This is a genomic window from Luteimicrobium sp. NPDC057192 (assembly GCF_042670205.1).
Lineage (GTDB): Bacteria > Actinomycetota > Actinomycetes > Actinomycetales > Cellulomonadaceae > Luteimicrobium.
In genome coordinates, this window is record NZ_JBHUWD010000037.1 from 1 (window position 1) to 49,144 (window position 49,144).

Annotated in this window: 48 protein-coding genes; 30 read left to right on the plus strand and 18 right to left on the minus strand. The window is 74.2% G+C overall.

All coding sequences use genetic code 11. The features are described from left to right. The coding region (locus ACFT5B_RS16050; RefSeq protein WP_386800026.1) for a hypothetical protein at positions 1-483 on the plus strand (483 nt) is incomplete at its 5' end. Continuing rightward, positions 480-968 (plus strand): hypothetical protein, encoded by a 489-nt coding sequence (locus tag ACFT5B_RS16055; protein ID WP_386800028.1) that lies wholly within the window; start codon positions 480-482, stop codon positions 966-968. The genes ACFT5B_RS16050 and ACFT5B_RS16055, both read left to right, overlap by 4 nt. Before the next feature lie 94 nt (positions 969-1,062). Here the strand turns inward: ACFT5B_RS16055 and ACFT5B_RS16060 are convergent, their stop codons facing one another. Both ACFT5B_RS16060 and ACFT5B_RS16065 read right to left on the minus strand, forming a co-directional pair. Next, positions 1,063-1,677, minus strand: coding sequence for a VanZ family protein (locus ACFT5B_RS16060; protein WP_386800030.1), 615 nt, complete (start codon positions 1,675-1,677; stop codon positions 1,063-1,065). Further along, the gene (locus tag ACFT5B_RS16065; RefSeq protein ID WP_386800032.1) at positions 1,674-2,381 is read right to left on the minus strand and encodes a M15 family metallopeptidase; all 708 of its coding nucleotides are present in this window, start codon (positions 2,379-2,381) and stop codon (positions 1,674-1,676) included. Before ACFT5B_RS16065 ends, ACFT5B_RS16060 begins: the two co-directional genes overlap by 4 nt. Positions 2,382-2,468: 87 nt before the next feature. Here ACFT5B_RS16065 and ACFT5B_RS16070 point away from each other — a divergent pair, with 87 nt between their 5' ends. The 3 genes from ACFT5B_RS16070 to ACFT5B_RS16080 are packed head-to-tail and all read left to right on the plus strand — an operon-like array spanning position 2,469 to position 5,403. Beyond that, complete coding sequence (locus tag ACFT5B_RS16070; protein WP_386800034.1) at positions 2,469-3,158, plus strand: response regulator transcription factor; 690 nt, start codon at positions 2,469-2,471, stop codon at positions 3,156-3,158. A 20-nt stretch (positions 3,159-3,178) separates the two neighbouring features. After that, positions 3,179-4,285, plus strand: coding sequence for a sensor histidine kinase (locus tag ACFT5B_RS16075; protein ID WP_386800116.1), 1,107 nt, complete (start codon positions 3,179-3,181; stop codon positions 4,283-4,285). Positions 4,286-4,329: 44 nt separating this feature from the next. After that, entirely contained in the window at positions 4,330-5,403 is a 1,074-nt protein-coding gene (locus tag ACFT5B_RS16080; RefSeq protein ID WP_386800036.1) for a GNAT family N-acetyltransferase, read from the plus strand. A gap of 18 nt (positions 5,404-5,421) precedes the next feature. On the opposite strand, the gene ACFT5B_RS16085 is transcribed toward ACFT5B_RS16080, so the two are convergent. After that, the gene (locus ACFT5B_RS16085; protein WP_386800038.1) at positions 5,422-5,808 is read right to left on the minus strand and encodes a VOC family protein; all 387 of its coding nucleotides are present in this window, start codon (positions 5,806-5,808) and stop codon (positions 5,422-5,424) included. 165 nt (positions 5,809-5,973) lie between these two features. On the opposite strand from ACFT5B_RS16085, the gene ACFT5B_RS16090 reads away from it, so the two are divergent. Genes ACFT5B_RS16090 through ACFT5B_RS16100 form a run of 3 tightly spaced genes read left to right on the plus strand, consistent with a single transcriptional unit; the run spans position 5,974 to position 7,836 of the window. Further along, entirely contained in the window at positions 5,974-6,777 is an 804-nt protein-coding gene (locus ACFT5B_RS16090) for a lysoplasmalogenase (protein WP_386800040.1), read from the plus strand. A 58-nt stretch (positions 6,778-6,835) separates the two neighbouring features. After that, positions 6,836-7,264, plus strand: a complete 429-nt coding sequence (locus ACFT5B_RS16095) for a PPOX class F420-dependent oxidoreductase (RefSeq protein ID WP_386800042.1) — start codon at positions 6,836-6,838, stop codon at positions 7,262-7,264. Between the two features lie 5 nt (positions 7,265-7,269). Beyond that, positions 7,270-7,836 carry a TOPRIM nucleotidyl transferase/hydrolase domain-containing protein gene (locus ACFT5B_RS16100; protein ID WP_386800044.1) on the plus strand — a complete coding sequence of 189 codons (567 nt, stop codon included), beginning with the start codon at positions 7,270-7,272 and terminating at the stop codon, positions 7,834-7,836. A 5-nt stretch (positions 7,837-7,841) separates the two neighbouring features. On the opposite strand, the gene ACFT5B_RS16105 is transcribed toward ACFT5B_RS16100, so the two are convergent. The 3 genes from ACFT5B_RS16105 to ACFT5B_RS16115 all read right to left on the minus strand — a co-directional run bounded on the left by ACFT5B_RS16105 (position 7,842) and on the right by ACFT5B_RS16115 (position 11,579). Next, complete coding sequence (locus tag ACFT5B_RS16105) at positions 7,842-8,408, minus strand: potassium channel family protein (RefSeq protein WP_386800046.1); 567 nt, start codon at positions 8,406-8,408, stop codon at positions 7,842-7,844. A gap of 115 nt (positions 8,409-8,523) precedes the next feature. Continuing rightward, the gene (locus tag ACFT5B_RS16110) at positions 8,524-11,058 is read right to left on the minus strand and encodes a DNA topoisomerase (ATP-hydrolyzing) subunit A (RefSeq protein ID WP_386800048.1); all 2,535 of its coding nucleotides are present in this window, start codon (positions 11,056-11,058) and stop codon (positions 8,524-8,526) included. Positions 11,059-11,114: 56 nt separating this feature from the next. Continuing rightward, positions 11,115-11,579, minus strand: a complete 465-nt coding sequence (locus ACFT5B_RS16115; protein WP_386800050.1) for a MarR family winged helix-turn-helix transcriptional regulator — start codon at positions 11,577-11,579, stop codon at positions 11,115-11,117. Positions 11,580-11,651: 72 nt separating this feature from the next. On the opposite strand from ACFT5B_RS16115, the gene ACFT5B_RS16120 reads away from it, so the two are divergent. After that, positions 11,652-12,020, plus strand: a complete 369-nt coding sequence (locus ACFT5B_RS16120; RefSeq protein ID WP_386800052.1) for a VOC family protein — start codon at positions 11,652-11,654, stop codon at positions 12,018-12,020. Positions 12,021-12,164: 144 nt separating this feature from the next. Here ACFT5B_RS16120 and map read toward each other — a convergent pair whose 3' ends face one another. Next, a complete protein-coding gene (gene map, locus ACFT5B_RS16125) occupies positions 12,165-12,935 on the minus strand; it encodes a type I methionyl aminopeptidase (RefSeq protein WP_386800054.1) in 771 nt (256 codons plus the stop codon). A gap of 79 nt (positions 12,936-13,014) precedes the next feature. On the opposite strand from map, the gene ACFT5B_RS16130 reads away from it, so the two are divergent. The 5 genes from ACFT5B_RS16130 to ACFT5B_RS16150 all read left to right on the plus strand — a co-directional run bounded on the left by ACFT5B_RS16130 (position 13,015) and on the right by ACFT5B_RS16150 (position 18,600). Further along, positions 13,015-13,290 carry a helix-turn-helix domain-containing protein gene (locus tag ACFT5B_RS16130; protein WP_386800056.1) on the plus strand — a complete coding sequence of 92 codons (276 nt, stop codon included), beginning with the start codon at positions 13,015-13,017 and terminating at the stop codon, positions 13,288-13,290. A 9-nt stretch (positions 13,291-13,299) separates the two neighbouring features. After that, positions 13,300-16,068, plus strand: coding sequence for a GNAT family N-acetyltransferase (locus ACFT5B_RS16135; RefSeq protein WP_386800058.1), 2,769 nt, complete (start codon positions 13,300-13,302; stop codon positions 16,066-16,068). Between the two features lie 78 nt (positions 16,069-16,146). Further along, entirely contained in the window at positions 16,147-16,725 is a 579-nt protein-coding gene (locus ACFT5B_RS16140; protein ID WP_386800060.1) for a DUF5998 family protein, read from the plus strand. Then, positions 16,725-17,924, plus strand: coding sequence for an alkaline phosphatase family protein (locus ACFT5B_RS16145; protein ID WP_386800062.1), 1,200 nt, complete (start codon positions 16,725-16,727; stop codon positions 17,922-17,924). Before ACFT5B_RS16140 ends, ACFT5B_RS16145 begins: the two co-directional genes overlap by 1 nt. Positions 17,925-17,955: 31 nt before the next feature. Further along, positions 17,956-18,600 (plus strand): thymidine kinase, encoded by a 645-nt coding sequence (locus ACFT5B_RS16150; RefSeq protein ID WP_386800064.1) that lies wholly within the window; start codon positions 17,956-17,958, stop codon positions 18,598-18,600. Between the two features lie 159 nt (positions 18,601-18,759). On the opposite strand, the gene sepH is transcribed toward ACFT5B_RS16150, so the two are convergent. Next, the gene (gene sepH / locus ACFT5B_RS16155; RefSeq protein ID WP_386800066.1) at positions 18,760-20,034 is read right to left on the minus strand and encodes a septation protein SepH; all 1,275 of its coding nucleotides are present in this window, start codon (positions 20,032-20,034) and stop codon (positions 18,760-18,762) included. A 173-nt stretch (positions 20,035-20,207) separates the two neighbouring features. Here sepH and ACFT5B_RS16160 point away from each other — a divergent pair, with 173 nt between their 5' ends. Then, positions 20,208-20,870, plus strand: a complete 663-nt coding sequence (locus ACFT5B_RS16160) for a trimeric intracellular cation channel family protein (RefSeq protein WP_386800068.1) — start codon at positions 20,208-20,210, stop codon at positions 20,868-20,870. Between the two features lie 240 nt (positions 20,871-21,110). After that, positions 21,111-21,413, plus strand: coding sequence for a DUF4193 domain-containing protein (locus tag ACFT5B_RS16165; protein ID WP_386800070.1), 303 nt, complete (start codon positions 21,111-21,113; stop codon positions 21,411-21,413). Between the two features lie 104 nt (positions 21,414-21,517). Here ACFT5B_RS16165 and ACFT5B_RS16170 read toward each other — a convergent pair whose 3' ends face one another. Next, the gene (locus tag ACFT5B_RS16170; protein WP_386800072.1) at positions 21,518-22,069 is read right to left on the minus strand and encodes a DUF3093 family protein; all 552 of its coding nucleotides are present in this window, start codon (positions 22,067-22,069) and stop codon (positions 21,518-21,520) included. A gap of 100 nt (positions 22,070-22,169) precedes the next feature. Between ACFT5B_RS16170 and dut the strand changes: the two genes are divergently transcribed. The 4 genes from dut to ACFT5B_RS16190 all read left to right on the plus strand — a co-directional run bounded on the left by dut (position 22,170) and on the right by ACFT5B_RS16190 (position 24,684). Further along, on the plus strand, positions 22,170-22,646 hold the full coding sequence (dut, locus tag ACFT5B_RS16175; RefSeq protein WP_386800074.1) for a dUTP diphosphatase: 477 nt from the start codon (positions 22,170-22,172) through the stop codon (positions 22,644-22,646). Positions 22,647-22,737: 91 nt separating this feature from the next. Then, positions 22,738-23,490 (plus strand): DUF3710 domain-containing protein, encoded by a 753-nt coding sequence (locus ACFT5B_RS16180; RefSeq protein ID WP_386800075.1) that lies wholly within the window; start codon positions 22,738-22,740, stop codon positions 23,488-23,490. Then, positions 23,490-23,858: an OB-fold nucleic acid binding domain-containing protein gene (locus ACFT5B_RS16185; protein WP_386800077.1), complete on the plus strand. Its 369-nt coding sequence runs from the start codon at positions 23,490-23,492 to the stop codon at positions 23,856-23,858. The genes ACFT5B_RS16180 and ACFT5B_RS16185 overlap by 1 nt, the downstream gene beginning before the upstream one ends. Then, positions 23,848-24,684: a DUF3159 domain-containing protein gene (locus ACFT5B_RS16190; RefSeq protein WP_386800079.1), complete on the plus strand. Its 837-nt coding sequence runs from the start codon at positions 23,848-23,850 to the stop codon at positions 24,682-24,684. The genes ACFT5B_RS16185 and ACFT5B_RS16190 overlap by 11 nt, the downstream gene beginning before the upstream one ends. Here the strand turns inward: ACFT5B_RS16190 and ACFT5B_RS16195 are convergent. Continuing rightward, on the minus strand, positions 24,620-25,381 hold the full coding sequence (locus tag ACFT5B_RS16195; protein WP_386800080.1) for a potassium channel family protein: 762 nt from the start codon (positions 25,379-25,381) through the stop codon (positions 24,620-24,622). The two genes, ACFT5B_RS16190 and ACFT5B_RS16195, sit on opposite strands and share 65 nt — an antisense overlap. After that, positions 25,381-26,040 (minus strand): potassium channel family protein, encoded by a 660-nt coding sequence (locus ACFT5B_RS16200; protein WP_386800118.1) that lies wholly within the window; start codon positions 26,038-26,040, stop codon positions 25,381-25,383. The genes ACFT5B_RS16195 and ACFT5B_RS16200 overlap by 1 nt, the downstream gene beginning before the upstream one ends. A gap of 138 nt (positions 26,041-26,178) precedes the next feature. Between ACFT5B_RS16200 and ACFT5B_RS16205 the strand changes: the two genes are divergently transcribed. After that, on the plus strand, positions 26,179-28,182 hold the full coding sequence (locus ACFT5B_RS16205; RefSeq protein WP_386800082.1) for an APC family permease: 2,004 nt from the start codon (positions 26,179-26,181) through the stop codon (positions 28,180-28,182). Between the two features lie 8 nt (positions 28,183-28,190). Then, positions 28,191-29,534 (plus strand): class I SAM-dependent RNA methyltransferase, encoded by a 1,344-nt coding sequence (locus ACFT5B_RS16210; RefSeq protein ID WP_386800084.1) that lies wholly within the window; start codon positions 28,191-28,193, stop codon positions 29,532-29,534. On the opposite strand, the gene ACFT5B_RS16215 is transcribed toward ACFT5B_RS16210, so the two are convergent. Together ACFT5B_RS16215 and ACFT5B_RS16220 are read right to left on the minus strand one after the other, a co-directional pair. Further along, on the minus strand, positions 29,518-30,816 hold the full coding sequence (locus tag ACFT5B_RS16215) for a HipA domain-containing protein (RefSeq protein WP_386800086.1): 1,299 nt from the start codon (positions 30,814-30,816) through the stop codon (positions 29,518-29,520). The two genes, ACFT5B_RS16210 and ACFT5B_RS16215, sit on opposite strands and share 17 nt — an antisense overlap. Then, positions 30,813-31,046, minus strand: coding sequence for a helix-turn-helix domain-containing protein (locus ACFT5B_RS16220; RefSeq protein ID WP_386800088.1), 234 nt, complete (start codon positions 31,044-31,046; stop codon positions 30,813-30,815). Before ACFT5B_RS16220 ends, ACFT5B_RS16215 begins: the two co-directional genes overlap by 4 nt. A 135-nt stretch (positions 31,047-31,181) precedes the next feature. On the opposite strand from ACFT5B_RS16220, the gene ACFT5B_RS16225 reads away from it, so the two are divergent. After that, positions 31,182-33,692 (plus strand): HAD-IC family P-type ATPase, encoded by a 2,511-nt coding sequence (locus ACFT5B_RS16225; protein ID WP_386800090.1) that lies wholly within the window; start codon positions 31,182-31,184, stop codon positions 33,690-33,692. 134 nt (positions 33,693-33,826) lie between these two features. Then, on the plus strand, positions 33,827-36,568 hold the full coding sequence (acnA, locus tag ACFT5B_RS16230) for an aconitate hydratase AcnA (RefSeq protein ID WP_386800092.1): 2,742 nt from the start codon (positions 33,827-33,829) through the stop codon (positions 36,566-36,568). 96 nt (positions 36,569-36,664) lie between these two features. Here acnA and ACFT5B_RS16235 read toward each other — a convergent pair whose 3' ends face one another. From ACFT5B_RS16235 to ACFT5B_RS16245, 3 genes are read right to left on the minus strand one after another with little or no spacing between them, the layout of a single operon-like run. Continuing rightward, on the minus strand, positions 36,665-37,576 hold the full coding sequence (locus ACFT5B_RS16235) for a phosphotransferase (protein WP_386800094.1): 912 nt from the start codon (positions 37,574-37,576) through the stop codon (positions 36,665-36,667). Between the two features lie 57 nt (positions 37,577-37,633). Next, positions 37,634-38,329 (minus strand): NUDIX hydrolase, encoded by a 696-nt coding sequence (locus ACFT5B_RS16240; protein ID WP_386800096.1) that lies wholly within the window; start codon positions 38,327-38,329, stop codon positions 37,634-37,636. Next, the gene (locus tag ACFT5B_RS16245; protein WP_386800098.1) at positions 38,326-39,798 is read right to left on the minus strand and encodes a GuaB1 family IMP dehydrogenase-related protein; all 1,473 of its coding nucleotides are present in this window, start codon (positions 39,796-39,798) and stop codon (positions 38,326-38,328) included. Before ACFT5B_RS16245 ends, ACFT5B_RS16240 begins: the two co-directional genes overlap by 4 nt. Positions 39,799-39,965: 167 nt before the next feature. On the opposite strand from ACFT5B_RS16245, the gene dxs reads away from it, so the two are divergent. The 6 genes from dxs (at position 39,966) to ACFT5B_RS16275 (ending at position 47,375) form a co-directional block, all read left to right on the plus strand. Continuing rightward, complete coding sequence (gene dxs, locus ACFT5B_RS16250) at positions 39,966-41,855, plus strand: 1-deoxy-D-xylulose-5-phosphate synthase (RefSeq protein ID WP_386800100.1); 1,890 nt, start codon at positions 39,966-39,968, stop codon at positions 41,853-41,855. A 61-nt stretch (positions 41,856-41,916) separates the two neighbouring features. Then, entirely contained in the window at positions 41,917-42,570 is a 654-nt protein-coding gene (locus ACFT5B_RS16255) for an HAD family hydrolase (RefSeq protein WP_386800102.1), read from the plus strand. Between the two features lie 20 nt (positions 42,571-42,590). After that, positions 42,591-43,139, plus strand: coding sequence for a DUF1697 domain-containing protein (locus tag ACFT5B_RS16260; protein WP_386800104.1), 549 nt, complete (start codon positions 42,591-42,593; stop codon positions 43,137-43,139). A 223-nt stretch (positions 43,140-43,362) separates the two neighbouring features. Further along, complete coding sequence (pflB, locus tag ACFT5B_RS16265) at positions 43,363-45,654, plus strand: formate C-acetyltransferase (protein ID WP_386800106.1); 2,292 nt, start codon at positions 43,363-43,365, stop codon at positions 45,652-45,654. Further along, the gene (pflA, locus tag ACFT5B_RS16270; protein WP_386800108.1) at positions 45,654-46,469 is read left to right on the plus strand and encodes a pyruvate formate-lyase-activating protein; all 816 of its coding nucleotides are present in this window, start codon (positions 45,654-45,656) and stop codon (positions 46,467-46,469) included. Before pflB ends, pflA begins: the two co-directional genes overlap by 1 nt. Positions 46,470-46,655: 186 nt before the next feature. Continuing rightward, positions 46,656-47,375 carry a GNAT family N-acetyltransferase gene (locus ACFT5B_RS16275; protein WP_386800110.1) on the plus strand — a complete coding sequence of 240 codons (720 nt, stop codon included), beginning with the start codon at positions 46,656-46,658 and terminating at the stop codon, positions 47,373-47,375. A gap of 113 nt (positions 47,376-47,488) precedes the next feature. On the opposite strand, the gene ACFT5B_RS16280 is transcribed toward ACFT5B_RS16275, so the two are convergent. Then, on the minus strand, positions 47,489-48,628 hold the full coding sequence (locus ACFT5B_RS16280; RefSeq protein ID WP_386800112.1) for a glutamate--cysteine ligase: 1,140 nt from the start codon (positions 48,626-48,628) through the stop codon (positions 47,489-47,491). A gap of 58 nt (positions 48,629-48,686) precedes the next feature. Further along, entirely contained in the window at positions 48,687-49,106 is a 420-nt protein-coding gene (locus ACFT5B_RS16285) for a TIGR03668 family PPOX class F420-dependent oxidoreductase (protein ID WP_386800114.1), read from the minus strand. Between the last annotated feature and the right edge of the window lie 38 nt (positions 49,107-49,144).

A 49,144-nucleotide genomic window follows, 5' to 3' on the forward strand; every position in this document is an offset into this window, starting at 1 on the left:
GTCCTGGACGGCGTCCGGACCGAGACCGTCGACGAGACCGACGCGGTCACGGTCTACAACATCCACGTCCACACCCACCACACGTACTACGTCCTCGCCGGCGACGTCCCCGTCCTCGTCCACAACGCCGCCGGCCACGCCGACCCTGCATCCGCGTTGCGGGGGTGGCGCAGTGAGCGTTTCCAGTTCGGTGCGGAGAGCTTCTCGCTCGACAGGCGCGCGATGAAGCATTTCCTCGTGCGGCATCATCCGACGTACTGGAACGGATCGACGAAGGCCAGTCAATCGTTCTTCGACGCGTCGATGTCCGTCGACGACATCCACCACGCCGTCGGCTCGGTGATGCGACAGAACCGCGACAGACTGATCGAGATCGGCGGAGGGATCGATCAGGTCGAGGGGGTGGTCGACGGCGTGAGTTACGTGGTCGGTGTCACCCGGGGGCGTATAGGTCAGTTCTATCCAGGAGCATTGAAGAGATGACGATCGACATCGTGAGCTTCATCAAGTCCGACGACGGATCGTTCGAGCGCGTCGAGGACGCACACGAGTACCACGGCGACAGCGACTACGTCGAGGGTGCCATCAGCTTCGTGGTCGACGGGGTCGAGCTCTTCGGCTTGGAGCTCTGGGACGACGTGAACTGGCTGTGGCCGCTGCTGGTGCATGCGCTCGACGACTACCGACGGACCGGGTTGGGACAACGGTCCTTTCCGGACCAGCCGATCTACTTCAAGGCGGAGGCCATGTCGTGGAAGGGGCACACCCTGCTCACCGTCACCGATCGTGGCGACCTCAACCGGAGCGCTGCCGTGCCGACCGATGACCTCCTGCGCGAGGTCGCGAAATCCGGGGCTGGGTTCTTTCGGGAGCTCGGTCGGCTCGTGCCGGTGGCTGTCGATGCCGAGGGCTTCGTCGCACCTGTCGAGGAGGCCATCCTGTCGGGCTGGCTCGGCGAGCTGGAGTAAGCGGGCCGGCGAAGACCTACCGAACCAGGAGGCGTCGTTGGCGACCCGGAGTCCGGAGAGACGCCGGTGCCGACAGGTGCTCCGCAGGACTGACTCACCCCGGGGCGTCCAGGGGCGGGCGGTCGAGCTGCCGGTGCTGCCCTGCGCCGTCGGGCGCGGACCCGTACCGCACGGGCGAGGTGACGAACGCGGCGGTCGCAAGCAGCGCGACCGCCGTCCCGACGGCGCACAGCCCGGTGAGCACGGCGGCCGTCCGGCCGCGGAGCACGAGGCGGACGAGCGCCACGACCACGAGACCAGCCACGCCGCCGGCGGTGTTGGCGAGGACGTCGCTGACGTCCGTGCTCCCGACCGCCAGGACGTACTGCGCGGCCTCGAGCGCGGCGCTCGTCAGCGCCACGACGCCCAGCGCACGAGCCCACGTCCACCACCACGCCCGTCGGGGGGCGAGCAGCCCGAGGTACACGCCGAACGGCACGAACACCAGGACGTTCCCCAGCACCTCGGACGGCTTGCTGGGCCCGTTCTGGTCGGTCGCGACGAACGGCACGAGCTTGACGGTCCGCCGCGCGCCCGAGCCGACCCACGGGACGTCGAGCTTCCACAGCACCAGCCACACGAGCAGCACGAGGTACACGCCGAACAGGGCGACGAGCCACGGCCGCGTCCGGGTGTCCGCGCGTCCGCCGACGACGGCGCCCGCGGTCACCGCTGCATCCTCGGGTCCTGCGTCGGGTCCGCGTACATGGTGGGGCAGCCGTCGCGGACGGCGGCGGGCCGCAGCTCGTAGTGCCACGACTCGTTGGCGTAGACCTGGCACAGCCCGTACGCGGCGCCGTGCTGCGCGAGCCAGTCGGTGGCCTTCATGGGCCCGAGGTCGACTGCCTCGCCCTTGACGTGCTCGGACGTGTCGGGTGTCGCGACCCACCGCTCGGCCGCGGCCTTCGAGCCGTACTTCTTCACGGCGTCATCGAGGAGCTCGGCCTGGTCCTCCGCGGACCGCCACCCGCTGTTGACGACGAACCGGATCCCGCGCGCGTCGGCTGCGGCGGTCGCGGCCTTCTGCAGCGCGGCGCGCAGGGCAGGGTCGAGGTGCGTGACGGTCGGGTCGTCGCTGAAGACGGTCACGACGCCGCCGCTCCCGCTGTCGCCCGTGTCCGCGCTCCCGCCGTTCTCGTCGGTCCGCGCGTCCCCCCGCTGTGCCGTGGACGGCTGGGGCGCCTTCTTCGCGGGCGGGGCGACGGCGTCCTTGAGGTGCGCGACGGTCGTCGTGGTGGCCAAGGCGGAGTCGGGGGGCGCGGCGACCGCGTGGTAGGCCGCGACCCCGCCCACCGCGGCCCCGCCGACGGCGCACACGGCGAGGACGGTCAGGCGGCGGTGTCGTCGGCGCGGCGAAGTGATGACGAAAGGCATGCCGCCAGTCAACGAACCGGGGCGTTGCGAGGGCGTAAGCGCTTTTCGATATGCGCGCGATAGGTCCGGACCGGGAGCATGGTGCCCATGCGTGTGCTGATCGTCGAGGACGAGCCCCTGCTGGCCGAGGCCGTCCGCGACGGGCTGCGCCTGGAGGCGATCGCGTCGGACGTCGCGGGCGACGGTGACACCGCGCTCGAGCTGCTGGCGGTCAACGCGTACGACATCGCGGTGCTGGACCGGGACATCCCCGGGCCGTCGGGCGACGAGGTCGCGCGCCGCATCGTGGCGTCGGGGAGCGGGATGCCGATCCTCATGCTCACGGCCGCGGACCGCCTCGACGACAAGGCGTCGGGCTTCGAGCTCGGTGCCGACGACTACCTCACCAAGCCGTTCGAGCTGCGCGAGCTGGTGCTGCGGCTGCGGGCGCTGGACCGGCGCCGGGCGCACCACCGCCCGCCCGTGCTGGAGCTCGCGGGCCTGCGGCTCGACCCGTTCCGCCGGGAGGTCTACCGCGACGGCCGGTACGTCGCGCTGACCCGCAAGCAGTTCGCCGTGCTCGAGGTGCTGGTGGGGGCGGGCGGCGGCGTCGTCAGCTCGGAGGAGCTGCTGGAGCGGGCGTGGGACGAGAACGCCGACCCGTTCACCAACGCCGTCCGCATCACGGTCTCGGCGCTGCGCAAGCGGCTCGGCGAGCCGTGGCTCATCGCGACCGTGCCGGGCGTCGGGTACCGGATCGAGGCTGGCGCGGGCGGCGTGGCGGGGGAGCGGGGGTGAGCGCCCGACGGCGTCCGGGGCTGAGCGTCCGCCTCAAGCTCACGCTCAGCTACGCGGGCTTCCTCATGATCGCGGGCATCGGGCTGATCGCCGTCGTCCTGGTGTTCCTGCTGCGCTACGTGCCGGACCAGGCGGTCGTCGTCCCCTCGAAGCTCGCGCCCGGCGGACGGGGACGCCCGGACCTGTTCATCCCGGGGCGCTCCGACCTGTGGTCGGCCTTCGCGCCCAAGGCCACGCTCATGTTGGCGCTGCTGCTCGTGTTCGGCCTGGTCGGCGGGTGGTTCCTCGCGGGCCGGGTGCTCGCGCCGCTGGCCCGGATCACCGACGCGACGCGCCGCGCGGCCGACGGGTCGCTGTCGTACCGGATCCGGCTCCCGGGCCGCGCCGACGAGTTCCGCGAGCTCGCCGACGGCTTCGACGCGATGCTCGCGCGCCTCGAGGCCCTCGTCGCCGAGCAGCAGCGGTTCGCCGCGAACGCGTCCCACGAGCTGCGCACGCCGCTCGCTATCACCCAGACGCTGCTCGACGTCGCCGCGAACGACCCCGACCGCGACACCGAGGCGCTCCTCGCGCGTCTGCGGGTGGTCAATACCCGGGCGATCGACCTCACCGAGGCGCTGCTGCTGCTCAGCCGGGCCGACCAGGGCGCGTTCGAGCGCGAGCCCGTCGACCTGTCCCTGCTCGCCGAGGACGCGACCGAGACCCTCCTGCCGTTCGCCGAGCGCCGCGGGGTGGAGCTCCTCACGTCCGGCGACGCCGCGCCCACCCTCGGCTCGCCCGCGCTGCTGCTGCAGCTCACGACGAACCTCGTGCACAACGCGATCGTCCACAACCTCCCGGGCGGCGGCACCGTGCGGGTGCGGACCGCGTGGGCGGACCCGGTGAGCGTGAGCCTCACCGTCGAGAACACGGGCGCCGAGCTCGACGCCGACCTCGTGGGCACGCTCACCGAACGGTTCCAGCGGGGGAGCGAGCGCATCCGCACCGACCACGAGGGCGTCGGCCTCGGGCTCGCGATCGTCAAGAGCATCACCCGCGCGCACGGCGGCTCGCTCGCCGTGGCGCCCCGGCCGGGCGGGGGCCTGCGCGTCGTCGTGCACCTGCCGGGCGAGCGCCGGCGCGCCTGACAATCCTGGTGCCTCCGCCGCGCGGCTCGCCTAGCGTGGGGGCCATGCCTCTCACCGACCGGGCCGCCGCGCCGGACCGCCTCGACCTCCCCGAGCTCACCGGAGTCACCTGGCGTCCGCTCGAGCGCGCCGACGCGCCCGCGCTGTACACGCTCGTCGCCGCGGCCGAGGACGCCGACGCCCAGCCCTTCCGGACCTCCCTGCCCGAGCTGGAGGAGGCGTACGACGCCCCCGGCCAGGACCCGGCGACCGACACGATCGCCGCCGTCGACGACGACGGCCGGATCGTCGCGTACGGGGGAGTCGCTGCGCGCCCCGGCGACGAGAGCGTCGTGCGCGTGTTCCTCCACGGCGGCGTCGCCCCGGACCGCCGCGGGCGCGGGCTCGGCCGTGCCGTCGTCGCGTGGATGACCGGCCGCGCCCGCCAGGTCCTCGCCGCGAGCGACCACGACCTGCCCGGCCGGATCCTCACCTACCTCGAGGACGGCGGCCCCGCGGCCGAGCGGCGCCTGTACGAGCGGGCGGGGTTCGCCACCCGCCGCTACTACGCGATGCTCCGCCGCGACCTCGCCGAGCCGATCCCCGTCGTCGACCTTCCCGCGGGCCTCCGCCTCCAGCCCTGGACCCCCGACCTCGACGAGGCCGTCCGCCTCGCGCACAACGACGCGTTCCGCGACCACTGGGGCTCCGAGCCGCAGTCGCCCGAGGTGTGGGCCCACGGACGCACGCTGTTCGCGCCGCAGTGGAGCTCCGTCGTCGTCGACCCCGCACCGGACCCGGCGCTCGCGGACGGCCTCGACGCCGAGACGCGCGCGCACGTCGAGGCGGGCGGGGCGCTCGTCGCCGGGTACCAGCTCGCGGACCGCGCCGAGCAGGACTGGGCCGTGCAGGGCTACACGTCCGGGTACACGGAGACGCTGGGCGTGCGGCGCGCGTACCGGGGGCGGCACATCGCGCCCGCGCTGCTCGCCGCGGGGATGCGTGCGTTCGCGGCCGACGGGATGCAGTACGCCGTGCTCGACGTCGACACCGAGAACCCGACCGGCGCGTACGGGCTGTACTCGAGCCTCGGGTACGCCAAGACCGTCGGATCGAGGATGCTGTCGATCGAGGTCTGACGCGCGCTCCGGCGGCGCTCAGTCCAGGCAGAACTCGTTGCCCTCGACGTCCTGCATGACGAGCGTCGATTCGTTCTCCTCGTCGGCGGGCAGGAGCCGGAACCGGGACGCGCCCAGGGCCTCGAGCCGGGCCCCCTCGGCCTCGAGGGCCGCGAGGCGCTCCGCGCCCACCAGGCCCGTGCCGACGCGCACGTCGAGGTGCACCCGGTTCTTCACGACCTTGCCCTCGGGCACGCGCTGGAAGAACAGCCGCGGACCGGCGCCCGTCGGGTCCTCGCACGCGGCGTCGGCATCGCGCCGCTCGGGGGGCAGCGTGAGCTCGTACTCCTCCCACGACGCGTAGCCGTCGGGCGGGGTCGGGAGCCGGTAGCCGAGAACCTCGCACCAAACGTCGCGACGGTCCACGGGCTCGCGCAGTCGAACGTGACCTGAACCTTCCTGAGCTGTGCCATCGGACCACGGTATCGGCGCGCGCAAGGCCGATCCGCGGACCGCCGGCGGCCAACGGGTAGCCTTCCCCGCACGGCACGACGGCGTGCCGGCGACGACGACCCGGACGAGGAAAGCCCCATGACCCCCGCCCCCGACCAGCACCCCGACGCGCTCCACCCCGACGCGCTCCGCACCGTGACGCCCCAGCCCGGCGTCCGCGCCGTCGGCGCCGCGTTCGCGCGCGTCGTCGTGCCCGGCGGGCTGTACGCGCTCGACCTCGCCGTCCACCTCGTGGCGCTCCTCACCCACGCCGACACCCTCGCTGCCGTCACGCAGGGTCTGCTGATGCCGCTGCTCGCCGTCGTCGTGCTGGCAGCCTCCACGCGCCCCCTCGCGCGCGTGACGCGGTGGGCGCTCGTCGCGCTCGGCCTGTCGTGGCTGGGCGACGTGCTGCCGAACGCGGCGAGCGGCGACGACGCGTTCCTCCTCATGGTCGGCTCCTTCCTGCTCGCCCAGGCCGCGTACGTGACGGCGTTCTGGCCCGACCGGCGCCGCGTCCGTGCGGTGACGGTCGCCTGCTACGCCGTGGCGTTCGGGGTGCTCGTCGCGATCTGCGCGCCCCACGCCGGCAGCATGCTCGCGCCCGTCGTCGTCTACGGGCTGATGCTCACGACCATGGCCGTGCTGTCGTCGGGGCTCGGCCCGGTCGCCGCCCTCGGCGGTGCGGTGTTCTTCGTCTCCGACGGCCTCATCGCGCTCGGTCACTTCGCCGGCCATCCCACCGGCACCGCGGGCGGCGTCGCCGTCATGTCCACGTACGCCGTCGGGCAGGCCCTGCTGGCCGCCGGGGTGCTGCACCGTGCGTCCGCCGACGACGTCCCCGCCGCCCGGGCCACCGGCCCGCGCCGCCTGCGCGCCCGGCCGGGCCCCGTGGTCTCGTAGCGCGGCGGACCGGCCCGTCGTCGGGCGGCACGGCACCGACCGCATCTAGGGTGGCGCCATGCCGACAACGCTGCCCGCGTCGCACGCGGACCTCCTCGACCGCCCCCTGTTCGCCCACCTCGCCACGATCCGCCCCGACGGCTCGCCCCAGTCGAGCGTCATGTGGTTCGCGTGGGACGGCGAGCTCCTCCGCTTCACGCACACCTCGACCCGCCAGAAGTTCAAGAACCTCGAGCACGAGCCCCGCGTCGCCCTCTCGATCGCCGACCCCGACGACGAGTACCGCTTCCTCGAGCTGCGCGGCACCGTCGAGTCCATCACCCCCGACGACGCCGAGGCGTCGTTCTACCACTCCCTCCAGGTCCGCTACGGCAACGAGTACCCCATCCCCGACGCCGACGTCCGCGTCGTCGTGGCCGTGCGGCCCGAGCGCTTCGTCGCCGTGAGCGGCGGGGGCGTCGTCGCGTCCGGGGCGCTCGCGGGCTGAGGCCCGTGCCGACGCCGGGCACCCGCACGGCGATCCTGGTCGAGGGCACGAGCGACCAGGCCGCCGTCGAGGCGCTCGCCGTGCGTCTCGGCCACGACCTCGGGGCCGAGGGCGTCGTCGTCCTGCCGATCGGCGGGGCGCACGCGCTCGCGCGGGAAGCCCGCCGGCTCGGGCCGGCGGGCGCGGGGCTGCGGCTCGTCGGGCTGTGCGACGAGGCGGAGGAGCCCGTGTTCCGGCGCGGGCTCGCGCAGGCCGGCGTCGCGACGCCGTCGGGCCGGGCGGAGCTCGAGGACGCAGGCTTCTTCGTGTGCGTCCGGGACCTCGAGGACGAGCTGCTCCGTGCCGTCGGCGTCGCCGGCGCCGAGCGGCTCCTCGAGGCGCAGGGCGACCTGCGGGCGTTCCGGACGCTCCAGGGGCAGCCGACGTGGCGGGGCCGTGACCCGCTGGCACAGCTGCGGCGCTTCCTGGGGGCCGGGGCGCGGCGCAAGCACCGCTACGGTCGCCTGCTCGCCGAGGCCGTCGACGTCGATCGTGTCCCGCGGCCGCTCGGGGCGCTGCTCGCCCGGCTGTGATTGCGTCAGCCCACGGGTCCGTCGACCGGGGGCACGACGTTGTCGCCGCGCCGACGGTGGCCCATGCGGGCGGCCGCGACGAGGACCCGGACGACCAGACCGAGCAGGACGAGGTCGAGCAGCATCTGGACGGTCACGACGACCTGGCCCAGGTGGTCGTGGGGGGCGATGTCGCCGAACCCGACGGTCGCGAACACGGTCGTCGTGAAGTAGAACGCGCTCACGTGGTCGAGGGGGACGTCGAACCGGGACGGGTCGGCGTGCGACATGGCGAGATAGGCGGACGCGAACGTCGCGAGGAACACCGCGGCGATGGTGCCGAGGGCCTGGACGGCGCGCAGCGCGGGGATCCCGGCGCCGAGGATCCGCCAGACCTCCCAGACGACCAGCACCGCGACGAGCAGCAGGGCCCAGCCCAGCCGGACGGCCGAGCGCGAACCCCCGTCGAGCGGCAGCACGGCGTACGCGGCGAGCGTGATCGCCCACGCCCCGAGGACGTGCAGCACGGTCGCCGTGACGTGGCGGCGCCGTTCCGGGCGCGTCAGGTCGCCCCAGTGCGCGTCACGCCTCATCGTGCCCCTCTCCTCGTCGCCGCGGCGTGTCCTGAGCGTACGAGCGGGGGTCGGGCCGCGCGCGCCCACCGGTCACGTGGGCGGGCCGCTCGGCGGCAGGGGCGGCGAGGGGCGGTTAGCCGACCGCGGCCACGGGGGCGGCGAGCGGCTGGCCGGAGCCGTCGCGGCGCACGTCGGGCGCGGGCAGGTCGAGGGGCTGGCCCCCGGACCCGAGCGCGCGCGCGGGTGCCGCGCCGACCCACGCGAGGATGAGGGCGTCCTCGCCGCGCAGGAAACGCTGCGCGCGGACGCCTCCGGTCGCGCGTCCCTTGCCGGGGTAGAGCTCGAACGGCGTGACCTTCGCGGAGCCGGCCTGCGTGCCCGGCAGGGCGTCGGAGGACCCGGCGACGGTCACGACGACGGCGCCCGCGAGCCCCTCGCTGCTGCCGTCACCGTCGCGCACGTGCGCGGCGACCGTCCCGAAGAACACGACGTCGGCGCCTGCGGCGAGCTTGATGCCGGCCATGCCGCCGCCGGCCCGGCCCTGGGGGCGGACCGACGACGCCCCGAAGTGCAGCAGGGACGCGTCGGACGAGACGAAGACGAGCTCGTCGTCGTCCGAGACGGCCGCGGCGCCCACGACCTCGTCGCCGTCCTTGAGCCCGATGACGTCGAAGACGTCCTTGTTCGGGACGTCGCCGGCCGTGACGCGCTTGACCACGCCGGCCTTGGTGCCGAGCGCGAGGGTCGGGGCGCCCGGGGCGAGCGAGACGAGCGCGAGGACCTTCTCGCCGGACTCGAGCGCCGCGACCTCGCTGACGGGCACCCCGCCCGACAGGCTCGGTGCGCCGTGGCTGGGCGGGAGCGAGGGCAGGTCGAGCACGGACACGCGGACCACGCGGCCGCGGTTCGTCACGGCGCCGACGTCCGCCCGCGCGGTGGCGCCGACCACGGACCGGATGACGTCGTGCGCGTGCCGGGCGCCCTCGCGGGAGGGGGCGGCGTCGTCGGACGTGCGGGCGAGCAGGCCGGTGGCGGACAGCAGGACGTGGCAGGGGGTGTCCGCGACCTCGAGGCTGAGCGCGGGCGCCTTGGCGCCGCGGCCCGTCGCGAGAGCGGGCGCGACGCCGGTGGCCCCGCTGACCCCCGCACCTGCGGAGTCGAGCAGGATGGTGCGACGCGGCGTCCCGTACAGGCGCGCGACCTCGCCCATCTCGTCGCTGACGACGCCGCGCAGGCGCTGCTCGTCGGCGAGGATCGCCTCGAGCTCGTCGATCTCGCGCTTGAGCTCGTCCTGCTCCTTCTCGAGCTCGATCCGGCTGAACTTGGTCAGGCGGCGCAGCTGCAGGTCGAGGATGTAGGTGGCCTGCGCCTCGGACAGGTCGAAGACCTCCATGAGGCGGGTGCGGGCGATCCCGGCGTCCTCGGACGAGCGGATCAGCTCGATGATCTCGTCGATGTCGACGATCGCGAGGAGCAGGCCCTCGACCAGGTGCAGGCGGTCGCGGCGCTTGCCGAGCCGGAACTGGGACCGGCGGCGCACGACGTCGATGCGGTGCCCGACCCACACGGTGAGCAGCTCGCGCAGGCCGAGCGTGCGGGGCTGGCCCTCGACGAGCGTGACGTTGTTGATGCCGAACGAGTCCTCCATGGGCGTGTGCCGGTAGAGCTGCTCGAGGACGGCGTCGGGGTTGAAGCCCGTCTTGACCTCGATCACGAGCCGCAGCCCGTGCTCGCGGTCCGTGAGGTCGGTGATCGCGGAGATGCCCTGCAGCTTCTTGGCCTGGACGCCCTCGCGGACCTTCTCGATCACGCGCTCGGGCCCGACCATGTACGGGAGCTCGGTGACGACGATGCCGCGCTTGCGGGGTGTGAGGGACTCGGTCTTGGCGGTCGCGCGGGTCTTGAACGACCCGCGCCCGGTGCGGTAGGCGTCGCGGATGCCCTCGAGGCCGACGATCTTGCCGCCCGTCGGCAGGTCCGGTCCGGGCACGAACCGCATGAGCGCCTCGAGGTCGGCGTCCGGGTGTGCCACGAGGTGCTGCGCGGCGGCCACGACCTCGACGAGGTTGTGCGGCGCCATGTTCGTGGCCATGCCCACGGCGATGCCCGACGCCCCGTTGACGAGCAGGTTCGGGATCGCCGCGGGCAGCACCTCGGGCTGCATGAGCTTGTTGTCGTAGTTCGGGACGAAGTCGACCTCGTCCTCGTCCAGGCCCGTCGTCATCGCGGTGGCCGGGGGAGCGGGCCGCGCCTCGGTGTACCGGGGGGCGGCGGGGCCGTCGTCGAGCGAGCCGAAGTTCCCGTGCCCGTCCACGAGCGGCAGGCGCAGCGCGAAGCCCTGCGCGAGGCGCACGAGCGCGTCGTAGATCGCGGCGTCGCCGTGCGGGTGGAGCTTGCCCATGACGTCGCCGACGACGCGCGCCGACTTCACGTACGGGCGGTCGGGGCGCAGGCCCATCTCGGACATCTGGAAGAGGATGCGGCGCTGGACCGGCTTGAGGCCGTCGCGCGCGTCGGGCAGGGCCCGGGAGTAGATGACCGAGTACGCGTACTCGAGGTAGGAGCCCTCCATCTCGGCGGAGACGTCGATGTCGACGATGTTCTCCACGTACGGCTCGGAGGGGTCGGGTGCGGCGGCGCGGGAGCCGGAGCGGGACGAACGGGCCATGCGCGCCATTGTCCCGCACGCCGCCCACGCGGCGTGCACGGCCCGCCGGGCGGTCGTCAGTCGCCGGAACCGGCGCCGTCGGGCTCGAGGAGCGCGTCTCGGCAGGCGACGAGGAGCGCGTGGAGGCGGTCGGCGTCGTCCGCGTCGAGCGGGGCGACCATGGCGTCCGCGACGCCGGCGACGGCGGCGCGGGCCCGCCCGACGACGTCCTGCCCGGCCGGGGTGAGGACGGTCGCCCGCTCGCGGCGCGGCCCGGGGTCGGTGGACCGCTCCACGAGGCCGCGCCGCTCGAGGCCCTGGAGGAGGACGTTCATCGACTGGCGCGAGACGAAGGCGCTGCGCGCGAGCTCGGCGGAGGTGGTGCCCCCGGTGTCGGCGAGCGCCTGGAGGCAGGCGTACTGCGGCACGCGCAGCCCGAGGGGGCGCAGCGCGTCGTCCATCCGCTGGTGCAGGACGGTCTGCGTCTGCTTGACGAGGACGCCGAGGCTCTCGGCGGTCGTGCGTCCGTGCGCGGGGGTCATGTCAACAGTTTGACACGCCGGGATCGGCAGTGTCAGTGTGTTGACACTTGATCGTCGAGGAGAGGAACCACCATGCCCACCACCGGACCCGACTTCGTCTCGCTGCAGGTGCGCGACCTCGAGGCGTCGGCCCGCTTCTACGAGGAGGTCGTCGGGCTCGCCCGCGTGCCCGCCCCGAACCCCGGCGCCGCGATCTTCCAGGCCGGGGACGGCGTCGCGTTCGCCGTGCGCGAGCCCTTCCCCGGCGTCGACCTGGACGCCGCCCCGCTGGGGGTCGGGGTGGGGATCTGGTTCCACGCCGACGACGTCCCCGGCCTGCACGTGCGGCTCGTCGACCACGGCGCGCCCGTGGTCCAGGAGCCCGTCGACGGGCCCTTCGGGCTGCAGCTCGCCTTCCAGGACCCCGACGGCTACGTGATCACGGCCCACTCCCGCGCCTGACCGCTCCGTTCGCCGGGTGCGGCGCCTGGTTCGCTGCGTCGTCGTGCGCCCTCGCGGCGGTTCGCTGCGTCGTCGTGCGCCCTCGCGGCGGTTCGCTTCGTCGTCGTGCGCCCTCGCGGCGGTTCGCCGGGTAGCGCGCGGGCGCTACGCGCGGAGCGTGAGGATCTCCGCGCCGTCCTCGGTGATGGCGATCGTGTGCTCGCTGTGGGCGGTCAGGGCGCCCGTGGCGCTGCGCAGCGTCCAGCCGTCGGCGTCCACCGCGAGCTCGTCCGTGTCCGCCATGACCCACGGCTCGAGCGCGAGCAGCAGCCCCGGCCGCAGCACGTAGCCGCGCCCGGGGCGGCCGATGTTCACCACGTGCGGGTCCTGGTGCATCGTCGACCCGACCCCGTGCCCACCGAACTCGGTGTTCACGGGGTAGCCGGCCGCCGTCAGGACGGTGCCGATCGCGTGCGACAGGTCGCCCACGCGCGCCCCGGGCCGGGCGGCCGCGATCCCGGCGGCGAGGGCCTCCTCGGTCGCGCGGATCAGCGCGAGGCTCGCCGGCGGCTGCGTGGGCCCCACGACGAAGCTGACCGCGGAGTCCGCGACGATCCCCCGCAGCGAGACCGCGAGGTCCAGGGTCAGCAGGTCGCCGTCGGCGAGCGCGTAGTCGTGGGGGAGCCCGTGCAGCACCGCGTCGTTCACCGACGTGCAGATGTAGTGCCCGAACGGCCCCCGCCCGAACGACGGCGCGTAGTCGACGTAGCTCGACACCGCCCCGGCGTCCTCGATCATCTCGCGGGTCCACCGGTCGATCTCGAGCAGGTTCGTGCCCACCCGGACGCGGTCGCGCAGCGTGCTCAGGATGCGGCCGACGAGGGCGCCGGTGTCCCTGGCGCGGTCCAGCTCGGTGGTGCTGAGGATCTCGATCATGGCTACCTTCGCTTCCGGGCCGCGACAGGGCGGGCCAATACCTATCCCGGTCATACTATCCCGGGATTAGAATCGGTCCATGGTCCGGCTCCCGCTCACCCCCGCCGAGGTCGACCGCGGCAAGCGCCTCGGCGCCCTCCTGCGCCGCGCCCGCTGCGACCGCCCCATGCTCGACGTGGCGCTCGCGGCCGGCGTCTCCCCGGAGACCCTCCGCAAGATCGAGTCCGGCCGCGTCGCCACCCCCGCCTTCTCCACCGTCGCCGCGATCGCCGCCGTCCTCGACCTCTCCCTCGACACCGTGTGGTCCGAGGTCAGCACGCCCGCCACCCCGGCACGCACGACGCAGGCGTTCTAGGCTGCCCGTGTGAGCGAGCCCGCCGCCCCGCCCTACCCCGAGGAGTGGGAGGCCGACGTCGTCTTGCGCGACGGCACGACCGCGCACGTGCGCCCCATCCGCCCCTCCGACGCCGACGCCCTCCAACGCTTCCACGTCGGCCAGTCCCAGCGGTCCGTGTACTTCCGGTTCTTCGCCGCCATGGAGCGCCTGTCCGACCGCGACCTGCGCCGCTTCACCCACGTCGACCACCACGACCGCGTCGCCCTCATCGCCGTCGCCTCCACGCCCGGCCCCGACACCACCGACGGCGCCACCGACGACGGCGACGCCCCCCTCGGCGAGGAGATCATCGGCGTCGCCCGCTTCGACCGCACCGCCCCCCACGAGGCCGAGGTCGCGTTCAACATCGCCGACGCCCACCAGGGCCGCGGCCTCGGCTCCGTCCTCCTCGAGCACATCGCCGCCGCCGCCCGCGAACGCGGCGTCGAACGCTTCACCGCCGACGTCCTGCCCCAGAACGGCCGCATGCTCGCCGTCTTCCGCGAGGCCGGGTACGACGTCTCCCAGCGCGTCGACGACGGCGTCGTGTCCGTGAGCGTCGACCTCGACCCCACCGAACGCTCCCGCGAGGTCATGGCCGACCGCGAACGCCGCGCCGAGGCCCGCTCCATGCAGACCCTCCTCGACGCCCACGCCGTCCTCGTCGTCACCTCCACCCGGCTCCCCGCCGACGCCGTCGAGCGCCGCTTCGCCGACGCCGTCGTCGACGGGGCGCTCGCGGGCCCGGGGGACGCGACGTTCGACGTCGTCGGGACGGGACGGGAGACGGGGGAGGCGCTGCCGGGGGTCGCGTTCCACGACCGCCTCGAGACCGCCACCGGCCCCTACGACCTCGCCGTCCTCGCGCTCGCTCCCGACGCGGTGCTGGGCGTCGTGCCCGCGTTGGCCCGGCGCGGCGTGCGGGGGCTCGTGGTGCTGTCGGGCGGGTTCGCGGAGCTCGGCCCCGAGGGCCTGTCTCGGCAGCTCGAGCTGGTCCGCCGAGCGCACACCGCGGGGATGCGGGTCATCGGGCCCGCGTCGTACGGGCTGCTGCGCCGCACGACCGGGCACCGGATCGACGTATCGCTCGCGACCGACCCGCCGCCCGACGGCGCCGTCGGCCTGTTCTGCCAGTCCGCGCCCACCGCGGTGACGCTGCTCGCGACCGTGCGTCGTCGCGGGCTCGGGGTCTCGACGTTCCTGTCGGCCGGGAACCGCGCCGACGTGTCGGGCAACGACATGATGCAGTTCTGGTCGGAGGACCCGGCCACCACGGTCGCGTGCCTGTCGCTCGAGTCCATCGGCAACCCGCGCAAGTTCTCGCGGATCGCGCGGCGGCTGGCGTCCGCGAAGCCGGTCGTCGTCGTGGCGGCTGGGCAGTCGGGGCACTTCGCGCCGCCCGGGCACGCGGTGCGCCGCGGGCACGTGCCCCGCCGGGCGCTCGAGGAGATCATGCGGCAGGCCGGCGTGATCCGCGCCGACAACACCCACCAGATGGTCGACCTCGCCCAGCTGCTCGCGCACCAGCCGCTGCCGGCCGGGCGCCGCGTGGGGATCGTCGGGAGCTCGCCGTCGCTCGTGTCCGCGGTCGCCGACGCCGCGGAGGCCGCCGGCCTCGTCGTGGCGGCCCGGGCGTCCGTCGAGCGAGAGGACGCGAGCCCCGACCGGATCCGGGCCGCGCTCGACGTGGTCTTCGCCGACGGCGCGTGCGACGTCGTCGTGGCGGTCAACGTCCCGACGGTCCGCGTCGACCTGCGGTGGCTAGCCGGCGAGCTCACCGCCCGCGCCGCGACGAGCGGCCGGCCCACGCTCGTGAGCGCTGTCGGCTACCACGGCCTCACCGACGCGTTCACGCACACCACGCCCGACGGCGTCGCGCACCGCGTGCCCGCCTACTCCACGCCCGAGGACGCGGTCTGGGCCGCGGCGGCCGTCGCCCGGTACGCCCGGTGGCGCGCCGAGGACCACGGCACGCACGTCGCCTACCCCGACGTCGACCGCGACCGGGCACGGGACCTCGTCGAGGCCGCCGCGCCCGGTCCGCTGCCCGCCGCCGACCTCGCCGAGGTGCTCGCCTGCTACGGCATCACGCTGTGGCCCGCGACCCCCGTGCACGACGCCGACGGCGCCGTGGCCGCGGCTCGCGAGCTCGGCTACCCCGTCGCGCTCAAGGCGACGAGCGAGGCCCTGCGCCACCGCGCCGACCTGGGCGGCGTGCGGCTCGACGTGACGGGCGACGACGAGGTGCGCGCGGGCCTCGAGTCGCTGCGCGCGACGATCCTCGCGGGGCTCGGACCTGGCGTGTTCGCCGACGGGCACCCGCCGTTCGAGGTGCAGCGCATGGCCGAGGCGGGCGTCGCGTGCGTGGTGCGCAGCGGCGAGGACCCGCTGTACGGGCCGGTGGTCTCGTTCGGGCTGTCCGGGGACGCGGTCGACCTGCTCGGCGACGTCGCCTACGGCGTGCCGCCGCTCACGGACGTCGACGTCGCCGCCATGATCCGCCGGGTCCGCGCGGCGCCGCGCCTCTTCGGGTACCGCGGGGCGCCCGGCGTCGACGTGGACGCGCTCGAGGAGCTCGTCGGCCGGGTCTCCGTTCTGGCGGACGACCTGCCCGAGGTCGCGAGCCTCGAGCTGGCTCCCGTCGTCGTCGCGCCGCACGGGCTGGCCGTCCTCGGGGCGCGCGCGACCGTCGCGCCGCCGCGCCGCGTCGACGCGCTGCGCCGCGCCCTGCCGATGCTCTCCGGACCCGCGACGTAGACCCGGCCTACCTCGCGAGGTGCCCCGCGCGGAGGCCTCCTTCGGTGGGGGATCGGCGGGCGGTGCGAGAATGACGGCGTGTCGCCAGCCTCCTCGCCCCGCTCCGACCTCACCGCCCAGCTCGTCCGGGCCGGCTACTACCCGCAGCTCGTCGACGACGTGGTCGACGTCGCCGTCGCCGACGAGGACCTCGTCGCCCACCTCGTGCACGCCGAGACCACGTTCGACGGCGAGGAGATCCGCCGCCACGTCACCGTCCTCGCGCTCACGCCGACCCGGTTCGTCACGGTCCACGTCGACGACCACCCCGCCGACTCGGAGCACCCCGCGGCGAGCGCCGTCGCGACGTCCGAGGCCGTGCCGCTGGACGCGGTGCGGTCGGTCGCGCTCACGCACGTCGTCACCCGTCCCGACGCCCACAAGTCCGGCCAGACGCCGTCCGAGCTCACCCTGTCGATCGGGTGGGGCGCCGTGCAGCGCGTGGACCTCGAGCCTGCGCAGTGCGCGGACCCGACGTGCGAGGCCGACCACGGGCTGACGGGCGCGCTCGTGCCCGACGACCTCGTCGTCCGGATCAGCGCGGAGGCCGACGGCGCCAAGGCCGTGCAGCGCGCGGCGAAGTTCGCGCGCGTCCTGTCCACGGCGACCGCCCGCTGATGGCGGACCTCCTCCCGGTCCTGACCGCGCTCGCGGCCGGCGACGACGCCGGCGAGCACGCCACGTTCGTCGCCCCCGCGTACGGCGCCACGGGCCTGGACGCCGTCCTGCCGGGCGTGCTCGGGGCGCTCGGCGCCCCGGGGGGTGACGCGTCCGCGACGGCGCGCCTCGGGCTGCCGGCCGCGACGCGCGCGTGCGTCGTCCTGGTCGACGGGCTCGGGTGGGAGAACCTGCGCGAGCGCGCCGGGCACGCCTCGTTCCTGCGCCCGCGGCTGAGCGACCCGGCCGCCGCGCGTCCCCTCACGACCACCTACCCCTCGACGACGGCGGCAGCGATCGGCACGTTCGGCACGGGCGCGGCGCCCGGCCGGACCGCCATGCTGGGGTACACGGTCCGCGACCCCGCCTCCCAGCGGCTCGTCGGCCTCGTCTCGTGGGACGGCGCCCCCGACCCCCGCACCTGGCAGCGCGAGACGCCGCGGCTGGAGGTGGCGGCGTCGGGCGGGCTGCCCGTGACGTCGGTGGGGCCGGCGCGGTTCGCGGGGTCCGGCATGACGGTCGCCGCGCTGCGTGGCGGCGCCTACGTGCCCGCCGAGCGGCTCGGCGACCGGGTGAGCGTCGCCGCCCGTGCGCTGCGCTCGCCCGGGCTCGTCTACCTGTACTGGGGCGACGTCGACAAGGTCGGGCACCACGAGGGCTGGCGGTCGGCGGCGTGGGGGCACGCGGTCGAGGAGCTCGACGCCGAGCTGTCGCTCCTCGCCCGGTCGCTGCCCGCCGGGACGCTGCTCGTCGTGACCGCCGACCACGGCATGGTCGACGTCGACCCCACCCGACGCTGGGACGTCGCGACCGACCCGGTCCTGCGGGCCGACGTCGCGCTCGTCGGCGGCGAGCCGCGCGCGAGCCACCTGTACCTCGAGCCCGGCGCCGACCCTCGCGCGGTCGCGGCACGGTGGTCGGAGCACCTCGGCGACGCGGCGCTCGTCGGCGTGCGCGAGGACGTGGTCGCCGCGGGCCTGTTCGGTGACGTCGCCCCGCACGCGCTGCCCGTGATCGGGGACGTCGTCGTGGCCGCCACGGGGCGCGCGAGCGTCGTCGACTCGCGCACCCAGACGGCAGCGAGCCTCACGCTGGTCGGGATGCACGGCTCGCTCACGCCGGCCGAGATGCGGATCCCCCTCGTCGTCGAGCACACCTGACCCCTGACCACCCGGTAGGAAGGCACCACCCGTGGCCGAGCTCGTCTTCTTCAGCGGCACCATGGACTCCGGCAAGTCCACGCTCGCGCTGCAGACCCACCACAACCACTCCTCACGCGGCCGGCACGGGCTGCTGTTCACGCGGAACGACCGGGCCGGGCAGGCGCGCCTGTCGTCGCGGCTGGGCCTCGAGGTCGACGCCGACGAGGTCGACGACGCCACCGACTTCTGGGCCGTCGTGTCCGACGCGCGGTCGCGCACCGGGCACGTCGACTACCTCGTGTGCGACGAGGCGCAGTTCTACGGGCCGGAGCAGGTCGAGCAGCTCGCCCGGCTCGTCGACGAGGCCGGGATCGACGTGTACGCGTTCGGGATCCTGTCGGACTTCCGCACCCGCCTGTTCCCGGGCTCGGCGCGGCTCGTGGAGCTCGCCGACCGCGTCGAGACGCTGCAGGTCCCCGCGCTGTGCTGGTGCGGCGCGCGGGCCACCCACAACGCCCGCACCGTCGACGGGCGGATGGTCGTCGAGGGGGAGCAGGTCGTCGTCGGGGACGTGGGCGCCCAGGTCGGCACCGTCGCGTACGAGGTGCTGTGCCGGCGCCACCACGCTCGGCGCATGACCCTCGCGACCGCGAGCGCGCGCTCCGGCCCAGGGGACACCCTCGACCTGACCTGAGGGAGCGGCCGCCCACCCCACCTGCTCCACGCCCACCGCGAAGTAGACGGGCCGCCGGTCTACTTCGTGAGGTACCCCGGCGGCCGGTCTACTTCGTGGGGTACCCCGGCTGCCCGTCTACTTCGTGAGTACCCCGGGGGGCCTGGTTCGCGGGAGAGGTCAGGCGTCGGTGCGCGAGCCGAACATGATCTCGTCCCACGACGGCATCTTGGCGCGCTGCTTGCGCGACGAGGACGGCCTCCGCTCGCCGCGCCCGGCACCTGCGGGCTCGAGGTCGGGCTCGTCGGGCGTCTCGTGTGTCTCGTGCGCGGCGGGGGCGTCGTCGTGCCCGCTGTCGCTCGCGCCGTCGACCCGATCGCCCTCGGCGAGCTCGTCCGCGTCGTCGTCGTGCGCATCGCGGGCGGGGAAGGGGAGCGCGACGACGTCCGCGACGCTCACCCGGTCGGTGACCGGGACCCGCTCGTGGCCGTGCCGCTGCCGCTTCCCGCGGCGGCCGCGACGCTCGTCGTGACCGCCGTCCTGGTGCTCGTCGGCGTGCTCGTCGCGCTCGGCTGCCTCGGCCTGCTCGACGAGGTCGCCCGGCCCGTCGTCGTGGGCGGAGCGCGCGCCACCGTCATGGCGACGGTCGCCGCGCGAACCGGCCGGGTGCGGCTCGTCCCGCAGCGGCCCGAAGCCCTCGAAGTCGTCCTCGACGACGTCGGGCGTGCGGGTCCCGCGCCGGCGCCCCAGGTCGTCGAGCAGCGCGTCGGTGGCCGCGGCGTCTCGGGGGCGGCGCGGGTCGTGCCCGCGGTCGAGGAGCCCGTCGACGGCCGACAGGACCGGGCGCACGGCCGACTGGACGTCGTCGTCGCTCACGCCGGTGCGGGGGACCCCGACCTCGTTCTCCGACAGCCACCTCGCCTCGTCGTCGAGCGCGCGGACCTCGCGCGAGGACGCGTCGTACGCCCAGGTCGCGGTCCGGTCGGCGCCGCCGGCAGCGAAGCGCGCCGTCGCGCGCCAGGTGCCCGACGGGTCGCGCGCGGCGTCCCAGGCCACGGCCTCGGGGTCGACGTCGCGCGACGCCAGCCGGTCGGCGACCAGGTCGGCGAGCGTCGGCGCGTCCGCGTCGCCCAGCCGCGTCGCGCGCACCCGGTCCACGACGTGCTCGCGCTCGGCGAGCACCGGGCCCTCGTACCGGCGCACGTGCTCGACCGGCACCCCCGCCTCGGCGGCGACCTCCTCGGCCGTCGCGCCGGCGCGGATGCGGGCCTGGATCTCACGCACGGGCAGGCTCGCCGTCTGCGACGCGCGCAGCTGCTCGAGCTGGGGCCGGTCGCGGCGCACGGCGGCGCGCAGCGCGTCGTCGATACGCACCGTGTACCGCTCGCCCATGGGGCCGGCCAGGACGAGGCTCTCCCCGTCCTCGTGCAGTCCCACCAGGTTCAGCTCGTTCATCACGCCTCCCGTCAGCCCCGACCGTACTAGGCCGGCACGACTCGACTCGGCTGCCGTCCCCCCGAGCGTGCCACCTGGACCCCGGAAGCCGCCGCAGGCGGCCCCGGTGCGCCGCGACTCCGGCACGGGTCCCGCGGTCGCCGCCGCGGACCCGGCGCTGGGATGATCGGCACGTGACCGGCGTCCTGCACGCCGAACCCGCCCTCGAGATCGCGGGCGTGTTCTTCGCAGCACTCTCGGGCGGGCTGTCGGCGGTGCGCAAGCACCTCGACGTGTTCGGCGTCCTCGTGCTGGCCGGGACGGCGGGGCTCGGCGGCGGGATGCTCCGTGACGTCCTCATCGGTGCGACGCCGCCCGTGGGCATCACCGACCCGGTCCTCGTCGGGACCGCGCTGCTGTCGGGGGTCGCCATCTGGTTCTTCCACCCGGGCATCGCGCGTATGCGCCGGGCCATCGTCGTCCTCGACGCCGGCGCGCTCGGCCTGTTCGTCATCGTCGGCACCACCAAGGGCTTGCAGTACGACGTCGGGATGCTCGCCTCCGTGATCGTCGGGACTCTCACCGGGATCGGGGGCGGGGTGCTGCGCGACGTCCTCACGGGCGAGGTCCCGCTCGTCCTGCAGGACCGTCAGCTGTACGCCGTGCCGGCGCTGGCCGGGGCGGGCGCGACCGTGCTCCTCTGGCACGCGGGGTGGCTCACGGCGTGGTCGGCGACGCTGGTCGCCCTGGGCATCATCGCGTTCCGCCTGCTGTCCCTGTGGCGGGGCTGGGTCCTGCCCGACGCCGCGCAGGCCGCGTGGCCCGGTCCGTGGAACGGCGGTCGTCGCCCGAGGTGACGGGCCGCGCGCACCGTTCTGACCTGCACCGATACGCTTCCGCGGGTGAAGTCCGCCACACTACGGACCTCCTGGCCCGTTCCAGGCTGCGCGCACCCATCGCATGGTGTTGAATCACCCTTCGCCGACCGGGAATGAAACCGGTCGCAAGTGCATTGAACGCGCAGTGTCCGGCCGGTCGGTGACCCCCGACCACCAGGCACGCAACGTCCGACGATCGACCGGAGTGTGACCCCACCGATGGCAACTGACTACGACGCCCCGCGCAAGACCGACGACGAGATGTCCGAGGACTCCCTCGAGGAGCTCAAGGCGCGCCGGTCCGACAAGAGCTCGGGGGTTGTGGACGAGGACGAGACCGAGGCCGCGGAGGGCTTCGAGCTCCCGGGCGCCGACCTTTCCGGCGAAGAGCTGTCCGTCCGCGTGCTCCCGCGCCAGGCAGACGAGTTCACGTGCTCGCGCTGCTTCCTCGTGCACCACCGCTCGCAGCTCGCGTACACCACGAAGGACGGCCAGCCGGTGTGCACGGAGTGCGCCGCCTGACCTGAGGGCCGGGGGGCGCGCCCCGTCGGCACGGCCGAGCCTCGCTCGGTCACGGCTGTCACCCCACGGGGTGGCAGCCGTTCTCTTTTTTCCGGTGTCCCGCGTCAGGCGGTGCCGGCGTCGTCGGTCCCGTCGGCGTCGACGGTGCCGTCGGCGGCGGCCGGGGCGGGCGCCGCGCCCGCGGCCCGGAGCGCCGATTCGAGGTCGGCGGCCCGCCGCGACCCCACGAGCCACCCGGGGGTCGGGTCCTGCGGGTCGACGACCTGCACGTGCACGGCGGTGCGGACCCAGGGCCGCAGGCACGCGAAGGTGCGGGCGTCGGAGCCGGGGCCGAGCTCGACGCGCAGCGCCGCGGCGTCGAGCGCGCGCGGGGCGGCGAGGAGCGCGACGGGGATGCGGGCCTTGCCCGCCCAGAGCCAGGGGGCGCCGTCGGGGCCGGTGCCGACCGCGACCACGGGCGAGGTCGCCCACAGGGCCGCGACGAGGACGACGGCGGCCACGATCCCGACCACGACGGCCCAGGTCTCGGAGACGAGCCACAGGGTCAGGCCGAGCACGAGGCCGAGGCACGCGGCGGCGACGAGAGAGCCGGCCCCGGGCCACAGACGCTCGCGGAACGTGGCGGAGGGCGCGGTCGGGGACGTGGGCTCCGGCATGGCACCAGGATGCCATCCGCGCGAGGGCCCTCGTGGCACGGGGTCGGGTCCCGGACGCGCGCGTGGACCGGCCGGTGCGGAGCAACTAGGCTCACGCCTCGTGTCCAGCTCCGAGGTGACCGACGTCCTGCTCCAGCGTCTCGACGACGGCGTCCCCCTGCCGTCCTACGCGCACCCGGGGGACGCGGGCGCCGACCTGGTGACGACGCAGGACGTCGAGCTGGGGCCGGGGGAGCGGGCGCTGGTGTCCACGGGCATCGCGATCGCGCTCCCGGACGGGTATGCGGCGTTCGTGCACCCCCGTTCTGGTCTGGCGACCAAGCACGGGCTGACGGTCGTGAACGCGCCCGGCACGGTCGACGCGGGCTACCGGGGCGAGATCAAGGTCACGCTGCTCAACACGGACCGCACCGAGCCCATCACCCTGCGCCGCGGCGACCGGGTCGCGCAGCTCGTGGTGCAGCGGGTCGAGCGGGTGCGGTTCGTGGAGGCGGAGCGCCTGCCGGGGTCGCATCGCGGCGACGGCGGGTTCGGGTCGTCGGGCGGCTTCGGCGGCACCGGCGCTCCCACCCCCTGACGTCCGCCGCCCTCAGGCTGCGGGACTACTGTGGAAACCGGGCGCGGGCGACCGCCGCGCGCGTCCGACGCGTACTGACGAGGAGATCAACGTGGGGCTTTTCCGACGGGCCACGGCCGACGAGCGCCGTGAGGACCAGAAGAGCGCCCTCGCGCGCGAGGAGGCGGACGCCGCCGCGCCGTCCGGGGGCGAGGGCGAGCCCCGGACGTCCGGGCCGTTCGACGTCGCCGAGATCGACGACGCGTCGGGTCGCCTGGACCTCGGTGGCCTGCTGGTGCCGGGGGTTCCCGGCATGCGGCTGCGCCTCGAGCAGGACCGCCGCACGAGCAAGTTCACGGGTGTCGCGTGCACGGTCGAGGGCTCGGTGCTGCAGGTGCAGGCGTTCGCCGCGCCCCGGACCCAGGGGATCTGGGACGAGATCCGCGAGGAGATCGCGTCGTCGGTGCAGCAGCAGGGCGGCGCCGCGGACGACGTGCCCGGCCCGTTCGGCCGCGAGCTGCTGGCGCGCCTGCCCGTGGCGGGCGCCGACGGCCGCACGGGATTCCGGCCTGCGCGCTTCCTCGGGGTCGACGGCCCGCGCTGGTTCCTGCGGGGCGTGATCACCGGTCGTGCCGCGGTCGAGCCGGAGGCGGCGACGACGCTCGAGTTCATCTTCGCGAACACCGTGGTGGTGCGCGGCGACCAGGCGCGCCCGCCGCGCGACGTCCTCGAGCTGACGCCGCCCGCCCAGCCCGAGGCCGACGGCGACGCGGAGAGCGACGAGGCGGCGGCCGGCCACACGCAGCCGCCGGCGGGGGGCTTCAACCCCCTCGAGCGCGGCCCCGAGATCACGGAGATCCGCTGATGGGCGTGCGCACCGCGTGGAAGGACGCGCTCGCGTCGCGCGACGAGATCGCGGCCGACGAGGAGCGTGACGAGGCCTCGCGCCAGTCGGGCTGCCGGGCGATCGGGACGCTCCCGGACCGTCGGCGCGCGCAGGTCTCGGGCGTGGTCCGGTCGGTGACGCTGCGCCCCCGTGAGGGTGTGCCCGCGTTCGCGGCCGAGCTGTTCGACGGCACGGGCTCCCTGGACCTGGTGTGGCTGGGCCGCCGGCGCATCGCGGGCATCGAGCCAGGCGCGCGGCTGCGCGCCGAGGGGCTCGTGAGCCTGTCCGGGGGGCGGCCGACGGTGTTCAACCCGCGCTACGAGCTGCGTCCGCGCCATGGCGAGTGAGACCCCGGGGGTCCCCGGCGACGTGAGCGCGCCGCAGGGCTCCGAGGGCCTCGCGGGCGCCACCGCGTCCGAACTCCTCGCGGACGACGACGCGCGGGGAGTCCGCGCCCTCGCCTCCGACGACTTCTCGATCCTCGACTCCGTGGGCGGCGTGCGCGGCCTGGTCGAGTCGATGCTCCCGGGCGTCGTGTTCGTGGTCGTGTACGTGATCACGAGCGAGCTGACGCCGACCCTGTGGGCGTCGGTCGCGGTGGCCGTGCTCCTCGTGGTGGCACGCCTGCTGGCCCGCACCCCGCCCATGCACGCGCTGGGCGGCCTCGTGGGGGTGGGGATCGGCGTCCTGTGGGCCGCGACGTCCCACCGGGCCGAGAACTACTACGCGGTGGGCCTGCTGACGAACGCCGCGTACCTCGTGGGCTGCGTCGTCACGATCCTGGTGCGCTGGCCCGCGGTCGGCGTCGTCGTGGAGCTGCTGCGCTCGGGCCTGGGCGGTGCGACGCTCGCGGGCGGCAAGGCGCCAACGGCCTCGGCCCCGGACCCGCGCGACGACGAGGCCGTGCGGGAGGCCGCCCCGCCGCGTCCCGCGTTCCCGACGGCGTGGAGGAGCGACCGCGAGCTGGTGCGCCGCTACGCGCTGGCCACGTGGGTGTGGGTGGCGATGTTCGGGCTGCGCCTCGCGGTCCAGGTGCCCCTGTACCTGGACCACTCGGTGGGTTGGCTGGGCACCGCGCGCCTGGTGATGGGGCTCCCGCTGTGGGGTCTCACGCTGTGGGTGACGTGGGTGCTGATCCCTCACCGGGCGCGTCGGGCAGCCGCACCGGCCTGAGATCGGCCAGCACGTCGCCGCCGTCGGCGAGCTCCCCCTCGGGCGCGAGGAGCCGCTGCAGGGCGTCCTCGTCGACCTCGGCGCCCGCGACGAACAGGAGCTCGTCGCCGGCCTCGAGGGTGTCGTCGGCGCTGGGCGCGAGCGGCCGGGGGCCGCGGACGATCGCCGCGAGGACGACGTCGTCGGGCCACGGCACCGAGCCGACGCGGCGCCCGGCGAGGGGAGACCCGTCGGGGAGCGTGAGCTCGAGGATGTCCGCCCCGGACTGGTGGAACGTGAAGATCCGGACGAGGTCGCCGACGGCGACGGCCTCCTCGACCATCGCCGTCATGATCCGGGGCGTCGAGACGGCGACGTCCACGCCCCACGACTCGTCGAACATCCACTCGTTGCGCGGGTTGTTGACGCGTGCGACGGTGCGCGGGACCCCGTACTCGGTCTTGGCGAGCAGGGACACCACGAGGTTGGCCTTGTCGTCCCCGGTGGCGGCGACGATGACGTCGCACTCGTCCACGCGCGCCTGGGTGAGGGTGGGCAGCTCGCACGCGTCGGCGAGGAGCCAGTCGGCGTCGGGGACCTGGGAGACCCGCATCGCGGACGGCTGCCGGTCGATCAGGGTGACCTCGTGCCCGTGGCCCAGGAGCTCGCGGGCGATCGAGCGCCCCACCGAACCTGCTCCGGCGATCACGACGCGCATCAGCCCTCACGCTCCTCGGTCTTGGGGGCGCGGGTGAGCACGCGCTCCACCCGGTCCACGTCGTCGCTGCGCACCAGGAGGTGCAGCACGTCGTTCTCCTGCAGCACGGAGTCCTGGGCGGGCAGCACACCGTCGCCGTACCGCGACAGGTACGCGACCCGGGTCCCCGTCGCGGCCTCGACGAGCTGCATCGTGGTGCCGATCCACTCGGGGTGGTAGTCGAGCTGGCACAGGCGCACCTGCCCGGACGGGTCGCGGTACTCGTCGGTCGCGCCGAGGGGCAGCATGCGGCGCAGCACCTGGTCGCTGGTCCAGCGGACGGTCGCCACGGTGGGGATGCCGAGCCGCTGGTAGATCTCGGCGCGGTGCGGGTCGTAGATGCGGGCGACGACGTTCTCGACGCCGTACGTCTCCCGGACCACGCGCGCGGCGAGGATGTTGGAGTTGTCGCCGTCGGACACGGCCGCGAAGCCGTACGCGTCCTCGATGCCCGCCTGGACGAGGGTGTCGCGGTCGAACCCGACGCCCGTGACCTTCTTGCCGTCGAACTCGGCGGGCAGGCGGCGGAACGACTCGGGGTTCTGGTCGACGACGGCGACCGAGTGGCCGCTCGCCTCGAGCGACTGGGCGAGCGTGGCGCCCACGCGCCCGCAGCCCATGATCACGAAGTGCACACGGGCGACGCTACCAGCGCCGGGGCGCCCGGCCGGTGTCGGCCCCGGTGCTCGCCGCAGCGCAGGTGAGGGCCCGGTGGTTCGCCGGTCACGCCTGCGGGCGCACGCGTAGCATGGTGCCTCGTGTCTGATCTCGCCGACGCCGCCAAACGGCTCCTGCTGGGGCGTCCCGTCCGCAGCGACCGCCTGGGCCACACGCTCCTGCCCAAGCGCCTCGCGCTGCCCGTGTTCGCGTCCGACGCGCTCTCGTCCGTGGCGTACGCGCCGGACGAGATCCTGCTGACGCTGGCCCTCGCCGGGTTCACCGCGACGACCATCTCGCCGTGGGTGGGCGTGGCGGTGGTCGTGGTGCTCGTGACGGTCGTGGCGTCCTACCGGCAGAACGTGCGCGCGTACCCGTCGGGCGGCGGCGACTACGAGGTCGCGACGACGAACCTGGGCCCCGGCGCGGGCCTGTCCGTGGCGTCGGCGCTCATGGTCGACTACGTCCTCACGGTCGCGGTGTCGATCTCGTCGGGCACCCAGTACGCGGCGTCCGCGATCCCCGCGCTGCGGGGCCACGAGGTGCCGTTCGCGATCGCGATCGTGGTGCTGCTGGCGGTCGCGAACCTGCGCGGCGTCAAGGAGTCGGGCCGGTTCTTCGCGATCCCCGTGTACTTCTTCATGGCGGCGATCGGCGTGACCGCGGTGGTCGGGTTCGCGCGCTTCCTGACCACCGGCCTGCCGGACGCCGAGTCCGCGGGCTTCGACATCGTCGCGTCGGACAACCTGTCCAACGGCCTCGTGGGGCTCGGCGGGGCGTTCCTCGTGGCGCGCGCGTTCGCGTCCGGGTGTGCGGCCCTCACGGGCGTGGAGGCCATCAGCAACGGCGTCCCGGCGTTCCGCAAGCCCAAGTCGAAGAACGCGGCCACGACCCTCGCGCTCCTCGGCGCGATCTCGGCCGCGATGATCCTCGCGATCCTCGTCCTGGCCCGGGACATCGGCGCGAAGTACGTGGAGGACCCGGCGACCCAGCTGCGCGACGACGGGCACGCGGTCGCCGCGGACTACGTGCAGCACCCGGTGATCGGGCAGCTCGCGCAGTCCGTGTTCTCCGGGCTGCCGGTGGCGTTCTACATCGTGTCCGCGGCGACCGGCGTCATCCTGGTCCTCGCGGCCAACACGGCGTTCAACGGGTTCCCCGTCCTCGGGTCGATCCTCGCCAAGGACGGCTACCTGCCCCGCCAGCTCGACACCCGCGGCGACCGGCTCGCGTTCTCCAACGGGATCATCGTCCTCGCGCTCGGCGCGATCGCGCTGATCATCGCGTTCGACGCGACCGTCACCCGCCTCATCCAGCTCTACATCGTGGGCGTGTTCGTGTCCTTCACGCTCTCCCAGCTCGGCATGGTCCGGCACTGGACCCGCAAGCTGCGCACCGAGACCGACGGAGCCGCACGCAAGCGGATGATCCGCTCCCGCATGGTCAACGGCTTCGGCTTCGGCCTCACGGGCGTCGTCCTCCTCATCGTCCTGGCCACGAAGTTCACGCACGGCGCCTGGATCGCGATCCTCGCCATGGCCGTGCTCTACACGCTCATGCGCGGCATCCGCCGCCACTACGAGTCCGTCTCGCACGAGCTCGCGCTCGACGACGCCGCGTCCGCCCGCGCGCTGCCGAGCCGCGTCCACGCGATCGTCCTCATCTCCAAGCTCCACAAGCCCGCGATGCGCGCCATCTCCTACGCGCGCGCGTCCCGGCCCTCGGTCCTCGAGGCCGTGACCGTCGGCGTGCACGCCGAGGAAGTCGCCGCCCTGACCGCCGAGTGGGACGAGCTCGACCTCCCCCTCCCGCTCCGCGTCCTCGACTCCCCGTTCCGCGAGATCACCCGGCCCGTCCTGCAGTACGTCCGGTCCGTGCGCCGCGAGTCGCCCCGCGACCTCGTCGTCGTCTACATCCCCGAGTACGTCGTCGGGCACTGGTGGGAACAGCTCCTGCACAACCAGTCCGCGCTGCGCCTCAAGGGGCGCCTCCTGTTCACCCCCGGCGTCGTCGTCGCGTCCGTGCCCTGGCAGCTCGAGTCCAGCGAAGGCCACACCGGCCTCGAGAACACCCGGGTCGGCGCGACCTGGCTCCACCGCAGGTGAAGGACGACATGCCGACCAACCCCACCACCTCCGTCGCCGAGCTCGTCGAGCTCACCGTCGGACCCGTCGCGCACGGCGGCCACTGCGTCGCCCGCACCGACGGCCGCGTCGTCTTCGTCCGCCACACCCTCCCCGGCGAACGAGTCCTCGCCCGCCTCACCGAGACCGGCGAGACCGCCCGGTTCTGGCGCGCCGACGCCGTCCAGGTCCTCGAACCCTCACCCGACCGCGTCCCCGACGCCTGGCCCGCCGCAGGACCCGGCGGCGTCGGCGGCGGAGAGCTCGCCCACGTCTCCCTCGACGGCCAGCACCGCTGGAAGGCCGCCGTCCTCGCCGAACAGCTCCAGCGCCTCGCCCACCTCAGCCCCGACGACCTGCCCCACGGACCCGTCCCCGTCGAGGCAGCCCCCGGCGACGACACCCGCCACGGCCTGCACTGGCGCACCCGCATCGAGCTCGTCGCCGGCCCCGACGGCCGCGCCGGCATGCACCGCTACCGCACCCACGACGTCCTCGCCCTCGACCCCGCCGCCCCCGGCGGCCCCATGCCCCTCGCCACCGAAACCGTCCTGGCGCTCGCGGACGACGAGCACGTCTTCACCCGCCGGTGGGAACCGGGCACGCGGCTCGAGCTCGTCGCCCCCGCAGCGCCGGGCGCCGTGCCCCTCCTCCTCGCGGACGGCCTCACCTGGCACGCCGGCCGCGCCGACCGCCGCCCCAACGCCCGCCGCACCGTCACCGAGACCGTGACCGTCGGCGGCGCGACCTGGACCCACCGGCTCGCCGGCGACGGGTTCTGGCAGGTCCACCGCGAGGCGCCCGCCGTCCTCGTCGACGCCGTCCTCGGCGCCCTCGACACCGCGGGCGGCGTGGCCGGGGGCACGGTCCTCGACCTGTACGCCGGGGCAGGCCTGTTCACCCTGCCGCTGTCCGACGCCGTGGACGCCGCAGGCTCCGCAGGACGCGTCGTGTCCGTGGAGGGCTCACCACGCGCCGTGAAGGACGCACGCCGCGCCCTGCACGAACGCCCCCACGTCGAGCTCCACGCCGGACCCGTCGACCACGTCCTCGCAGGCCTGCGCGCCGCCGCCGGCAGCAGCGGGGGCCTCGCGCACGCGGACGCCGTCGTGCTCGACCCGCCGCGCGTCGGCGCCGGGCGCGTCGTCGTGGAACAGGTCGCCCACCTCGGCCCGCGCACCGTCGTCTACGTGGCCTGCGACCCCGCGGCCCTCGCCCGCGACGTCGCGCTCTTCGCCGGGCACGGGTACGACCTCACGGCCCTGCGCGCATTCGACCTGTTCCCCATGACCCACCACCTCGAAGCAGTCGCGACGCTCACACGCCGAGACTGACCGCCTGGGCCGCGAGCTCCCGCGCCCGCCCGTCCACCACCGCCCACGCCGCCCCCGAGACGCCCGGATGGCGCTCGCGGTCGACGGCCTCGAGCGCGGCGACGGTGCGCTCCAGGGTCTCGGTGACCACGCGCGTCGCCCGGCGGGCGGGCAGGCCCCACGCGCGCCCTTCCGCGACCAGCCGGTCCGCTCCCACGGACCGCACCTCGTCGGTCCCGTCGACGTCGAGCGCGAGCCGGCCGGACGACGCGGGGGAGTGCAGGTGCATGGAGACGTCGTACGCGGGCGCGAGGCTCGCCCGCGCTCCGTCGGGGGAGCGCACGAACGCGTGGTTCTTCGCGTGCGCGTCGGTGTTCCCGACGACCACCGTGAACGTCACGAGCCGCAGCAGCGCGTCCGGGGTGGCGCCGCCGTCCGTGAGGACGCGCGCCGCGTCCGCGTAGGACGGGGTGGCCCGTCCGCGCTGGAACTTGCGGTCCGGATCGGTGGTCGCGATCCCCAGGGCCTGCGCGAGGTCCTCCTGGTGCAGGCGCCCGACGGCGCCCGCGGCCCTCTCGCCCGGGGTGCGGTCGAACCGCGAGACCACGAGCGCGCGCTGGTCCTCGAACAGCTCGACGTGCGCCTCCACGGTGGTCAGCCCGACCCGCCGCGCGAGGTCCAGGGCGGCGGCCTCGGTGTCCACGAGGTCGGACGTCGCCGTCCCCGGGGGGCGCGACAGCTTGAGGATGTGCGTCGACGCGGCGCCGTCGCGCACGCGTGCCCACCCGTCGGTCGTCCGCGCGAGCGCGATCTTCGGCTCCATCCCCGCGAGGGACGTCAGCGAGTCGAGCCGGTCCGCGTTCGCGCCGTGCGTCGCCGCCTGCCGCAGCATCGCCGCGATGCCCGCCTCGTCGATGGGCTCGGTGCGCGCGGTCGTCGCGGGGTCGGGGTCGCCCGCGGGGACCAGGACGACGGCCCCCGCGGTGTCCCGCCCGTACACCGCGAGGAACGCGAGCGTGTCGTCGGGGTCGATGCGGTGCTCGCGCGCCATCGACGCGCGCGCCCGCCCCTCGGGCAGCAGCCCCTCGAGCCAGACCCGCACCCGCGCCGGGTGCGAGCCCGTCGGCGTCCCGAGGGGGAGGAGCTGCGACAGCACCCGCGACCCGACCCCCCACCGGCCGAGCGCGTCGTCCGACCACGCGACCTCGATCCCGCCGCGGCCCCGGGGCGCCGGGCGCACGGTCGCGACCCGGACGCCGTACAGCCACACGTCCAGCTCGGTCGCGCGCCCGTCCGCCGTCACGACGCCTCCACGCGCAGCACCACGTCGAGCTCCCGCAGCAGCGCGAACAGCCGGTCGGTGTACAGGCTCGGCTTCCCCTGCTCGATCTCCACCAGGTACCGGCGTGTGATCCCCAGCTCCTCGGCGAGCTCGGCCTGCGTCAGCCCGCGCTGCACGCGGCGCCGCCGCAGAAAGTCGCCCAGGTCGCTCGCGCGCGTGACGAAGGCCCACTCGGGCGGACGGTCGGTCATGGCTCCTCCTGGGGGACGGGTACGCGCGGCCGTGTGCGGATATCGTGACAACAACTCGAAGTGAGAATATCAGCACATCCGTCGGGTGTCACGATAACCGCACAACCGGACCCTCGCTCCGCTAGGCTCCCCCTCATGACGCCCCTCGCCGACGCCACCCCCGCCGGCACCCTCACCACCCCCGCACCCCTCACCGACGCCCAGGTCGCCGAACGCGTCGCAGCCGGCCACGTCAACCACGTCAGACGCGCCAGCTCCCGCAGCCTCGGCGCCATCCTCCGCGCCAACGTCTTCACCCTCTTCAACCTCATCCTCGCCATCGCCGCCGCCCTCGTCCTGGCCACCGGCAGCTGGCCCGACGCCGTCTTCGCCGTCGTCATGGTCGTCAACGCGGGCATCGGCATCGTCACGGAATACCGTGCCAAGCGCACCCTCGACCACCTGTCCCTGCTCACCGAGTCGCCCGCCCGCGTCCGGCGCTCGGGCGCCGACGGCGCCCGGGAGGTGGAGGTCTCCCTCGCCGAGATCGTCCTCGACGACGTCCTGCTGCTCGCGACGGGCGACCAGGTCCCCGCGGACGGCAGCGTCCTCGAGGTCGCGGGCCTCGAGATCGACGAGTCGATGCTCACCGGCGAGTCCCGGTCGGTGCGCAAGCAGGTCGGCGACGACGTCCTGTCCGGCTCGGTCGTCGTCGCGGGCAGCGCCTCCGTCCACGTGACGGCAGTCGGCGCCGACTCCTACGCCCAGCGCATCGCCACCGAGGCGCGGCGGTTCTCGGTCGCCCGCTCCGAGCTCCGCGACGGGATCAACAAGGTCCTCGCGGTCGTCTCGGTCGCGATCGTCCCCATCGCGCTGCTCCTCGCGTGGTCCCAGCTCCGCGCGACCGGCGGCTTGAGCGAGTCCGTCAGCTCGGGCGCGTGGCGCGACGCCGTCGTCGCGGCCGTCGCGGGCGTCGTCGGGATGATCCCCGAGGGCCTCGTGCTCCTCACGTCGCTCAACTTCGCGCTGGCCGCGATCCTCCTCGCCCGGCAGGGCGTGCTCGTCCAGGAGCTGCCCGCCGTCGAGGTGCTCGCGCGCGTGGACGTCCTCTGCCTCGACAAGACCGGCACCATCACCGACGGGACCATCGGGCTCCGCGACCGCCACGTCGTCCTGCCGGGCGACGGCGCCGACGACGCAGCGCGGGCGTCCCGGGTCGACGGTGCCCTCGGCGTCCTCGCGGCCCTCGCGGCCGACCCCGGCGCCAACGCGACCGCGCTCGCCGCGGGGGAGGGCATCGACCAGGCGCCCGCGACCGCGACGGACGCCGTCCCGTTCTCGTCGGCGCGCAAGTGGTCGGCCGTCCGCACCGCGGAGCACGCCTACGTCCTCGGCGGACCCGACATCCTCCTCGGCGGCCGCGACGACGACGCCGCGCGCGACACGCTCGCGGTCGTGCGGTCCGCCGCGGGGGAGGGCGCGCGCGTCGTCCTGCTCGCCGAGGCCCCCGCCGGCCTGCCGGACCCGGACCACCCGCTGCCGCGCGACCTCGTCCCCGCCGTCGTGTGCGTGCTCGGCGAGCACGTGCGCCCCGACGCCGAGCAGACCCTCGCGTACTTCCACCAGCAGGGCGTCCGCACCATCGTGATCTCCGGCGACGACCCCGAGACGGTCGGCGCGATCGCCACGGGGGTGCGGTCCGGCGGACCCGACCAGGGCGACGCCCCGCTCGCCGGGTACGACGCGCGGCAGCTCCCCGCGGTCGCGGACGTCGACGGCAAGCCCGACCCCGAGCAGCTCGCCGCGCTCGCCGAGGTCCTCGACGAGCACGGCGTCTACGGGCGCGTGCGGCCCGAGCAGAAGCGCGCGATCGTCCACGCGCTCCAGTCGCGCGGGCACGTGGTCGCGATGACCGGCGACGGCGTCAACGACGCGCTCGCGCTCAAGGACGCCGACCTCGGCATCGCCATGGGCAACGGCGCGCCGGCCACCAAGGCCGTCGCACGCCTCGTCCTGGTCGACGGGCGCTTCTCGACGCTGCCCGGCGTCGTCGGGCAGGGGCGGCGCGTCATGGCGAACATGGAACGCGTCGCGGGCCTGTTCCTCACCAAGACGACGTACGCCGCGCTGCTCGCGGTGGCCGTCGTGCTGCTCGCCGTGCCGTACCCGTTCCTGCCGCGCCACCTCACGATCGTCAGCTCGCTCACGATCGGCATCCCGGCGTTCTTCCTCGCGCTGCCGCCCAACGACACGCGGTACGTGCCCGGCTTCCTGCGGCGCGTGCTCACCTACGCGATCCCGTCGGGGGTGGTGATCGGCGCTGGCGTCCTGACCGCCTACCTCGTCTCGCGGGCCCAGGGAGACCCGACCGTCGAGGCGCGGTCGGTGGCGACGCTCGTGCTGCTCGCGCTCGCGCTCTGGGTCCTCGGGATCGCGGCGCGGCCGTGGCAGCACGGTCGGAGCTGGCGGTTCTGGCTCGTGATCGCGATGGCGGCGTGCGCGGCGGGGGCGTGGGCGATCCCGTTCGCGCGCGACTTCTTCGCGCTCGAGGTGCTGGACGCCGGGCAGCTCACGCTGGCCGCGGTGGTGGCCGTCGTGGGCTGGGCGCTGATCGAGATCGCGTTCCGCCTCATCGGTTCACGGGCGCGTCACCCCGCAATATCTTGACGTCAAGATATCTACGGTATGCTGGCGTAGGCTGAACGAAAGCCCCCATTCATGCCCCGAAATGCCCCCGGCAGGCCGTGCGCCACGACGGCGCGACCGCCCGCCACCCCTCGCCAGCAGACAGGAGTTGCACCGTGAGCAGCGTCGACACGTTCGGGTCGAAGGGAACCCTCACCGTCGGTGACCAGGACTACGAGATCTTCCGGCTTTCCGCCGTCGAGGGCCTCGCACGCCTGCCGTACAGCCTGAAGGTCCTCGCCGAGAACCTCCTGCGCACCGAGGACGGTGCCAACATCACCGCCGACCACGTGCGCGCGCTCGCCGGGTGGGACCCGGACGCGCAGCCCGACACGGAGATCCAGTTCACGCCGGCCCGCGTGATCATGCAGGACTTCACCGGCGTGCCCTGCGTCGTCGACCTGGCGACCATGCGCGAGGCCGTCGCCGAGCTCGGTGGCGACGCGCAGCGCATCAACCCGCTCGCCCCGGCCGAGCTCGTCATCGACCACTCGGTCCAGATCGACGTCTTCGGCACGGCCGGCGCGTTCGAGCGCAACGTCGACATCGAGTACGACCGCAACCGCGAGCGCTACCAGTTCCTGCGCTGGGGCCAGACGGCGTTCGACGACTTCAAGGTCGTCCCCCCGGGCACCGGCATCGTGCACCAGGTCAACATCGAGTACCTGGCGCGCACGGTGATGACCCGTGAGGTCGACGGCGTCCTGCGCGCCTACCCCGACACCTGCGTCGGCACCGACTCGCACACGACGATGGTCAACGGCCTCGGCGTGCTCGGCTGGGGCGTCGGCGGGATCGAGGCCGAGGCGGCCATGCTCGGCCAGCCCGTCTCGATGCTCATCCCGCGCGTCGTCGGCTTCAAGCTCACCGGCTCGATCCCGGCGGGCGTGACCGCCACGGACGTCGTGCTCACCATCACGCAGCAGCTGCGCGCGCACGGCGTGGTCGGCAAGTTCGTCGAGTTCTACGGCGAGGGCGTCTCCCAGGTCCCGCTCGCGAACCGCGCCACGATCGGGAACATGAGCCCCGAGTTCGGCTCGACGGCGGCGATCTTCCCGATCGACGACATCACGCTCGACTACCTGCGTCTCACGGGCCGCTCGGACGAGCAGGTCGCGCTCGTCGAGGCGTACACCAAGGAGCAGGGCCTGTGGCACGACCCGTCGCGCGAGCCGGTCTTCTCGGAGTACCTCGAGCTCGACCTGGCGACGGTCGTCCCGTCGATCGCCGGCCCGAAGCGCCCGCAGGACCGCATCGAGCTGTCGCGGGCCAAGGAGCAGTTCCAGCGTGACCTCCCGGTCTACGCGCCCGAGGTCGGCAACGGCGTCGACGAGGCCGAGGAGGAGTCGTTCCCCGCCTCCGACTCGCCCGCCATCGCGTCGAGCGTGACCCGGCTCGTGCCCGTCACGGACACGCGCGGCAACAGCTTCGAGCTGTTCCACGGCGCCGTCGCGATCGCGTCGATCACGTCGTGCACCAACACGTCGAACCCGTCGGTCATGATGGCGGCGGGCCTGCTCGCCAAGAACGCGGTCGAGAAGGGCCTCACGTCCAAGCCGTGGGTCAAGACGTCGACCGCCCCCGGCTCGCAGGTCGTCACCGGCTACTACGAGAAGGCCGGCCTGTGGCCCTACCTCGACAAGCTGGGCTTCAACCTGGTCGGCTACGGCTGCACCACGTGCATCGGCAACTCGGGCCCGCTCGACGAGAACGTGTCGGCCGCGGTCAACGAGCACGACCTCGCCGTCGTCTCGGTCCTCTCGGGCAACCGCAACTTCGAGGGCCGCATCAACCCCGACGTGAAGATGAACTACCTCGCGTCGCCGCCCCTGGTGATCGCGTACGCGCTCGCCGGGACCATGGACTTCGACTTCGAGTCCGACCCGCTCGGCCGCGACGCCGACGGCAAGCCGATCTTCCTCGCGGACATCTGGCCGACCGCGGACGAGGTCCAGGCTGCGATCGACTCGTCGATCGACCGGGACATGTTCACCGCCGACTACGCGAACGTGTTCGCGGGCGACGAGCGCTGGCAGGGCCTGCCCACGCCCGAGGGCTCGGTCTTCGAGTGGGAGGACTCCTCGACCTACGTGCGCAAGCCCCCGTACTTCGAGGGCATGGGTCTCGAGCCGGAGCCCGTCTCCGACATCGCGGGTGCCCGCGTGCTCGCGAAGCTCGGCGACTCGGTCACGACGGACCACATCAGCCCCGCGGGTGCGATCAAGCCGGACAGCCCGGCCGGCCGCTACCTCACGGAGCACGGAATCGAGCGCAAGGACTTCAACTCCTACGGCTCGCGCCGCGGGAACCACGAGGTCATGATCCGCGGCACGTTCGCGAACATCCGCCTGAAGAACCAGCTGCTCGACGGCGTCGAGGGCGGCTTCACGTACAACTTCGTGAAGGGCGCCCAGGACACCATCTACGACGCGGCGCAGGACTACGCGGCGCAGGGCACCCCGCTCGTCATCCTCGGCGGCAAGGAGTACGGCTCGGGCTCGAGCCGTGACTGGGCCGCCAAGGGCACCGCGCTGCTCGGCGTGAAGGCCGTCATCACCGAGAGCTTCGAGCGCATCCACCGCTCGAACCTCATCGGCATGGGCGTCCTCCCGCTGCAGTTCCCGGAGGGTGAGGACGCCGGGTCGCTCGGCCTCGACGGCACCGAGACCTTCGACATCGCCGGGATCACGGCGCTCAACGAGGGCTCGACCCCGCGGACCGTCCACGTGACCGCCACCAAGGGCGACGGCACCACCGTCGAGTTCGACGCGGTCGTCCGCATCGACACGCCCGGGGAGGCGGACTACTACCGCAACGGCGGCATCCTGCAGTACGTGCTGCGCTCGCTCGTGCACTGACCTGCACCGGCACGACGACGGCCGGGTCGACCTTCGGGTCGGCCCGGCCGTCGTCGTCCCCGGACGGCGCAGCGCGCGGGCGCAGCGCGGTCGGCGTCAGGCACCGGCGCCGAGCCGCTCGACGGCGTGCCGTCCCACCTCGGCCATGAGCGGGTGGTCGTCCGGGAAGGCGAGCAGCGCGAGCGCGAGGCTCGCCGCGCACGCGCGGGCCCGGGTCCAGGTGGCCTCGTCCGTGGTGCCGCCCGCTGCCGCGTACGCCGACCGGAAGGCGTCGTGGCCCGCGGCGTCGAACGACAGCCATGCCGTCGCGAGGTCCGACGCCGGGTCACCGCCCGTCACGTCGCCGAAGTCGACGAGAGCCGCCAGGGCGTCCTCGCCGTCCGCCGCCCCGACCCCGACGACGACGTTGCCCGGGTGCGGGTCGCCGTGCAGCCAGACGGCAGCGCCGTCGTGCACGGGTGCGGCGAGCCCCGCAGCCCAGGCGCCCTCGAGCACCGGGCGGGAATCGGCGTCGGCGCGGCCGAGCCGCTCCGTGAAACCCGCTGCGCGGTCGGCCAGCGGGACACCGCGGAACGGGTTCACGGGCACGTCCGACGGCGCCGGGACGTGCAGCGCGGCCAGGGCGCGCCCGAGTGCGGGCGCCCAGGCGGTGCGCCGCGCGACCGGCGTGCGGGCGGCCGTCTCGCCGTCGAACCACGGCACGACGCTCCACGCGTACGGATACGTGAGCGCGGGGTCCGGGCGGCCGACCCGGACCGGTGCCGGGACCGGCACGGGGAGCCGCGGCGCGAGCAGCGGCAGCACCGCCTGCTCGTGCTCGACGAGGTGCGCGGCGGCCTCGCGGCGCGGGAGGCGCAGGGCGAGCTCGTCGCCGAGCCGCATCACGACGTTGTCCCACCCGTTCGCGGCGACCTCGAGCCGCTCGTCCGCGAGCTCGAGGAGGTCGGGGTGCTGCGCCTCGAGCAGGGCGAGAGCGAGCTCGGTCGTGACGTCGACGTCGGCGCGCACGCCGGACCTCCTGGAGTGGGTGCGGATGTGGGTCGTGCTGATCGTGCGGGGCGGACCTCAGAGCGGGAGGTCGAGCGTGCGGCCCGTGTCCCACGGCTCGGCCCAGCCGAGGCGGTCCAGCAGAGCGTCGAGGATACCCGCGGTGAAGCCCCAGACGAGATGCTCGCGGCCGTCGGCTCGCGCGAGGAACCCGGGGCCGCGGTAGGCGCGGGTGCCCCGGCGCGCGACGACGGTCCGCCGGTTCTCCGGGTCGACGAGGTCGGCGACGGGCACCCGGAAGACGTGCGCGGACTCGGCCACGTCCACGACCCGCACGGGCGTCGGCGTCGCCCACCAGCCGAGCACGGGCGTGACCAGGTGGTTGCTCACCGGCACGGGGAGCGGCGGGAAGGTGCCGAGCACCTCGACGCCCGTCGCGTCGAGGCCGGTCTCCTCGACGGCCTCGCGCAGCGCGGCAGCGACGGGGCCGTCGTCGCGGGGGTCGACGCGACCGCCCGGGAACGCGACCTGGCCCGCGTGCTGCCCGAGCGTGGCCGCGCGGGCGAGGAGGAGGACGTCGAGATCGCGCGCGACCGCGTCCGTCCGGTGCGTCGCCGGGATCGCGTCGAGCACCCCGAACAGCACGAGCACCGCGGCGTCGCGCGTGCGGGCGGGGTCCATCGTGCCGATGGCGTACCGCCACGAGGTCGCCCAGGCGTGGTCGCCCTCGGTGACGGCGGCGAGCTGCGCGTGCGCCGTCGCGGGGGCGGTCACCAGCTCTCCGGGACCGGCGCGCCCTCCGCGTACCCGGCGGCGGACTGCACCCCGACGACCGCGCGCTCGAAGTACTCCTCGATCGTCGACGCGCCCGCGTACGTGAACGAGCTGCGCACGCCCGACGTGATCTCGTCCAGCAGGTCCTCCACGCCCGGGCGGCGCGCGTCGAGGTACATGCGGCCCGTCGAGATGCCTTCCTCGTACAGGCCCTTGCGTGCCCGGTCGAACGGCGAGCCGCCCGCGGTCCGGGCCGCCACCGCGCGCGCGGACGCCATGCCGAACGAGTCCTTGTAGAGACGGCCCGTGCCGTCGTCGTGCAGGTCGCCCGGGGACTCGTGCGTCCCCGCGAACCAGGAGCCGATCATGACCTGCGACGCGCCCGCGGCGAGCGCGAGCGCGACGTCGCGCGGGTGCCGGACGCCGCCGTCGGCCCAGACGTGCTTGCCGAGCTCGCGCGCGGCCGCCGCGCACTCGAGGACCGCCGAGAACTGCGGGCGCCCGACGCCGGTCATCATCCGCGTCGTGCACATCGCGCCCGGGCCCACGCCCACCTTGAGGATGTCGGCGCCGGCCGCGACGAGGTCGCGCACGCCGTCGGCCGTCACGACGTTCCCCGCGACCACGGGCACGTCGGGGGAGACGCTGCGCACGGCGTCGAGCGCCTGGAGCATCTTGACCTGGTGCCCGTGCGCGGTGTCGACGACGAGCGTGTCGATGCCCGCGTCCAGCAGCGCGCGGGTCTTGCCGGCGACGTCGCCGTTGATCCCGACGGCGGCCGCGACGCGCAGGTGCCCGGCGGCGTCGACCGCGGGCGCGTACACCGACGAGCGGAGCGCGCCCTTCTGCGTGAGGACGCCCACGAGCCGCCCGTCGCGCACGACCGGCGCGAGGTGGTGGCGGCGCTCGTGCAGGAGCGTGAACGCCTTCTCGAGCGCACCCGCGTCGGCGCGGCCGTCAGGACCGAGCGCGCCGACCTCGCTCACGTCGAGCGTGGTGGGGTCGGGCGTCATCACCTCGTGCACCTGCGTGAACAGGTCGACGCCCTGGCAGTCGGCCGTCGCGACGACGCCGACCGGGCGGCCGTCCTGGACGACGACGGCGGCGCCGTGGCTCCGCTTGCCGAGCAACGACAGCGCCGTCTGGACGGTGTCACCGGGGGCGACGACGACGGTCGACTCGACGACCGGGTCCTTCGACTTCACGTCCGCCACGACGTCGGCGACGACGTCGACCGGGATGTCCTGGGGGATCACGACGAGCCCGCCGCGACGCGCCACCGTCTCCGCCATCCGGCGGCCCGCGACGGCCGTCATGTTCGCGACGACGATCGGGATCGTCGTGCCCGTGCCGTCGCTGCTCGACAGGTCGACGTCGAAACGGGACGCGACGTCCGAGCGGGACGGGACGAGGAAGACGTCGCCGTACGTGAGGTCGGTCGTCGGGGTCTGCCCGGGGAGGAAACGCATGCCGTCAAGTCTAGGGTCGCGGGGCCGCGCGGCACGTGGTGTGCGTCACGCCGCACACGGTGTGCCCAGGACGCGCACGCCCCGGTCACGGGGGCCGACGACGGCGCCGCGTAGACTCGACCGATGGCCGGGACGCCCCGGCCGGCACGACGAGAGGAAGGGCGCCGATGGGGCTGCTGGAGCAGATCTCGGGACCACGGGACCTGGACGCGCTGACCCCGGCGCAGCTGCGGCAGCTCGCGGCGGAGATCCGCGACTTCCTCGTCCAGGCGGTCTCGCGCACCGGCGGCCACCTGGGCCCGAACCTCGGGGTCGTCGAGCTCACGCTCGCGATGCACCGGGTGTTCAGCTCGCCGCGCGACACGTTCGTCTTCGACACGGGCCACCAGTCGTACGTGCACAAGCTGCTGACCGGCCGTCGGGACTTCTCGACGCTGCGGCAGAGGAGCGGCCTCGCGGGCTACCCCAGCCGCGCCGAGTCCGAGCACGACGTCGTGGAGAACTCCCACGCGTCGACCTCGCTGAGCTGGGCGGACGGGATCGCCCGCGCGAACACGGTGCGCGGGCTGGACGACCGGACCGTCGTCGCGGTGATCGGGGACGGCGCGCTCACGGGCGGCATGGCGTGGGAGGCCATCAACAACATCTCCGCGGCCGCAGACCGCCGCCTCGTGATCGTGGTCAACGACAACGGGCGGTCGTACTCGCCGACGATCGGCGGCATGGCGCACCACCTCGACACGCTGCGCACGACCGACGGCTACGAGAGCTTCCTGTCGTGGGGCAAGCGGACGCTCAACCGCTCCGGCCCGCCCGGACGCTTCGCGTACGAGTGGCTGCACGGGCTGAAGAAGGGCATCAAGGACGTCGTCGCGCCGCAGGGCATGTTCGAGGACCTCGGGCTCAAGTACATCGGCCCGGTCGACGGGCACGACGAGCAGGCGGTCGAGCGGGCGCTGCGCCAGGCGAAGGCCTTCGGCGGCCCGGTGATCGTCCACGCGATCACCGAGAAGGGGCGCGGCTACACGCCTGCCGAGCAGGACGTCGCCGACCGCTTCCACGCGATCGGCGCGATCCACCCGGAGACCGGGCTGCCCATCGCGCCGTCCCGGTTCGGCTGGACCAAGGTGTTCGCCGACGAGCTCGTGCAGATCGGGCGCCGCCGTCCCGACGTCGTCGCGATCACGGGCGCGATGCTCGAGCCCGTCGGCCTGCTGCCGTTCTCGCGCGAGTTCCCGGGGCGCACGGTCGACGTGGGGATCGCCGAGCAGCACGCGGTCACGTCCGCCGCGGGCATGGCCTTCGCGGGCCTGCACCCCGTGGTCGCGCTCTACGCGACGTTCCTCAACCGGGCCTTCGACCAGGTCCTCATGGACGTCGCGCTGCACCGTGCGGGCGTGACGTTCGTCCTCGACCGGGCGGGCATCACCGGCCCCGACGGTCCGAGCCACCACGGCATGTGGGACCTCGCGATGCTCCGCCTGGTCCCGGGGCTGCGGCTCGCCGCCCCGCGCGACGAGGCGACGCTGCGCGAGGCGCTCCGCACCGCGGTCGACGTCGACGACGCGCCGACGGTCGTGCGGTACCCCAAGGGCTCGCTCGGCCCGGACGTCCCCGCGATCGACCGCCTCGACGACGTGGACGTCGTCGCGCGCACGGGGCCCGACGCAGCGGGAGAGGGGCCGCACGTGCTCCTCGTCGGCGTGGGGGCCATGGTGGGCACGGCTCTCGAGGCGGCGCGCCTGCTCGGGGAGCACGGCGTCCGGGCGACCGTCGCCGCCCCGACCTGGGTCCTCCCGATGCCGTCGGCGCTCGTGAAGCTCGCGGGCGAGGCGGACCTCGTGGTGACCATCGAGGACGGGCTCGCGGAGGGCGGTGTCGGCGCGCTCCTGGGGGAGCGGCTCACGGCCGAGGGTCACCCGGCGCGCATGCTCACGTTGGGCCTGCCCACGACCTTCGTCGACCACGCGAGCCGCGAGGAGATCGTCGCGACGTACCGGCTCGGCCCGGCCGACGTCGCCGCCGACGCGCTCGCGGCGCTGGGCCGCGAGGGCTGAGCGTCCCCTGCGGGCGCGGACGCCCCGGCACCCGGGCTCCGTGGGTCGGTAGCCTCCGGTCATGATCTGGTTGCTCGACCTCGACAACACCCTGGCGGGTCGCACCGACGCGTTCGCGTCGTGGGCGGAGTCGGCGATCGCCGAGGCCGGGGCGTCCCCCGACGTCCTCGCGGAGATCCTCGAGGTCGACCAGGACGGGCACGGCTCCAAGGAGGCGCTCGGGCGCCTGCTCGTCGACCGGCTCGGCTGGGACGACGACGTGCCCGGAGCGATCACCCGGTTCCGTGCCGGGATCATCGACCGGGTGCGCCTCTACGACGGAGTGCCGGAGCTGCTCGAGGAGCTCCGCGGCGCGGGGCACCGCGTGGCCGTCGTGACGAACGGGACGTCCGCGCAGCAGCGCGCGAAGGTCGCGCGGTGCGGGCTGGAGGAGCGGGTGGACGTGATCGTCGTCTCGGACGAGGAGGGCGTCGCCAAGCCGGACCCGCGCCTCCTCGAGATCGCGCTCGAACGCCTCGGTGCCACCGGCGCCGACCGTGACCGGGTGTGGATGGTGGGCGACGCCGCGCACGCCGACGTGCTGGCGGGCCGTGCGGCCGGCGTCCGGACGGCGTGGATCTCCCACGGCCGGTCGTGGGCGGGCGGGGACCGTCCCGACGTCGTCGCGGCGACGACACGCGAGGCGATCGGGCTGGCTGCCACTCTGGGTCGGTGACGTCGGGCAGGATGTCCGGCATGGCGACGAGCGAGGCCGACGACCGCTGGGTGGTGCTCCTTCGCGGGGTGAACGTGGGCGGGGTGACGATCCGCTCGGCCGACCTGCGGGCCTGCGTCGAGGGGCTCGGCTTCACGGGGGTCCGGACGGTTCTCGCGAGCGGGAACGTCGTGGTCGACGGCACGGACGAGCCCGTCGCGGAGGCGAAGCGGCGGATCGAGGCGGGCCTGGGGGAGCGGTTCGGCTACGACGCCTGGGTGGTCCTCGTGCCGCAGCGGGACCTTGCGGCGGTCGTGGACGCGTTCCCGTGGGACTCCCGCGACGGCTGGCACGACTACGTGACCTTCGTCTCCGAGCCCGCGGTCCTCGACGAGCTGCTGGCCGGGGTGGACGCGCTCGGCCTGGACCCGGAGACCGACCCTGTCGGGGGAGGGGAGGGGGTCGTCTACTGGCAGGTGCCGCGGGGAGGCACGCTGGACGCCCCGTTCTCCAAGCTGTCCTCGAAGGCTCGCTACAAGGCGACGACGACCACGCGCAACGTCCGCACGCTCCGCCGGCTGCTCGGCTGAGGGACCCGATCATCGCGCCACGACGGATCTCCTGTCAAAAATAATGTGCCAAGCGGTCGTGACCACCGGGCGTACGAATGGCCTGCGCCACACCGTTGCCCGCCCCGACGACGTGATCGACCAGACCAGACTTGACCTTGGCTTTGCCTGAACGCGGCTCCTAGGCTGGATTCAGCGAGCGGACGACCAGGTTCCGCTCCGGTCTACGGAATCGACGGACACCATGACCCTGAACGCCGCCCCGGTCCCTCAGCACCTGCCGCAGCGGGGGAGCGCGGACACCGCGCACGAGCCGGCGTGGGAGAGCTTCGTCGACGGACCGTGGCGGGACGGCATCGACGTCCGTGACTTCATCCAGCGCAACTACACCCCGTACGAAGGCGACGGAGCGTTCCTCGCCGGCCCGACGGAGCGCACGACCGCGCTCTGGGGCCGCCTCACCGCGATGTTCCCCGAGGAGCGCGAGAAGGGCGTCTACGACGTCGACGCCACGACCCCCTCGACGATCACCGCGCACGCGCCCGGCTACATCGACCGCGAGCACGAGCTCGTCGTCGGCCTGCAGACGGACGCCCCGCTGAAGCGCGCGATCATGCCGAACGGCGGCTGGCGGATGGTCGAGGGCGCGCTCGAGACCTACGGCTACCCGGTCGACCCCGTGCTGCGAAAGGTCTTCACGGAGTACCGGAAGACGCACAACCAGGGGGTGTTCGACGTCTACCCGCCGTCGGTCCGTGCGGCGCGGTCGTCGCACATCGTCACCGGCCTGCCCGACGCGTACGGCCGCGGCCGGATCATCGGCGACTACCGCCGCGTCGCGCTCTACGGCGTCGACGCGCTGGTCGCCGTCAAGAAGGTCGACCGGGTCGCGATGGACATGCAGCCCGCGACCGAGGCCGTTCTGCGCGACCGCGAGGAGAACGCCGAGCAGCTCCGCGCGCTCGGCGAGCTGGTCGAGATGGCGGCGTCGTACGGGTGCGACGTGCGGCGCCCTGCAGCGAACGCGCACGAGGCGGTCCAGTGGCTGTACCTGGCGTACCTCGCCGCGGTGAAGGAGCAGAACGGCGCCGCGATGTCGCTCGGCCGGACGTCGACGTTCCTCGACGTCTACCTCCAGCGGGACCTCGACGCGGGGATCCTCACCGAGGAGCAGGCGCAGGAGCTCGTCGACGACTTCGTCATCAAGCTGCGCATCGTGCGCTTCCTCCGCACCCCGGAGTACGACGCGCTCTTCTCGGGCGACCCGACGTGGGTCACCGAGACGATCGGCGGCATGGGGGAGGACGGGCGCACGCTCGTCACGAAGAACTCGTTCCGCTTCCTCCAGACGCTCTACAATCTGGGCCCGGCGCCCGAGCCGAACATGACGGTGTTCTGGACGCCCAGCCTGCCCCAGGGCTTCAAGGAGTTCTGCGCGCAGGTCTCGATCGACACGTCGGCCGTCCAGTACGAGTCGGACGACACGATCCGCGCCCACTGGGGCGACGACGCCGGCATCGCGTGCTGCGTGTCGCCCATGCGGATCGGCAAGCAGATGCAGTTCTTCGGCGCGCGCGTCAACGTCGCCAAGGCCCTGCTCTACGCGATCAACGGTGGCAAGGACGAGGTGAGCGGCACGCAGGTCGCGCCGGCGAGCGCCCCCGTCGGAGACGGCGTGCTCGACTACGACGACGTGCTGGCGCGGTTCGACGCGACGCTGGACTGGCTGGCGGCGACGTACGTGGAGGCGCTCAACTGCATCCACTGGTCGCACGACCGGTACGCGTACGAGCGGCTGGAGATGTCGTTGCACGACAAGGACGTGCTGCGGACGATGGCCTGCGGCATCGCCGGGCTGTCCGTCGCCGCGGACTCGCTGTCCGCGATCAAGCACGCGCAGGTCACCCCGGTGCGGGACGGGCGCGGCATCGTCGTGGACTACCTGGTCGACGGCGACTTCCCGACGTACGGCAACGACGACGACCGCGCGGACTCGATCGCGACCTGGCTGGTCGAGACGTTCATGGCGAAGGTCCGCCGGCACCCGACGTACCGCGACGCGGTGCCGACGCAGTCGGTGCTGACGATCACGTCGAACGTCGTGTACGGGAAGGCGACGGGGAACACGCCCGACGGCCGCCGGGCGGGCGAGCCGTTCGCCCCGGGGGCGAACCCGATGAACGGCCGGGACACGCACGGCATGCTCGCGTCGGCCCTGTCGGTCGCGAAGCTCCCGTACGACGACGCCCAGGACGGCATCTCGCTGACGAACACCGTGGTGCCGGCCGGGCTGGGCAGGGAGAAGAGCGAGCAGGTCACGAACCTCGCGGGTCTCCTGGACGCCTACTTCGGGTCCGAGGGCTACCACATGAACGTCAACGTGCTGAACCGCGAGACGCTCCTCGACGCGATGGACCATCCCGAGAACTACCCGCAGCTCACCATCCGGGTCTCGGGGTACGCGGTGAACTTCGTCCGGCTCACGCGCGAGCAGCAGCTCGACGTGCTGTCGCGCACCTTCCACGGCGCAGTCTGATGAGCACCCTCGCCGGCGTCGCGGTCGCGGACGGCCTGGACCGCTCCGAGCGGCTCGCCGCGATGCGGGCGGGCGAGCTCGGCTCCGTCCACTCGTGGGAGCTCGTGACGGCCGTGGACGGACCAGGGACGCGCCTCACGGTGTTCCTCAGCGGCTGCCCGCTGCGCTGCCTGTACTGCCACAACCCCGACACGCTCGCCATGAAGGACGGGCGTCCGGTGACGGCGGACGAGGTCCTCGCCCGCGTGGCGCGCTACGTGCCGGTGTTCCGGGCGACCGGGGGACGGTTGACCCTGTCGGGCGGCGAGGTGCTCATGCAGCCGGCGTTCGCGGCGCGCGTCCTGCGCGGGGCCAAGGAGCTGGGCGTGCACACGGCGCTCGACACGTCCGGCTTCCTCGGGGCGCACGCGACGGACGCGATGCTCGACGACACCGACCTCGTGCTGCTCGACGTGAAGTCCGGCGACCCCGAGACGTACCGCCGTGTGACCGGGCGGGACCTCGAGCCGACGCTCGTGTTCGGGCGCCGGCTCGCGGCGCACGGCACGCGCGTGTGGCTGCGGTTCGTCCTCGTCCCCGGGCTGACGGACGCCGTCGACAACGTCGAGCGGGTCGCCGCCTACGCCGCCGGACTCGAGCGGATCCGCCCCGGCACCGTGGAGCGGGTCGAGGTGCTGCCGTTCCACCAGATGGGCCGCGACAAGTGGCACGCGCTCGGCCGGACGTACGAGCTCGAGGACACAGAGCCGCCGTCGGCGGAGCTGACCGAGCGGGTGCGCGAGCAGTTCCGCGCCCACGGTCTGAGGACCTACTGACGCTCGACACGAAGGCCGCAGCCCTGATGCTCTCCGCGGTGCAGAACCGTGCACGCGTGGACGGCAACACGAGGCTCGACAACGTCGGGACCGTCGCGTCGGCGCTTGCTCCGTGGGTGCGCTGACGCGGATCCGACGCGGGCATTCCGCTTGCTTCGGCCCAGGTCGGGCTGGCAGCGTCGGCGCATGACGCCGCCCGCCGCACCGCCCGCCCCCTCCGAGACGCCCGCCGCGCTCACGGCCGACGAGATCTGGCCGTTCGCAGGGCTGCGCGTCGTGAGCGGCGACCTGGAGCTCCGCTACCTGGACGACGACCTGCTGCTGCGGCTGGCGGTCCTGGCCGGGCAGGGCGTCCACGAGCCCGACGCGATGCCGTTCCTGACCCCCTGGACGCGCGGCACCCCGCTCGAGGTCGCACGCTCGGTCGCCGCCTACCAGTGGCGCAACCGGGCCGAGGCGTCGCCCGACAAGCTGGGCATCGAGCTCGCGGTCGTGCGCGACGGCGAGGTGCTCGGCATCCAGGGCTTCTACGCGGGAAAGTTCGCCGTCACCCGCACCGCGGAGACCGGGTCGTGGCTCGGGCTGCGGTTCCACGGCCAGGGCGTCGGCACCCGCATGCGACGGGTGATCCTGCACCTGCTGTTCGCCGGTCTCGACGCGCACGAGGTCACGACGTCCGCCTTCGCCGACAACGCGCCGTCGAACGGCGTGACGCGGCGCATCGGCTACGAGCCGAACGGCGTCGACGTCGTCGCGCGCGAGGGAAAGCCGGTCGAGAGCAACCGCTACCGGCTCACGCGCGAGGTGTGGGAGGCGCAGGCCGACCGGCCGGACGTCCAGCTGCACGGCGTCGAGCCCGTGCGCCGGTTCCTCGGCCTCGACGCCCCCACGGACCCCGTGGGGTAGGCCGGCCGCTGGTCTGCCTCGCGAAGTAGACCGGCCGCCCGCATACCTCGCGAAGTAGACCGGCCGCCCGCATACCTCGCGAAGTAGACCGGCCGCCCGCATACCTCGCGGGCTCACGCGAAGGTGCGCAGGGCCGCCTTCTCGACGAGTCCCTCGAGTCCCTCGGCGCGCCAGCGCCGTTGGGTGTCGGCTCCCGTGCCCTCGCTGAGCACGCGTTCGAGGCGAGCCGCGACGCGCTCGAGATCGCCCGCGGCCTCGAGCGCGTCGCGCGTGTGCTCGACGAGCTCCGCGACGGCGTCGGCCGCGGGCACGGGAAGGAATGTCGTCGGGCTCAGGAGCTCGGCCCGGACGCCGGACCGGCTGGCTCGCCATGCGGCCGCGCGTCGCAGCTCGGTGCGCACGTCGGGCGCCGGGACGCCGTCCAGTGCGTCGTTCACGGCCGTCTCCACGAGCGCACGCGCCAGGGCCGCGACCAGGACGGCGTCCTCGAGGTCGAGGCACACGTCGGCGACGCGGATCTCGACGGTCGGGTACCGGGCCGACAGTCGCGCGTCGAAGTAGACCATCCCCTCGTCCAGGATGGTCCCCGTCGCGACGAGCGCGTCCACGGCCTCGCGGTAGGCCGACGCCGTGCCGAACGGCTGCGTCGGCCCGGCGCTCGGCCACCGGTTCCAGACCTGGTGACGGTAGCTCGCGTAGTGGCTCTCCTCACCGTTCCAGAACGGCGAGTTGGCACTGAGCGCGAGGAGCACGGGGAGCCAGACGCCGATCCGGTCGATGGCGAGCACACCCTCGTCCGGGGAGTCGACCGCGACGTGGACGTGACACCCGCACGTGAGCTGCTCGCGCGCGGTGAGGCCGAAGAGGGCGGTCATGCGGCGGTAGCGCCGGTCCGGCGTGACGGTCGAGTCGAACGGCAGCGGCGACGTGGCGACAGCGACCGCGTGAGCACCGGCGCGTCCGGCCGCGCGTCCGGCGCGAGCACGCCCCTCGCGCAGCTCGGCGGCCAGCGACTCGAGATCGTGGCACGGCGGGGTCGACGTCTCGAGCTGCTGCTGCTTGAGCTCGGCCTCCAGCTCCCCGCCCGGGATCTCCTCGGCCGGCTCGTCGTCCCTGGAGCCCGCCGGGAGCTCGTCGATGCCTCCGACCGGGACCGGGTCGCCCCCGAGCGCGAGCGCCGCCGGCGCGACGGCTACGGGCACCCCCTCGTCGTCGACGAGCAGGTACTCCTCTTCCACCCCGACGGTCCGCATCCGAGCATTCTGCGGTCGGCCGCGTACCGTCGCGCGCCGAGACGCGAAGGGCTGCGGTTCAGCCCGCGAACGCCCACCCGGCCCAGCGCTCGACCCGCACCCGGACGACCGGGCCGCGGGGCGGGTCATCGCGGTACTGCGGGTAGCGCTCGGCGAGGGCCGCGAGCGCCGCGTCGAACTCGGGTCCGTGGTGCTCGAGGTGGGCGGTCCCGTCGGCGCGGACCCACCACAGGCGGGTCCAGTCGTCGTCGTACCGGTCGGCGAGCACGGCGACGCGGGGGTTCTCGGAGATGTTCGCGAGCCGCCGGAGCCGTGGGGTGGTCTTGGGCTTCTGGTCGACGGCGGTGACCAGGTCGTCGCCGAGGAGCGCGAAGGTCACGGGGACGACGTGCGGGCGGGCGTCGGCGCCGGTGGTCGCGAGGTGGGCGTGGCGGGCGTCGGCGAGCCGTGCGCGGCAGGTGGCTTCGTCGAGTCGCATGCTCGGATTCTGGTCCCATGACGACGGCGCCCGCACCC

What these genes read in the sequence shown, in the direction of transcription:
- ACFT5B_RS16055 (WP_386800028.1), top strand. Translation starts at nt 480, where the DNA reads ATGACGATCGACATCGTGAGCTTCATCAAGTCCGACGACGGATCGTTC.
- ACFT5B_RS16065 (WP_386800032.1), bottom strand. Translation starts at nt 2,381, where the DNA reads ATGCCTTTCGTCATCACTTCGCCGCGCCGACGACACCGCCGCCTGACC.
- ACFT5B_RS16070 (WP_386800034.1), top strand. Translation starts at nt 2,469, where the DNA reads ATGCGTGTGCTGATCGTCGAGGACGAGCCCCTGCTGGCCGAGGCCGTC.
- ACFT5B_RS16080 (WP_386800036.1), top strand. Translation starts at nt 4,330, where the DNA reads ATGCCTCTCACCGACCGGGCCGCCGCGCCGGACCGCCTCGACCTCCCC.
- ACFT5B_RS16090 (WP_386800040.1), top strand. Translation starts at nt 5,974, where the DNA reads ATGACCCCCGCCCCCGACCAGCACCCCGACGCGCTCCACCCCGACGCG.
- ACFT5B_RS16095 (WP_386800042.1), top strand. Translation starts at nt 6,836, where the DNA reads ATGCCGACAACGCTGCCCGCGTCGCACGCGGACCTCCTCGACCGCCCC.
- ACFT5B_RS16105 (WP_386800046.1), bottom strand. Translation starts at nt 8,408, where the DNA reads ATGAGGCGTGACGCGCACTGGGGCGACCTGACGCGCCCGGAACGGCGC.
- ACFT5B_RS16110 (WP_386800048.1), bottom strand. Translation starts at nt 11,058, where the DNA reads ATGGCCCGTTCGTCCCGCTCCGGCTCCCGCGCCGCCGCACCCGACCCC.
- ACFT5B_RS16115 (WP_386800050.1), bottom strand. Translation starts at nt 11,579, where the DNA reads ATGACCCCCGCGCACGGACGCACGACCGCCGAGAGCCTCGGCGTCCTC.
- ACFT5B_RS16120 (WP_386800052.1), top strand. Translation starts at nt 11,652, where the DNA reads ATGCCCACCACCGGACCCGACTTCGTCTCGCTGCAGGTGCGCGACCTC.
- map (WP_386800054.1), bottom strand. Translation starts at nt 12,935, where the DNA reads ATGATCGAGATCCTCAGCACCACCGAGCTGGACCGCGCCAGGGACACC.
- ACFT5B_RS16130 (WP_386800056.1), top strand. Translation starts at nt 13,015, where the DNA reads ATGGTCCGGCTCCCGCTCACCCCCGCCGAGGTCGACCGCGGCAAGCGC.
- ACFT5B_RS16145 (WP_386800062.1), top strand. Translation starts at nt 16,725, where the DNA reads ATGGCGGACCTCCTCCCGGTCCTGACCGCGCTCGCGGCCGGCGACGAC.
- sepH (WP_386800066.1), bottom strand. Translation starts at nt 20,034, where the DNA reads ATGAACGAGCTGAACCTGGTGGGACTGCACGAGGACGGGGAGAGCCTC.
- ACFT5B_RS16165 (WP_386800070.1), top strand. Translation starts at nt 21,111, where the DNA reads ATGGCAACTGACTACGACGCCCCGCGCAAGACCGACGACGAGATGTCC.
- ACFT5B_RS16170 (WP_386800072.1), bottom strand. Translation starts at nt 22,069, where the DNA reads ATGCCGGAGCCCACGTCCCCGACCGCGCCCTCCGCCACGTTCCGCGAG.
- ACFT5B_RS16185 (WP_386800077.1), top strand. Translation starts at nt 23,490, where the DNA reads ATGGGCGTGCGCACCGCGTGGAAGGACGCGCTCGCGTCGCGCGACGAG.
- ACFT5B_RS16190 (WP_386800079.1), top strand. Translation starts at nt 23,848, where the DNA reads ATGGCGAGTGAGACCCCGGGGGTCCCCGGCGACGTGAGCGCGCCGCAG.
- ACFT5B_RS16195 (WP_386800080.1), bottom strand. Translation starts at nt 25,381, where the DNA reads ATGCGCGTCGTGATCGCCGGAGCAGGTTCGGTGGGGCGCTCGATCGCC.
- ACFT5B_RS16200 (WP_386800118.1), bottom strand. Translation starts at nt 26,040, where the DNA reads ATGGGCTGCGGGCGCGTGGGCGCCACGCTCGCCCAGTCGCTCGAGGCG.
- ACFT5B_RS16210 (WP_386800084.1), top strand. Translation starts at nt 28,191, where the DNA reads ATGCCGACCAACCCCACCACCTCCGTCGCCGAGCTCGTCGAGCTCACC.
- ACFT5B_RS16220 (WP_386800088.1), bottom strand. Translation starts at nt 31,046, where the DNA reads ATGACCGACCGTCCGCCCGAGTGGGCCTTCGTCACGCGCGCGAGCGAC.
- ACFT5B_RS16225 (WP_386800090.1), top strand. Translation starts at nt 31,182, where the DNA reads ATGACGCCCCTCGCCGACGCCACCCCCGCCGGCACCCTCACCACCCCC.
- ACFT5B_RS16245 (WP_386800098.1), bottom strand. Translation starts at nt 39,798, where the DNA reads ATGCGTTTCCTCCCCGGGCAGACCCCGACGACCGACCTCACGTACGGC.
- dxs (WP_386800100.1), top strand. Translation starts at nt 39,966, where the DNA reads ATGGGGCTGCTGGAGCAGATCTCGGGACCACGGGACCTGGACGCGCTG.
- ACFT5B_RS16255 (WP_386800102.1), top strand. Translation starts at nt 41,917, where the DNA reads ATGATCTGGTTGCTCGACCTCGACAACACCCTGGCGGGTCGCACCGAC.
- ACFT5B_RS16260 (WP_386800104.1), top strand. Translation starts at nt 42,591, where the DNA reads ATGGCGACGAGCGAGGCCGACGACCGCTGGGTGGTGCTCCTTCGCGGG.
- pflB (WP_386800106.1), top strand. Translation starts at nt 43,363, where the DNA reads ATGACCCTGAACGCCGCCCCGGTCCCTCAGCACCTGCCGCAGCGGGGG.
- pflA (WP_386800108.1), top strand. Translation starts at nt 45,654, where the DNA reads ATGAGCACCCTCGCCGGCGTCGCGGTCGCGGACGGCCTGGACCGCTCC.
- ACFT5B_RS16275 (WP_386800110.1), top strand. Translation starts at nt 46,656, where the DNA reads ATGACGCCGCCCGCCGCACCGCCCGCCCCCTCCGAGACGCCCGCCGCG.
- ACFT5B_RS16280 (WP_386800112.1), bottom strand. Translation starts at nt 48,628, where the DNA reads ATGCGGACCGTCGGGGTGGAAGAGGAGTACCTGCTCGTCGACGACGAG.
- ACFT5B_RS16285 (WP_386800114.1), bottom strand. Translation starts at nt 49,106, where the DNA reads ATGCGACTCGACGAAGCCACCTGCCGCGCACGGCTCGCCGACGCCCGC.